Origin of the sequence: Kitasatospora sp. GP30 (assembly GCF_029892145.1) — a bacterium.
Taxonomy (GTDB): domain Bacteria; phylum Actinomycetota; class Actinomycetes; order Streptomycetales; family Streptomycetaceae; genus Kitasatospora; species Kitasatospora acidiphila.
In genome coordinates this window covers 56,215-111,809 of record NZ_JARZAH010000012.1, presented here as the reverse complement: position 1 = coordinate 111,809, position 55,595 = coordinate 56,215, and the positions used below count along the sequence as shown (strand labels likewise).

At 71.8% G+C, this 55,595-nt stretch carries 53 protein-coding genes and 5 pseudogenes; 44 read left to right on the top strand and 14 right to left on the bottom strand.

Annotated elements, in window-relative coordinates; translation table 11 throughout:
• Positions 1–163 precede the first annotated feature (163 nt).
• The 3 genes from P3T35_RS19535 (at position 164) to P3T35_RS19525 (ending at position 1,903) form a co-directional block, all read left to right on the top strand.
• The gene (locus P3T35_RS19535; RefSeq protein WP_101384810.1) at positions 164–709 is read left to right on the top strand and encodes a DUF4383 domain-containing protein; all 546 of its coding nucleotides are present in this window, start codon (positions 164–166) and stop codon (positions 707–709) included.
• Between the two features lie 2 nt (positions 710–711).
• Positions 712–1,566 carry an S-methyl-5'-thioadenosine phosphorylase gene (locus P3T35_RS19530; RefSeq protein WP_101378891.1) on the top strand — a complete coding sequence of 285 codons (855 nt, stop codon included), beginning with the start codon at positions 712–714 and terminating at the stop codon, positions 1,564–1,566.
• A 100-nt stretch (positions 1,567–1,666) separates the two neighbouring features.
• Positions 1,667–1,903: a hypothetical protein gene (locus P3T35_RS19525; RefSeq protein ID WP_101378890.1), complete on the top strand. Its 237-nt coding sequence runs from the start codon at positions 1,667–1,669 to the stop codon at positions 1,901–1,903.
• A gap of 77 nt (positions 1,904–1,980) precedes the next feature.
• On the opposite strand, the gene P3T35_RS19520 is transcribed toward P3T35_RS19525, so the two are convergent.
• A complete protein-coding gene (locus P3T35_RS19520; RefSeq protein WP_101378889.1) occupies positions 1,981–2,196 on the bottom strand; it encodes a dodecin in 216 nt (71 codons plus the stop codon).
• A gap of 224 nt (positions 2,197–2,420) precedes the next feature.
• On the opposite strand from P3T35_RS19520, the gene P3T35_RS19515 reads away from it, so the two are divergent.
• The 4 genes from P3T35_RS19515 to P3T35_RS19500 all read left to right on the top strand — a co-directional run bounded on the left by P3T35_RS19515 (position 2,421) and on the right by P3T35_RS19500 (position 7,213).
• A complete protein-coding gene (locus tag P3T35_RS19515; RefSeq protein WP_101378888.1) occupies positions 2,421–4,262 on the top strand; it encodes a cholesterol oxidase substrate-binding domain-containing protein in 1,842 nt (613 codons plus the stop codon).
• Between the two features lie 96 nt (positions 4,263–4,358).
• The gene (locus P3T35_RS19510) at positions 4,359–4,799 is read left to right on the top strand and encodes a VOC family protein (RefSeq protein WP_101378887.1); all 441 of its coding nucleotides are present in this window, start codon (positions 4,359–4,361) and stop codon (positions 4,797–4,799) included.
• 80 nt (positions 4,800–4,879) lie between these two features.
• A complete protein-coding gene (locus P3T35_RS19505; protein ID WP_101378886.1) occupies positions 4,880–6,277 on the top strand; it encodes a class II fumarate hydratase in 1,398 nt (465 codons plus the stop codon).
• 141 nt (positions 6,278–6,418) lie between these two features.
• Positions 6,419–7,213 (top strand): VOC family protein, encoded by a 795-nt coding sequence (locus P3T35_RS19500; RefSeq protein WP_101378885.1) that lies wholly within the window; start codon positions 6,419–6,421, stop codon positions 7,211–7,213.
• 30 nt (positions 7,214–7,243) lie between these two features.
• On the opposite strand, the gene P3T35_RS19495 is transcribed toward P3T35_RS19500, so the two are convergent.
• A complete protein-coding gene (locus tag P3T35_RS19495) occupies positions 7,244–7,459 on the bottom strand; it encodes a hypothetical protein (RefSeq protein ID WP_101378884.1) in 216 nt (71 codons plus the stop codon).
• A gap of 116 nt (positions 7,460–7,575) precedes the next feature.
• Between P3T35_RS19495 and P3T35_RS19490 the strand changes: the two genes are divergently transcribed.
• Positions 7,576–7,716: a hypothetical protein gene (locus P3T35_RS19490; RefSeq protein ID WP_180356316.1), complete on the top strand. Its 141-nt coding sequence runs from the start codon at positions 7,576–7,578 to the stop codon at positions 7,714–7,716.
• 61 nt (positions 7,717–7,777) lie between these two features.
• Here P3T35_RS19490 and P3T35_RS19485 read toward each other — a convergent pair whose 3' ends face one another.
• Positions 7,778–9,166 carry an NADP-dependent succinic semialdehyde dehydrogenase gene (locus tag P3T35_RS19485; protein ID WP_101378883.1) on the bottom strand — a complete coding sequence of 463 codons (1,389 nt, stop codon included), beginning with the start codon at positions 9,164–9,166 and terminating at the stop codon, positions 7,778–7,780.
• A gap of 140 nt (positions 9,167–9,306) precedes the next feature.
• Between P3T35_RS19485 and P3T35_RS40420 the strand changes: the two are divergent.
• Positions 9,307–9,820: pseudogene (locus tag P3T35_RS40420) on the top strand (DNA-formamidopyrimidine glycosylase family protein); the annotation flags it as partial.
• A gap of 304 nt (positions 9,821–10,124) precedes the next feature.
• Here P3T35_RS40420 and P3T35_RS19475 read toward each other — a convergent pair.
• Both P3T35_RS19475 and P3T35_RS19470 read right to left on the bottom strand, forming a co-directional pair.
• Positions 10,125–11,039 (bottom strand): hypothetical protein, encoded by a 915-nt coding sequence (locus P3T35_RS19475; protein ID WP_101378882.1) that lies wholly within the window; start codon positions 11,037–11,039, stop codon positions 10,125–10,127.
• A gap of 394 nt (positions 11,040–11,433) precedes the next feature.
• The gene (locus P3T35_RS19470; protein ID WP_180356315.1) at positions 11,434–11,577 is read right to left on the bottom strand and encodes a hypothetical protein; all 144 of its coding nucleotides are present in this window, start codon (positions 11,575–11,577) and stop codon (positions 11,434–11,436) included.
• Positions 11,578–12,163: 586 nt separating this feature from the next.
• On the opposite strand from P3T35_RS19470, the gene P3T35_RS19465 reads away from it, so the two are divergent.
• The 3 genes from P3T35_RS19465 (at position 12,164) to P3T35_RS19455 (ending at position 14,373) form a co-directional block, all read left to right on the top strand.
• Entirely contained in the window at positions 12,164–13,297 is a 1,134-nt protein-coding gene (locus tag P3T35_RS19465) for a DUF1266 domain-containing protein (RefSeq protein ID WP_180356314.1), read from the top strand.
• A 72-nt stretch (positions 13,298–13,369) separates the two neighbouring features.
• Positions 13,370–13,729 (top strand): hypothetical protein, encoded by a 360-nt coding sequence (locus tag P3T35_RS19460; RefSeq protein ID WP_143676729.1) that lies wholly within the window; start codon positions 13,370–13,372, stop codon positions 13,727–13,729.
• The gene (locus P3T35_RS19455) at positions 13,726–14,373 is read left to right on the top strand and encodes a hypothetical protein (RefSeq protein ID WP_101378879.1); all 648 of its coding nucleotides are present in this window, start codon (positions 13,726–13,728) and stop codon (positions 14,371–14,373) included. The genes P3T35_RS19460 and P3T35_RS19455 overlap by 4 nt, the downstream gene beginning before the upstream one ends.
• A 15-nt stretch (positions 14,374–14,388) precedes the next feature.
• On the opposite strand, the pseudogene P3T35_RS19450 reads toward P3T35_RS19455, so the two are convergent.
• Positions 14,389–14,496 (bottom strand): annotated as a pseudogene (locus P3T35_RS19450) (short-chain dehydrogenase); the annotation flags it as partial.
• Positions 14,497–15,061: 565 nt separating this feature from the next.
• Positions 15,062–15,628 (bottom strand): SUKH-4 family immunity protein, encoded by a 567-nt coding sequence (locus P3T35_RS19445; protein ID WP_180356313.1) that lies wholly within the window; start codon positions 15,626–15,628, stop codon positions 15,062–15,064.
• A 338-nt stretch (positions 15,629–15,966) separates the two neighbouring features.
• On the opposite strand from P3T35_RS19445, the pseudogene P3T35_RS19440 reads away from it, so the two are divergent.
• Positions 15,967–16,209: pseudogene (locus P3T35_RS19440) on the top strand (hypothetical protein); the annotation flags it as partial.
• Positions 16,210–16,758: 549 nt separating this feature from the next.
• Here the strand turns inward: P3T35_RS19440 and P3T35_RS19435 are convergent.
• Positions 16,759–17,055, bottom strand: a complete 297-nt coding sequence (locus P3T35_RS19435) for a helix-turn-helix domain-containing protein (RefSeq protein ID WP_101378877.1) — start codon at positions 17,053–17,055, stop codon at positions 16,759–16,761.
• A 552-nt stretch (positions 17,056–17,607) separates the two neighbouring features.
• Between P3T35_RS19435 and P3T35_RS19430 the strand changes: the two genes are divergently transcribed.
• The 3 genes and pseudogenes from P3T35_RS19430 to P3T35_RS19420 all read left to right on the top strand — a co-directional run.
• Positions 17,608–18,939 carry an NADH-quinone oxidoreductase subunit D gene (locus P3T35_RS19430; RefSeq protein WP_101378876.1) on the top strand — a complete coding sequence of 444 codons (1,332 nt, stop codon included), beginning with the start codon at positions 17,608–17,610 and terminating at the stop codon, positions 18,937–18,939.
• A gap of 178 nt (positions 18,940–19,117) precedes the next feature.
• Positions 19,118–19,675 (top strand): TetR family transcriptional regulator, encoded by a 558-nt coding sequence (locus P3T35_RS19425; RefSeq protein ID WP_180356312.1) that lies wholly within the window; start codon positions 19,118–19,120, stop codon positions 19,673–19,675.
• Positions 19,672–19,794: pseudogene (locus P3T35_RS19420) on the top strand (aldo/keto reductase); the annotation flags it as partial. The gene P3T35_RS19425 and the pseudogene P3T35_RS19420, both read left to right, overlap by 4 nt.
• Before the next feature lie 99 nt (positions 19,795–19,893).
• On the opposite strand, the gene P3T35_RS19415 reads toward P3T35_RS19420, so the two are convergent.
• Complete coding sequence (locus P3T35_RS19415; RefSeq protein ID WP_101378874.1) at positions 19,894–20,895, bottom strand: helix-turn-helix domain-containing protein; 1,002 nt, start codon at positions 20,893–20,895, stop codon at positions 19,894–19,896.
• A gap of 71 nt (positions 20,896–20,966) precedes the next feature.
• Between P3T35_RS19415 and P3T35_RS19410 the strand changes: the two genes are divergently transcribed.
• From P3T35_RS19410 to P3T35_RS19395, 4 genes and pseudogenes are all read left to right on the top strand, one after another.
• A complete protein-coding gene (locus P3T35_RS19410; RefSeq protein ID WP_101378873.1) occupies positions 20,967–21,641 on the top strand; it encodes an HD domain-containing protein in 675 nt (224 codons plus the stop codon).
• A gap of 47 nt (positions 21,642–21,688) precedes the next feature.
• On the top strand, positions 21,689–22,111 hold the full coding sequence (locus P3T35_RS19405; RefSeq protein ID WP_101378872.1) for a RidA family protein: 423 nt from the start codon (positions 21,689–21,691) through the stop codon (positions 22,109–22,111).
• 86 nt (positions 22,112–22,197) lie between these two features.
• A complete protein-coding gene (locus tag P3T35_RS19400) occupies positions 22,198–22,419 on the top strand; it encodes an amidohydrolase family protein (protein WP_101378871.1) in 222 nt (73 codons plus the stop codon).
• Positions 22,420–22,679: 260 nt separating this feature from the next.
• Positions 22,680–22,832: pseudogene (locus P3T35_RS19395) on the top strand (zinc finger domain-containing protein); the annotation flags it as partial.
• A 59-nt stretch (positions 22,833–22,891) separates the two neighbouring features.
• On the opposite strand, the gene P3T35_RS19390 reads toward P3T35_RS19395, so the two are convergent.
• From P3T35_RS19390 to P3T35_RS19375, 4 genes are all read right to left on the bottom strand, one after another.
• On the bottom strand, positions 22,892–23,392 hold the full coding sequence (locus P3T35_RS19390) for a VOC family protein (protein ID WP_101378870.1): 501 nt from the start codon (positions 23,390–23,392) through the stop codon (positions 22,892–22,894).
• A gap of 137 nt (positions 23,393–23,529) precedes the next feature.
• Positions 23,530–24,084, bottom strand: a complete 555-nt coding sequence (locus P3T35_RS19385; protein WP_101378869.1) for a hypothetical protein — start codon at positions 24,082–24,084, stop codon at positions 23,530–23,532.
• Between the two features lie 127 nt (positions 24,085–24,211).
• On the bottom strand, positions 24,212–24,601 hold the full coding sequence (locus P3T35_RS19380) for an SCO5389 family protein (RefSeq protein ID WP_101378868.1): 390 nt from the start codon (positions 24,599–24,601) through the stop codon (positions 24,212–24,214).
• A 282-nt stretch (positions 24,602–24,883) separates the two neighbouring features.
• Positions 24,884–25,186: a hypothetical protein gene (locus tag P3T35_RS19375; protein WP_101378867.1), complete on the bottom strand. Its 303-nt coding sequence runs from the start codon at positions 25,184–25,186 to the stop codon at positions 24,884–24,886.
• Positions 25,187–25,355: 169 nt separating this feature from the next.
• Here P3T35_RS19375 and P3T35_RS19370 point away from each other — a divergent pair, with 169 nt between their 5' ends.
• The 16 genes from P3T35_RS19370 (at position 25,356) to hypE (ending at position 42,851) form a co-directional block, all read left to right on the top strand.
• Positions 25,356–25,808, top strand: coding sequence for a MarR family transcriptional regulator (locus tag P3T35_RS19370; protein WP_101378866.1), 453 nt, complete (start codon positions 25,356–25,358; stop codon positions 25,806–25,808).
• A gap of 190 nt (positions 25,809–25,998) precedes the next feature.
• Complete coding sequence (locus P3T35_RS19365) at positions 25,999–27,651, top strand: carboxylesterase family protein (protein ID WP_101378865.1); 1,653 nt, start codon at positions 25,999–26,001, stop codon at positions 27,649–27,651.
• Between the two features lie 383 nt (positions 27,652–28,034).
• On the top strand, positions 28,035–29,852 hold the full coding sequence (locus P3T35_RS19360; protein ID WP_101378864.1) for a hydrogenase maturation protein: 1,818 nt from the start codon (positions 28,035–28,037) through the stop codon (positions 29,850–29,852).
• Positions 29,849–30,910: a hydrogenase expression protein HypE gene (locus P3T35_RS19355; RefSeq protein ID WP_101378863.1), complete on the top strand. Its 1,062-nt coding sequence runs from the start codon at positions 29,849–29,851 to the stop codon at positions 30,908–30,910. The genes P3T35_RS19360 and P3T35_RS19355 overlap by 4 nt, the downstream gene beginning before the upstream one ends.
• Positions 30,911–30,996: 86 nt before the next feature.
• Complete coding sequence (locus P3T35_RS19350; RefSeq protein ID WP_101378862.1) at positions 30,997–32,781, top strand: nickel-dependent hydrogenase large subunit; 1,785 nt, start codon at positions 30,997–30,999, stop codon at positions 32,779–32,781.
• Entirely contained in the window at positions 32,778–33,281 is a 504-nt protein-coding gene (locus tag P3T35_RS19345; RefSeq protein ID WP_101378861.1) for a NifU family protein, read from the top strand. Before P3T35_RS19350 ends, P3T35_RS19345 begins: the two co-directional genes overlap by 4 nt.
• Positions 33,278–33,880, top strand: coding sequence for a DUF5947 family protein (locus P3T35_RS19340; protein ID WP_101378860.1), 603 nt, complete (start codon positions 33,278–33,280; stop codon positions 33,878–33,880). Before P3T35_RS19345 ends, P3T35_RS19340 begins: the two co-directional genes overlap by 4 nt.
• Complete coding sequence (locus P3T35_RS19335; RefSeq protein ID WP_101378859.1) at positions 33,877–34,524, top strand: DUF6084 family protein; 648 nt, start codon at positions 33,877–33,879, stop codon at positions 34,522–34,524. Before P3T35_RS19340 ends, P3T35_RS19335 begins: the two co-directional genes overlap by 4 nt.
• Positions 34,525–34,532: 8 nt before the next feature.
• Positions 34,533–35,975: a hypothetical protein gene (locus tag P3T35_RS19330; protein ID WP_101384809.1), complete on the top strand. Its 1,443-nt coding sequence runs from the start codon at positions 34,533–34,535 to the stop codon at positions 35,973–35,975.
• Entirely contained in the window at positions 35,972–36,511 is a 540-nt protein-coding gene (locus P3T35_RS19325) for a hydrogenase maturation protease (protein ID WP_101378858.1), read from the top strand. Before P3T35_RS19330 ends, P3T35_RS19325 begins: the two co-directional genes overlap by 4 nt.
• A gap of 254 nt (positions 36,512–36,765) precedes the next feature.
• Positions 36,766–37,158 carry a hydrogenase maturation nickel metallochaperone HypA gene (locus P3T35_RS19320; RefSeq protein ID WP_101378857.1) on the top strand — a complete coding sequence of 131 codons (393 nt, stop codon included), beginning with the start codon at positions 36,766–36,768 and terminating at the stop codon, positions 37,156–37,158.
• Positions 37,159–37,161: 3 nt separating this feature from the next.
• Positions 37,162–37,959, top strand: a complete 798-nt coding sequence (hypB, locus tag P3T35_RS19315) for a hydrogenase nickel incorporation protein HypB (RefSeq protein ID WP_101378856.1) — start codon at positions 37,162–37,164, stop codon at positions 37,957–37,959.
• Between the two features lie 44 nt (positions 37,960–38,003).
• Positions 38,004–40,289, top strand: a complete 2,286-nt coding sequence (gene hypF, locus P3T35_RS19310) for a carbamoyltransferase HypF (protein ID WP_348533422.1) — start codon at positions 38,004–38,006, stop codon at positions 40,287–40,289.
• A gap of 30 nt (positions 40,290–40,319) precedes the next feature.
• On the top strand, positions 40,320–40,637 hold the full coding sequence (locus P3T35_RS19305; protein WP_101378855.1) for a HypC/HybG/HupF family hydrogenase formation chaperone: 318 nt from the start codon (positions 40,320–40,322) through the stop codon (positions 40,635–40,637).
• Positions 40,634–41,776, top strand: coding sequence for a hydrogenase formation protein HypD (gene hypD, locus P3T35_RS19300; RefSeq protein WP_101378854.1), 1,143 nt, complete (start codon positions 40,634–40,636; stop codon positions 41,774–41,776). Before P3T35_RS19305 ends, hypD begins: the two co-directional genes overlap by 4 nt.
• Positions 41,769–42,851 (top strand): hydrogenase expression/formation protein HypE, encoded by a 1,083-nt coding sequence (hypE, locus tag P3T35_RS19295; RefSeq protein ID WP_101378853.1) that lies wholly within the window; start codon positions 41,769–41,771, stop codon positions 42,849–42,851. The genes hypD and hypE overlap by 8 nt, the downstream gene beginning before the upstream one ends.
• 339 nt (positions 42,852–43,190) lie before the next feature.
• On the opposite strand, the gene P3T35_RS19290 is transcribed toward hypE, so the two are convergent.
• Positions 43,191–44,510 (bottom strand): hydrolytic protein, encoded by a 1,320-nt coding sequence (locus tag P3T35_RS19290; RefSeq protein ID WP_101378852.1) that lies wholly within the window; start codon positions 44,508–44,510, stop codon positions 43,191–43,193.
• Between the two features lie 204 nt (positions 44,511–44,714).
• Here P3T35_RS19290 and P3T35_RS19285 point away from each other — a divergent pair, with 204 nt between their 5' ends.
• From P3T35_RS19285 to P3T35_RS19250, 8 genes are all read left to right on the top strand, one after another.
• Entirely contained in the window at positions 44,715–45,437 is a 723-nt protein-coding gene (locus tag P3T35_RS19285) for a LuxR C-terminal-related transcriptional regulator (protein WP_101378851.1), read from the top strand.
• A gap of 194 nt (positions 45,438–45,631) precedes the next feature.
• The gene (locus tag P3T35_RS19280; RefSeq protein ID WP_101378850.1) at positions 45,632–48,781 is read left to right on the top strand and encodes a DUF11 domain-containing protein; all 3,150 of its coding nucleotides are present in this window, start codon (positions 45,632–45,634) and stop codon (positions 48,779–48,781) included.
• A complete protein-coding gene (locus P3T35_RS19275) occupies positions 48,778–49,476 on the top strand; it encodes a DUF4255 domain-containing protein (protein WP_101378849.1) in 699 nt (232 codons plus the stop codon). Before P3T35_RS19280 ends, P3T35_RS19275 begins: the two co-directional genes overlap by 4 nt.
• Complete coding sequence (locus tag P3T35_RS19270; RefSeq protein ID WP_101378848.1) at positions 49,473–51,605, top strand: ATP-binding protein; 2,133 nt, start codon at positions 49,473–49,475, stop codon at positions 51,603–51,605. The genes P3T35_RS19275 and P3T35_RS19270 overlap by 4 nt, the downstream gene beginning before the upstream one ends.
• A gap of 139 nt (positions 51,606–51,744) precedes the next feature.
• On the top strand, positions 51,745–53,286 hold the full coding sequence (locus P3T35_RS19265) for a phage tail sheath family protein (RefSeq protein ID WP_101378847.1): 1,542 nt from the start codon (positions 51,745–51,747) through the stop codon (positions 53,284–53,286).
• A 91-nt stretch (positions 53,287–53,377) separates the two neighbouring features.
• The gene (locus tag P3T35_RS19260; RefSeq protein ID WP_101378846.1) at positions 53,378–53,818 is read left to right on the top strand and encodes a phage tail protein; all 441 of its coding nucleotides are present in this window, start codon (positions 53,378–53,380) and stop codon (positions 53,816–53,818) included.
• Positions 53,815–54,285, top strand: a complete 471-nt coding sequence (locus tag P3T35_RS19255) for a hypothetical protein (protein WP_101378845.1) — start codon at positions 53,815–53,817, stop codon at positions 54,283–54,285. Before P3T35_RS19260 ends, P3T35_RS19255 begins: the two co-directional genes overlap by 4 nt.
• Positions 54,282–54,440, top strand: a complete 159-nt coding sequence (locus tag P3T35_RS19250) for a DUF6760 family protein (RefSeq protein WP_180356310.1) — start codon at positions 54,282–54,284, stop codon at positions 54,438–54,440. The genes P3T35_RS19255 and P3T35_RS19250 overlap by 4 nt, the downstream gene beginning before the upstream one ends.
• Positions 54,441–55,595: the final 1,155 nt, after the last annotated feature.

Here is a 55,595-nt window from a genome sequence, read left to right as displayed (position 1 = left end):
GATCCTCGGCCCAGTCGGATCCGGCCGGGAACCGTCAATCCCGCTCGAAGCGCTGCGCCGTGGCTTCCGGCGTAGCGTGGAGCCAGAGCTTCCGGAAGCGGCCAACCCGCCGCTTCCTTCGGGAACCCTCCGGTGAGGGCCGTCAGGAGCAGTGGAGGCCGTCATGAAACTGCAGGACGAACTTCCCGTCGACCACCGATTGGCCCAGATCTACCGCTTCGGAGCCGGCCTGGCCGGCTTGGCGCTGCTGATCTGGGGCTGTTTCGGGTTGGCCGGCAACGTCGGCTTCTCCAGCGTCCACGGCAAGACCACCGCGGGCATGTCCAGCAACGGCGCGCTCGGCGTCCTGTCGATCATCTTCGGCGCGATCCTGATGATCGGCGCCATCGTCGGCGGCAACTTCGCCTCCTGGCTCAATATGATCGTCGGCTTCATCTTCTTCGTGGCGGGCTTCGTCGGCCTGATCGCGCTCGACGGCACCTGGAACCGGCTGGCGTTCCGGATGACCAATGTGATCTTCAGCTTCATCTTCGGGCTGGTGATCGCCTCCTTCGGCATGTACGGCAGAGTCAGCGGCCACCTCCCGCACGACAACCCCTACTGGCGGCAACGGCACGGTGGGGAAGGAGACCGGGAGGAGGAAGAGATCGCCGGCCGCTGGCACGTCCCAGCCTTCAAGAGCGTGCTGCGTCCGACGGTGCATCATTAGGTATGACTGATCAGCACACCGCACAGCGGGCCGAGATCGGAGTCATCGGCGGCTCCGGCCTCTACGCCCTGCTGGACGACGTCACCGAGATCACCGTCGACACCCCGTACGGTGCGCCCAGCGACTCGCTGTTCCTCGGCGGGATCGGCGGGCGCACCGTCGCGTTCCTGCCCCGGCACGGCCGCGGGCACAAGCTGCCACCGCACCGGATCAACTACCGGGCCAACCTCTGGGCACTGCACTCGCTCGGGGCCCGCCAGGTGGTCGGACCCTGCGCGGTCGGCGGGCTGCGCCCCGAGTACGGCCCGGGCACCCTGCTGATCCCCGACCAGTTCGTGGACCGCACCTCCGGGCGGGTGCAGACCTACTACGACGGGCTGTCACTGCCCGACGGCACCGTCCCCGAGGTGGTGCACGTGTCGATGGCCGACCCGTACTGCCCCGACGGCCGGGCCGCCGCGCTCGCCGCCGCCCGCTCCCAAGCCTGGGAGCCGGTGGACGGCGGCACGCTGGTGGTCATCGAGGGCCCGCGGTTCTCCACCCGGGCCGAGTCCCGCTGGTTCACCGCCGGCGGCTGGTCGGTGGTCGGCATGACCGGCCACCCGGAGGCCGTGCTCGCCCGCGAGCTCGGGCTCTGCTACACCTCGCTCGCGCTGGTCACCGACCTCGACGCCGGTGTGACGGCCGGTGAGGGGGTCACCCATGCGGAGGTCCTGGAGGTCTTCGCGCGCAATGTCGACCGGCTGCGCGGGGTGCTCTTCAAGGCGGTCGAGGCACTGCCCGCCGACCGCGACTGCGTCTGCTCGCACGCCTTGGACGGCGTCGAGACCGGCCTGCCCGGGGTTCCGGAACCCTGAGCCCGCCGCTGCGTCCCCCGGGCGATTAGGAAGGGCCCGCCCGGGGCACCAGCGGGGATATAGCGTCACCCAGAGGTCCAGAGGTGAGGAGGCGGGGATCATGGAGGGTCCGGCTCTCTCCCCGCGCGAACAGCAGCTCCTTGAGGAGATCGAGGCCGATCTGCGGACGGACTCCGTGCTGGACACCGAGCTGTCCACCATGCGGTTCATCCGGATGCGCCGCCTGCTGAACCTGCTGACGCCGTGGCGTCGCCACCGCCGGCCGCCGCGGCCCCCGGAGCTCGGCGGGCCCCCGGAAGCCGACGGCCCGCCGCCGCTGCCGGGGCAGCCCGCGTAGCCGCACGCCCGGGCGCCGCGGCATGGCTGTGCCGCGCCGAGGTCTTCGGCGCGGCACCCGCGGCACCCGCGGCGGCCTCAGTGCGCGTCCTCCAGGCGGAAGCCCACCTTGACGGTCACCTGGTAGTGCTCGATCGCACCCTGCGCGACGTTCCCCCGCACCTGCGTCACCTCGAACCAGTCGATGTTGCGCAGGGTCTGCGAGGCGCGGGCGAGCGCGTTGCGGATCGCGGCGTCGGTGCCCTCGTGGGAGGAGCCGACGATCTCGGTCACCCGGTAGGTGTGCTCGGTCATGGAGGCCTCCTGGCGGTCCTGGGGCTGCTGTCACCTCCACCGTGGCCCAAGCCGGGCCCGGGCGCGCGCCGAGGGCAGCGAACAACGTACCGAGGGCCCGAACGGTTCCCCGAACGGTCTAGCTTCACTCGAACTACTGATTGATGAAGAACGCCCGGACACCGCACACCGTTGATCCCTAGCGTCGACACCGTCACGCACCGCACGGGCCCGGGGAGGGACCAATGGAGAACGACACCGCGCCGACCTCGGACGGCGGCCTGACCCGCCGCCGCCTGCTGGCCGGGTCCGCCGCGCTCGGCGGGGCCGCCTGGCTGCTGCGCGGCGCCATCACGCCCGACCAGGCGCGGGCCGACGCCGGCCCGCCCCTCCCCGCGCCGCCCGCGTTCCCCGGCGGCATCGAGGTCTACCGCCAGGTCTTCGAGAACTGGGCCGGCGAGATCCATGCCGACCAGCTGTGGACCTGTGCCCCGAGTACCCCGGACGACGTGGTCACCCTCGCCAACTGGGCGCACGCCCAAGGCTGGCAGCTGCGCGCCCAGGGCTTCCGGCACACCTGGGCACCGCTCACCGTCGCCGACGGTACACCCGCCGCGAGCACCGTGCTGCTGCTCGACACCACCCGCCACCTCACCGCGATCAGCGCGGCGGGCAGCACCGCGGCGCCCGCCGTCCGGGCCCAAGCCGGCGCCGCCATGGAGCAGTTGCTCGCCGAGCTGGCCGGCGACGGCCTCGGCATCGCCCACTGCCCGGCACCCGGCGACCTCACCCTCGGCGGGGTGCTCGCCATCGGCGGCCACGGCACCGCGGTGCCGACCGCCGGCGAGACCGCGGCCCCCGGGCACGGCTTCGGCTCGGTGAGCAACCTGGTCACCGAGCTCACCGCCGTGGTCTGGGACGCCACCGCCGGCCGGTACGCGCTGCGCACCTTCGACCGCGCCGACCCGGACTGCGCCGCCTTGCTGGTGAACCTGGGCCGGGCGTTCGTCACCGAGGCCGTGCTGCGCGTCGGCCCGGACCAGAACCTGCGCTGCCTCAGCCGGATGGACATCCCGGTCAGCGAGCTCTTCGCGGCCCCCGGCACCGCCGGCGCCCGTACCTTCGCCGGGCTGATGGAGCAGACCGGCCGGATCGAGGCGATCTGGTTCGCCTTCACCGACTTCCCGTGGATCAAGACGTGGAGCGTCAGCTCCACCCAGCCGTTCGGCTCCAGGGCCGTGGACCAGCCCTACAACTACCCCTTCTCGGACAGCATCCCGACCCCGGTGGCCACACTGGCCGGCGAACTGGTCGCCGGATCCTGGGGGTTGGCCCCAACGTTCGGCCAACTCCAGTCCCTGATCGCCAGGTTGGGGCTCACCGGAGACCTCACCGATGTACTGCTCTCCGGCACCCTGATCCGTGACCTGCTCACCCTGGACGTGGTCACCCACCTGCTGGCCGACGGCCTGCGCTCCGACCTCTGGGGCCCCTCCCGCACCGTGCTGCAGTACGTCCGCCCGACCACCCTGCGGGTCACCGCCAACGGGTACGCCGTGCTGGCCCGGCGGGCGGACGTCCAGTGGGTGGTCAACCAGGTCACCGGCGAGTACCAGCGGCTGCTGACGCAGTACCAGGACCGCGGCCAGTTCCCGGTCAACGGCGCCGTGGAGATCCGGGTGACCGGCCTGGAGGATCCGGCGGCCAGCGGCGTCCCCGGCGCCCAGCCCCCGCTGCTCTCGGCGATCCGGGCCCGCCCCGACCACCCCGAGTGGGATGTGGCGGTCTGGTTCGACGTGCTCACCCTGCCCGGCACGCCCGGGCTGCACCAGTTCGGCCGGGACCTGGAGCAGTTCCTGATCGCCACCTTCGACGGCACCAGGGCCGGCCTGCGCGTCGAGTGGTCCAAGGGCTGGGCCTACACCGCCGACGCCACCTGGGCCGACCCCGACGTACTCGGCCGGGTGATCCCCGACAGCCTGCGGGCCGGCGGCGGCCCCGGCTGGGACGCGGCCGTCGCCACCCTCGACCGCCACGACCCCAACCATGTGTTCAGCAACCCGTTCCTCGATCGGCTGCTCGGGTAGGCACGGGCCCGCCGCCGGCGCAGGCTGGAAGTAGCCGCCGCCGGCGTCGCAGCCGGCGGCGCGTCGTGAGCCGTCGGCGCGAGGAGGTCGTTCGCCATGGCAACCGAGCAGACCGGGGCCACCGAGCAGCAGCGGTCGCCACAGGTCTGGCCGAGCCTGCGGGCCAGGGACGCCCGGGCCCTGATCCGCTTCCTGGTCGACGCGTTCGGCTTCGAGGAGAACGTCGTCTACGGGGAGGGCGAGGTGGTGCACCATGCCCAGTTGGACTGGCCGGAGGGCGGCGGGGTGATGCTGGGCTCGGTCCGGGAGAGCGAGGACGACGGCTTCGACCTCCCGCCGGGCAGCTTCGGCGCGTACGTGGTCACCGACCGCCTGGACGAGGTGTACCAGCGCGCCAAGGCGGCCGGTGCGCGGATCACCGCCGAGCCGCACACCACCGACTACGGGTCGTACGACTTCGCCGCCGTCGACCCGGAGGGCAACCGCTGGAACTTCGGCAGCTACCGGGGCGCACCGCGCAAGAGCCACCGGGCCTGACGGGCGACGGTCACCCACACGGCGTAGCGCCGGGAAATACCCCCGCCCCTCGGAGAGCTGTGATCCGTGGAGGTGGAGTCATGAGTCCCCAGCAGGGTGAGTACCGCATCGAGCACGACTCGATGGGGGAGGTGCGGGTCCCGGCCGCCGCCAAGTGGCAGGCGCAGACCCAGCGTGCGGTGCAGAACTTCCCGGTGTCGGGCCTGCGGCTGAACCGCGCCCACATCGCGGCCCTGGCCCGGATCAAGGCGGCCGCGGCCAAGGTCAACGGCGCGCTCGGGATCCTGGACGCCCCGGTGGCCGAGGCCATCCAGCAGGCCGCCGCCGAGGTGGCCGACGGGCGGTGGGACGACCAGTTCCCGGTCGACGTCTTCCAGACCGGCTCCGGCACCTCGTCCAACATGAACGCCAACGAGGTGATCGCCACCCTGGCCGGCGAGCGGCTCGGGCGGCCGGTGCACCCCAATGACCAGGTCAACGCCAGCCAGTCCAGCAACGACGTGTTCCCGTCCTCGATCCACGTGGCCGCCACCGCGGCCGTCACCGAGGACTTGCTGCCCGCGCTGGCCGAGCTGGGGGCGGCGCTGGCGGCCAAGGGCGAGGAGTTCGCCGGCGTTGTCAAGGCCGGCCGGACGCATCTGATGGATGCCACCCCGGTCACCCTCGGCCAGGAGTTCGGCGGTTACGCGGCCCAGATCGCCTACGGCCAGGAGCGGCTGCGCGCCACGCTGCCCCGAGTGGCCGAGCTGCCCCTGGGCGGCACGGCGGTCGGCACCGGCATCAACACCCCGCCCGGCTTCTCCGCCGCCGTGATCGCCGAGCTGGCCGCCGCCACCGGCCTGCCGCTGACCGAGGCGCGGAACCACTTCGAGGCGCAGGGTGCCCGTGACGGCCTGGTCGAGCTGAGCGGCCAGCTGCGGACCATCGCCGTCGGGCTCACCAAGATCGTCAACGATCTGCGCTGGATGTCCTCCGGTCCGCGCACCGGCCTGGGCGAGATCAACCTGCCCGATCTGCAGCCGGGTTCCTCGATCATGCCGGGCAAGGTCAATCCGGTGATCCCCGAGGTGGTGGCGATGGTGGCGGCCCAGGTCGTCGGCAATGACGCGACCGTGGGCATGGCCGGCGCCAGCGGCAGCTTCGAGCTCAATGTGATGCTCCCGGTGATCGCCCGCAATGTGCTGGAGTCGATCCAACTGCTCGCCTCCGCCGCCCGGTTGCTGGCCGGCCGCACCGTCGACGGGATCACCGCCAACGTCGAGCGGGCCCGCGAGTACGCCGAGTCCTCGCCGTCCATCGTGACCCCGCTCAACCGGTACCTCGGCTATGAGGAGGCCGCCAAGGTGGCCAAGCAGTCGCTCGCCGAGGGCAAGACGATCCGTCAGGTGGTCGTGGAACGCGGCTATCTGTCGCAAGGCCTGCTGACCGAGCAGCAGTTGGACGAGGCGCTCGATGTGCTGCGGATGACCAGGCCGTAGCGCCGCCGGGCACCAGCGCTGCGACCCAGCCTGCGGCGCAGCGCGGCGCTCGCCGGGCGGGTCCGTGCGACGCGGGCGTGCTCCGGGTACGGTCGGACCAGGCCGGGCCGGTCGGTGCTCGGGCAGCGAGGAGGCGGTGCGATGACCGAGCCGGCGGCGGCGAAGGGGGCTGCGGTGCGGTGCGTGCCGGCCGTGCCCAGCTGGGTGAGCCTGACGGTCAGCGACCTGGACAGCGCCCAGGCCTTCTACGGCGAGCTGCTCGGCTGGACGTTCAGCCGCGGCCCGGACCGCTGGGGTCGCTATGTGCGCGCCCTGGCCGGGGGCGTCGCGGTGGCCGGCATGAGCGCCTCCGAGCTGGCCCTGCCGGTCGCCTGGACCACCTTCTTCGGCACCGAGGACGCCGATGCCATCTCCGAGCGGATCCAGGCCCGCGGCGGCACGGTGGCGATCGGTCCGCTGGGCTTCGACGCCGGGCGGATGCTGATCGCCGCCGACCGGGCCGGCGCTCCCTTCGGCGTCTGGGAGGGCGAGACCGGTAGCGGAGCCGTCCTCAACTCGCTGGCCGGCGGCCCGGTCTGGATCGAGCTGCGCACCAAGGACGCCTTCGACTCCGCGATCTTCTACGGCGAGGTGTTCGGCTGGGACAGCCGCAAGTCGGGCGCCTTCGACGTGCGCTGGGAGAACGAGCGGGTGGTGCTGCGGTCCGCCGAGCGGAGCGTGGCGGCCCTGGTGACGGCGACCGACCCGGAGGCCCGGCCGAGTTGGAACGTCTACTTCTCGGTGGCCGACGCCGACGAATCGGTGGAACTGGCCGAGCGGCTCGGGGCCGATGTGCTGGGCGAGGTCAATGACAGCCCGTACGGGCGCTGGGCTGATCTGCGCGACCCGCAGGGCGGCCGGTTCTGCCTGCAGGGCCCGCGGCCCGAAGGCGGCTGACGGCCGCCCCGAGCGCGCCGGCCCCGGCCGTCAGTCCCGGTCCACGACCGCCCCGCAGCGCCGGCAGACGGTCGGCGGCCGCTGTTCGGCCAGCGCCCCGCACTCCGCGCAGACCAGCGGGAGCAGGCAGGCGCTCTCGCCACCGATCCGCTCCGGCCCGGCCGGCTCCCGCGGCCGCTCCGGCCGCTCCGGCCCGACCGGGTCGGCTATCGGGCGGATTTCACCCTCGGTGTTCGAATCTGCCATAGCCCGAGGCTACTTGTCCGCTATCCGAGCGAACCACCCGGCGGGTCCGTTTGATCACCAACGCCCCGGGTACCGCTGGCTGCTAGCTGCAGGAATCCCTAGCCGAGGAGGTCATGATGGAACGCGAGACCAACACCCCGGGCGAGCCCGCCACTCACGCCGAGCAGGCGCAGCGCCGGATGCTGGAGGAGGAGGCGGCGGCCGACTCCTTCGAGCACGGCGACGTCGAGTGGTACGCCGTACTGGGCGAGGACTGAGGCCGGACCGCACTGACCGGGGCCGGCACCGAGTTCGCGCGGGCCGGACCCCCGGCCGCGCTCAGGCGACCCACACCGTGGTCGCGTTGCAGAACTCGCGGATGCCGTGCCCGGACAGCTCGCGCCCGTAGCCCGAGCGGCGCACCCCGCCGAAGGGCAGCGCCGGGTGCGAGGCGGTCATCCCGTTGAAGAAGATCCCGCCGGCCTGGATGTCGCGGACGAACCGCTCCTGCTCGGCGGGTTCGGTGGTCCAGACATTGGAGCTCAGCCCGAACGGTGAGTCGTTCGCCAGCTCCACGGCGTGGTCCAGGCTCTCGGCCCGGTAGAGCGTGGCAACCGGGCCGAACGCCTCCTCGCGGTGGATCCGCATCTGCTCTGTGATCCCGCTGAGCACGGTCGGCGGATACCACCAGCCCTCGCCGAGCCCGGCCGGCACCGCCACCTCGCACTCCACCCGCGCGCCGAGGTCCAGCGCGTCGGCCACCAGCTCACCCAGATCCTCGCGGCCCTGGGCGGTGGCCAGCGGCCCGACCTCGGTGGACTCCTGCAACGGATCGCCGATCCGCAGCGCCGCCATCCGCTGCACGAAGGCGGCCCGGAACTCCTCGTAGACCTGCTCGTGCACGATGAACCGCTTGGCCGCGATGCAGGACTGCCCGTTGTTCTGCACCCGGGCGGTGACCGCGGTCCGGGCGGCCGCGGCGACGTCCGCCGAGGGCAGCACCACGAACGGGTCGCTGCCGCCCAGCTCCAGCACGGTCTTCTTGACCTCGTCGCCGGCCACCGCCGCCACCGACCGCCCGGCACCCTCGCTGCCGGTCAGGGTCGCCGCCGCCACCCGGGGATCGCGCAGGACGTCGGAGACGGTGGCGGAGGGGATCAGCAGGGTCTGGAAGCAGCCGTCCGGGAAGCCCGCGCCGCGGAACAGGTCCTCCAGGTAGAGCGCGGTCTGCGGCACGTTGGAGGCGTGCTTGAGCAGGCCGACGTTGCCGGCCATCAGCGCCGGTGCGGCGAACCTGATCACCTGCCAGAGCGGGAAGTTCCACGGCATCACGGCCAGCACCACACCCAGCGGGCGGTAGCGCACCAGGGCGCGGGAGGCTCCGGCGTCGGTCACATCGGTCGGCGCCGGGTGCTCGTCGGCGAGCAGCGCGGGCGCCCGGTCCGCGTACCAGCGCATCGCCTTCGCGCACTTGGCCGCCTCGGCACGGGCCGCGGTGAGCGGCTTGCCCATCTCGGTGGTCATCAGCCGGGCGATGGTCTCCTGGTCGGCGTCCAGCAGTTCGGCGGCCCGGTGCATCAGCTCACCGCGCCGCGCGAAGTCGGTCAGCCGGTACTGCGCGAAGGTCTGCTCGGCGCGGGCCAGGCGCTGTTCGACGGCGGGCGCCGTGTAGGGCTCGAAGGTCCGCAGGGTCTGCCCGGTTGCCGGGTTCACGGTCGCGATGGCCATCGGTCGCCTCCTCGCCAGACGGGACGTGCCGCCGCGGGTGCCCGGCACTGCCGCCGACCCTAGGCGCAACACCCGGCCCGGGCCCCGTGCGACAGGCGGCACGCACCGGCGGTTGCGCCGGGTGGGTGCATGCTGGGGGCATGCCCGAGGGTGACACCGTGTTCCACCGCCGCGCAGTTGCACCAGGCCCTGGCCGGGCGGGTGCTGACCACCGCCGACCTGCGGGTGCCCGCGCATGCCACCGCCCGGCTGACGGGCCGTCAGGTGCTGGAGGTCTGCCCGCGCGGCAAGCATCTGCTCATGCGTGTCGAGGGCGGGCTGACCCTGCACACCCATCTGCGGATGGACGGCCGATGGCAGGTCTATCGGACGGGGGAGCGGTGCACCGGCGGGCCTGGCCACCAGATCCGGGCCGTGCTGGGCAATGCCGAGTGGACGGCGGTCGGCTACCGGCTGCCGGTGCTGGAGCTGCTGCCGACCACTGCAGAGGCCGAGGTGGTCGGCCATCTCGGTCCCGACCTTCTGGGCCCGGACTGGTCGGTCGAGGAGGCACTGCGCCGGCTGGCCGCCGCGCCGGAACGGCCGACCGGGGAGGCGCTGCTAGACCAGCGCAACCTGGCGGGGATCGGCAATGTGTACGCCAAGAAGCTGTGCCGCGCGTGCGGGCTGACTGTCCGTCAGGGCTTGAGTCATCCGCTGGAGACGGTCACTTCGTCCCACCGGTCGGGCAGACGCCCGACGCTGAGACCCGGGCCGGTGGGTAGGTCGAGGTGGCCGTTGGCGAGGACGAACGGCTCGGGCGGCGTGGGAGCCGGTTCGATGACAGCACCAGCTCGGATCAGTAGTTGGCGGAGTGGTCCGCCACCACCTCCAGCGTCCACAGCACCTCGTCGACAGAGGTGTCGCACTGCCAGTTCATCGCGACGCTCAGCGTGAACGGGCGGTCTTTGTGCCTGCGCTATCGCGGCACGCGGTTGTCGGTACTCAGGACGTCGCCCGCTGCCGTGGAGCCCACTGCTCGCCGGAGGGCGCCTATCGCCGGGTCGGAGATGGAGACGGTGAGCGTGTAGGGCGGCTGGCCGATGATGGTGTTCCTCGAATCGAGCGGCGCCGAGAGGTTGACGGCGAGGGCGTCGATGCCGGGGCACAGGATCTGGGCCGGGAGCACCACCTCTGCGCTCCCGCCGTTCTCCGACCTGATGCGGATCCTGCCATCCGTCGTGCGGGAGGTGCCATCGTCGAGTGTGATCGGCACGTTGTATGCCCCGCCGACCAGCCCGTTCGGGCCCTCGATCTCCACCGCCACGCCCTGCGGCCCGAGAGGTGCGGACAGGTCGAGCGGCTGGTCGGCGCCCGGTGCGAGGAGGAGATCGAGCGTGAAACGCCCAGGATCGTGTGCCGAGCGCCGTTCGAAGCCGTATGAGCCGAGCACGAGCTGCGGGCCCGGTCCCGGGCCGCCCGGCCGCGCCTCGGGATGGGTGGGAGGCGTCGGCGACGCGAAGTGGTGGAATCCCTTGGCGCCGCACTTGCTGCCGTCGGTGACACCGCCTCCGGGCAGTGCGACGTCCGTCGTCGGACCGGAGGAACCTGCCACACGCGAGGGCGGGACTGCGGGCCGAGCGGCGGAGTGTGACTTGCTTCCCGGCCCGATGGTGATGGCGACGAGTGTGATCCCGACGGCGAGTACGACCGGCACGATGGACCGGACCTTGGAGCGGGGCCCGCGGGAGATGGTCGGCGCGGGTTCCGGTGACCAGCGGCGGCCTCCGGGATCCACCGGGGGCTTCAGCCGCCATCGTGCCGAGAGCATACGGGTGCGCGCCGTCGGTTCGTTGGCGGTGGCGCTCCGGAGGAAGGACTCGTCGAGCTCCAAGCCGTCGAACGGGTCCGGTGCCGCTTGCCCCGGATCGTCGGATGAGTGTGGCTGGGGATCATCGGCTATCGGCACCGCGCCAGTATGCCCGGGTGCCACCACGATCCGATCAGGAGGCGAGCGCTCGCCTAGCTAGGCACTGTCCGGCTGATCATGTGACTGTCGTCTGGTCGGATCGTTGTCCCGTGCATGGTCCGGGATGAACGCGGGGATCTGTCGGATGCAGAGTGGGAGCGGCTGCGGCCGTTTCTGCTGGTGAGCAACGGTCGGTGCGGGCGGCTGGCGTGACCAGGAACAGGGATAAGCGCCTATTGCGCAGGTCACAGGGCGTGACAGCACCCCCCGCGGCAGGGGGTCGCGACAGCACCCGCGACAGTTGCGCGGGGGCCGGCACTCAGGCGGCGTGGCCCTCTACCGGGTAGAGCTTGGCGTGCAGCACCCGCTCCTCCCACCACGGATCGTCCGGGGTGGAGACCAGGGCTGCCACCTGCTCGCGCTTGGTTGGCGCGGGCAGCACCAGCGGGCCCAGCTCCTCCATCTCCCGGTCGCTGACGCACTGCGGGCACTCCAGCCGGTCGGGGCCGGCCTTGAGATGTCGCCGAACAGCCCGTGCTCCTGGTCCTCGTCGAGCTCGTCCTCGTCTTGGGTGTGCTCGGAGCGGGCGGGGTACTGGGTGAGGGCGGCGTGCAGCGTCGCGCCGGCCTGCCACGCCTCGGCGTGCACGACGGGCTCCCGCACGGACAGGCCCCGACGGGCACCGAGGTCGACCCGGCCCTCCACCAGGAACGCCCAGTCGTCCAGTCTGTCGACGTCGCGCTCGGTCCAGCCGCGGGCAAGTCCGGCTCCCTGGTGGAAAGGGGCGGATGCCGTCGTGGCCGCTCCAGCGCAGCCCCATCGAGCCGCGCACCAGCGCGGAGTCGAGGATCGGGCGGCCCAGGTCCCGGTCGGCGGGGGGTGGGGGCTGCTGCACAAGGCCGGCTGAACCGCCGCCGGAGCCCGTGCACGCCCTGACGACGGGGGGTTGGTGTCACGTTCATTAACGGTGCCCCGATCAGGGGGATCAATTCCACGGTAGTGTCCGGACCATGGGGGACTCGATCAACGGCACACGCCCAGTCCAGTGGATGCCGGCCACGCAGGTGGAACACGAGTTGTACGGGGCCAAGAACCGGGGGGATCACGGCTGGTTCCTACGGCTGCTGGCTTCGACGCCGATCTATCGGGATGCGCGTCTGAGCAGCTTCTGGGACGACTCGGACGGTGTCGGACTGCTGGACTACCGCGATGCGTGGGGCCGGCCCTGCATCGCGATCCGCACTCGGGGTGAACTGCTGCCGCAGCGCAACGAGATCGCCCTGGTGGAGACGGGCTTCGCCGCGCTCGCCGAGCGGTGGCCGGGCGACGGATGGTGGCTGGTGGTCAACCCGGGTACTCCGCTGGAGACCTACTTCGCCGGGGATGCCCGCAGCCGCGAGCAGTGGAAGCAACTCGCAGCCGAGGCGCCACAACTGGGGCATGACGACGACGCGCTGGTGACCCGGTTCACCGGTCCGCTGCACGGGCCGCTCGCGCACGCGCTGGCCTGCGGCGGGCACCTGGCCGTGCACAACCAGGTGCCGTGGAACGAGATAGGCGACGTCTACTGGAACTACTCGAGGGATGTCAGGCTGCTCAGCCAGACCTGGGGATGCGACACGCGGCAGCAGTGGCGGGAGCAGCTCGACCACCTGATCAGGGCGCGGAACAGCCCGTGGGCACCAGAGTTCGTGCTGCGGCTGCGCAGGAACGCCCTCGCCCAGTATTCCGAGGCGACCGACCCGCACTGGTGGCGGGCGTTGGTGGCCAACACCCTCACCACGCGCGGATATCCGGCCGGGCACATCCAGCAGGCGGTGGACCTCGTCGGGCAGATCACCCGCTACGAGCAGCGCTTCCGCGCCGATGGCGTGCTACCACCGGACGGCTTCGTCACCAGTGCCGTCGGCTACGACTACGGCCGCGCGGTGAATTTCGTCCGGTGGGGTGTCGGTGCACGCTTCTGCACACCGGAGACGGCCGAGCAGATCATCCCCATCGCCGGCTCGCTAGTCCGCGAGCACTACGACTCCTGGGGGGAGTTCTCCGCGGGGTACATGCTCGGGCGGGTGCTGCGCTTCGACGAGGAGGAGTTCGGGCACATGTACACCTCCGCGCTCAACCCACACAACATCCTGACGACCGACCCGGCCAGCCCCTGGCGGAACCTCCCCTTCGCCTAGGCGAGAAGCGCGGGCTTTCCTACGGTGCTCGCCGCCACCGTGGCGGCGGGCACCGACCTTGAGGAGCCCGTGATGGCGACGCCGCCCGAGATCGACCACCAGGTCGTGGCCGCGCTGTACCAGTTCCGGATGGCCACCGCCGAGCAGCTGCGCATCCTGCACACCCCCGACAGCCAGCCGGAGCTGATGCGCCGACGGCTGCGCCAGCTGAGGGACGAGGGCCTGGTCGAGGACGTCGTCCTCCCACTAACCATGCCTCCCGCACCCACAGGCGCCCCCGGGCCGGCCTGCCCGGAATCCGGCCCCGGGCAGCGCCCGCAGGGAACGCGGGGCCGTCGGCACCTCCATGGCCGGCGGCCCCGCACCATGCCGTTGTCGAGTACACGTACTCATGCGCCCGATACGCGCGAACTGGCACCATGCGAGCCATGACACCGAGCCCTGAACCGACCACTCCCTACCGCTGGACCACCAGGCGGATCGCCGCGATCGCCGCGATCGCCGCCGTCACGGTCGGACTGGGCATCGGCCTCACCCTGCTCGCGCGCGCCTGCTCCGGAAAGCCCTACCCCGTGGCCGATCCCGTCGCCACCGCCCACCGGCTCGACGACCGGACCCAGGCCGTCTACGACGCTATGGCATTGCCCCCCGTGCACCTCGAAACCGCGTGGGGCCAAAACGACATCAGTGCCGACAGCAGCGCCTGCGGGATACGGGGGATCCAGGCCCGGATCGACAAGGTGGTCGGCGGCTGGCACCCCGCGCCGAACACCTACGCGATCATCGAGGGCTGGAAGGTCGCCAACGTCACCAGGCCCGCCGCCCAGGCCGCGCTCCAGCGCGCCCAGCAGACCCTGACCACCCGTGGCTGGACGGTGGTCAGCTACGACCCCACCTCCGTCCACCTGGTGCTCCAACCGCCCGCCCCCGCCGGCGACACCGTCGATGTCGCCTTCGACTCGCTGGAGCACATCGGAGTCACGGCCACCTCGGAGTGCGCCACCGTCACCTCGGACCTCTTCCCCGGCACGGGGACCCTGCCAAGCCCGAGCGCGCCGTTCCAGCTGCGCAACTGACGTGTCGTCAGCCCACCAGGGCAGCTTCCCCGCCGCGTCGAAGTACCCGCCGGTCGGGCCGTCCGGGCCGATCTGTGCCATCCGCACGATGATCTCGGCGCCCTGCTCCACCGTCTGGTGGCCGGCACGACGACGTCGTTCTACTTCAGCGACCTCGACGACATCGTTGACCTGGAAGACAGGGCCCGCTTCCCACCCAACTCGCAGATCCTCGGCACGTAGAAGCAGGCGGTGGGGACCGCACCGGCAACCACATTCGGGCTTGCCTGTCCCGCAGCCACTACCTTCGTCGACTCGGATCCGTCTCACGCAATCCAGTCGCTCGCCCTGTTAGTCGTCGGCAGCGGACGCCTGGTCGCACTCGCTCCGGCTACCGCTCTACCGTCCGTCGTCCTCTCCCACGTCGCCCGCCGAGGCCCGATGTGGAGGTGCAGTGACGCATGGCCCCCGGTGGCCGCCACCGGTCCCGTGCTGACTCAGGCCCGCCGTGCGGCCAGAGGATGTCAGGCGAGGTGGTCGGAGACGAGGTTGGCGAAGTCCTCGGGGGTGAGGATGCGGATTCCGAGGTCTCGGCCTTGTCTTTCTTGGATGCGGCCTTCTCCTCGGCGACCAGAAGGGTAGTCGTACCGGCCGGGCGCAGCAGAGCGGCGAGTTCGGCGGGCAGCGCGCCACCCTCGCCGAGTGGTTCCTAGTCCTGCATCATGTTGCCGACGTAGCGCAAGACCATGTGCCAGGTGGATCCCGGGTACTCCAGAGCCACCGGATCCGCTGCCCGCATCAGCGCCAGCAGCCGCTCCTCCGCTCCACCCGGGTCGGCCTCGCCGTCGCTCTCGGGATCGTAGGCGTCGCGCTCCACCTCCAGGGCGTGCAGGAAGTACGCCAAGGCGTCGACGCTGCTGTTCAGCAGATGTGGTGAGCCTCCGTCGGGGATGGAGTAGACGAGTCCGGTCACGGTGTCCACCATCACGCTGTCGAGGACGATGCCGCCGACGGTCAGCCACACCGACATGTCGAACGGGCAGTTGGGGTACTGCTCCGCGACCCGCTGCCAGGCCTCGCCCCCGATCCGCACGTAGCCGTCGACGAGTTCCTGACTCGACTCGAACCACCGCTCGCGGTCCGGGAGCCCGACGTCCCGCAGGAACGCACGGGTCGGAGCGTGCGTGATTCCGGCGAGCAGGTGGTCCGGTATGACAAACAGGCCCCCGGATGTGAAGGCCTGCTCCATGGCGACGCGATCGATCAGCGGCTTCATGACGCCATGATCCTGGTAGCCACCGACAGGACCGCAGCGACCCATCACCCACGTCAGCGGCTCACGCCCCTGGTCGCCCCAAGGCTCCGTACCACCGCAACCACTTCACACGGGGGCCATACAGCGCCGCACCGACCTTCCGCAGACGCCTGGCGGGTCAACCGATCCTGCCCGGCTGGAGCCTGGGGCGCCCGTACGATCCTGACACCGCATCACCTCATGTCTGGAGCGGCCCATGACCGTCCTCCCCACCGACCACCCTGGGTGGCAGCGTGCCGAGGACGGCACCCTGGTACGGCCGGTCCTTTCCGGCCCGGGCACTTGGCTGGCCACCTGGCGCGATGGGCACATCGATCTCGCCTGCGATCCTGGTCGTCGGTGCCCTGACGCTGAACGCCACGGTGGGCGGCGTGCAACGGCTGCGCGCCGAGAAGGCGCTGTCCGCTCTCTCGGCGGGGCAGCAGCGCAGGGCTCGGCTGGTGCGGCGGAACGACGTGGTCCTGGTCCCGGCAGGACGACTGAGGCCGGGGCAGGTCATAGAACTGGAAACCGGAGACGTGGTCCCGGCGGATGTCCGGCTAACGGATACTGCTCCGCACGACGACCCGCGGCGTCGCGGCCATGCGGCGGGCCGGGACAGCACAAGCCGCGCTCGCCGTCACCATGAGCCAGCGGGCAGGTCCAGCACTCGTCAGTGCCAGCCAGCCCGGCGTGGCCCAAGGGCGGCCCAGGGGGCCGACCGGTTAGGGCCCAGCTGGCCGGGCGACAGAACGAGGCCGTCGTGCCAGCCAGGACCGTATAGGCGCCCTCCCGCTGCGGATTCGCGACCGGATCATCGGCGCACTGGCCGTCGGCTGGCCCGATGCAGTCCGTTCGGACTCCGACACCGAGCGCCGTCAGACCAGCTATCGCCTCGCGCTGTCCAGCCCTGCGGCCCCCACCCGGCATCGGAGAGCCGTGGTTCCGGGCCGCCCTGGACGTGCTGGCCGAGCCGGTCCTGCTGCTGCTCACCCCGGTGCGGGACGGCCCTGGCGTCCCCGTCGACGCCCGGGTGCTGCCCGACCGGTGCGCATCAGCATCGCGAACGTCTCCAGCCGCCCTGGGCCCGGTTGGTTCGCGCTGTGCGTCTGTTACTGCGCGACCGGCTTGGGTGGAAAGGCGTGGTCGATGTTGTCCTCGACCCAGGAGCGGAGCGCGTTGAGCGGGACGGCGGCACTCTGGCCGAGAGGGGTGAGGGAGTACTCGACGTGCAGTGGGACGGCGGGGTAGACGGTGCGGTCGAGGAGGCCGAAGTCCTCCAGCCGGCGCAAGGTCTGGGTGAGGACCTCGGGGCTGACGCCCTGGAGCCTGCGCTGGAGCTCTCCGAACCGCTGCGGCCCCTCCTCCAGGGCGCCGATGGCCAGGGCGGACCACTTGTTGGCGAGCAGGTCGAGTAGTGCGCGACAGGGGCACTGGGCGGCGTAGACGTCGTGGTTTCAGGAGATGACGAATTCTTGAATCACCGTCCCTCGGCCAATGCCAACCCCGGCTGGAGGGACGGAGGTGGGGGGTACGCAACCGGCACGTGGGCGCCAGTTGCGGTCCGCCCTGAAAGATGATGAATCGCTAATCCTGCGGCAGTCAGTCATGGATGTGCCTGCCCTCCGCGCTTCCGGCGGCAAGCCGCCTCGTCCCGGATGCGCGGGCCGTTCCGTCGGACCTTCGGCGCGGTGTGTGCCGATCACGAACGGTCTGCCCGGCCCCGAACCCCCTTGACTGTTCCGCGGTACGGCCGTGGCTGGTGCGCTGCCGGTCCGGCCGGGTGTTCATGGCAGATGTGCGTGATTCTGGACTTGAGCAGCCCATGCCGCCAGGTCGTGCCCGTGCGACCGGCGCGAGGGCCGGCCGGCTGAGACGGGCTGCGGCCCGTTGTGCCCGTCGCGCGCCGCGACACGGGCACACAGACGCGACTGGTGACCCGAGCGGAGGTCATACGGCTGATGAGCGGCAGCGAGCATGAGTCGGCAGGAGCGCGCGACACGACCGAGGGTCGCGTCTACACCGTCACCGGCGGCGACTGGGGCGAGGTGGTGGACGCCGCCGCGCAGGTCGATGACGAGCGGATCATCGTCAACATGGGTCCGCAGCACCCGTCCACGCACGGCGTGCTGCGCCTGGTCCTGGAGATCGACGGCGAGACGGTGAGACAGGCCCGCTGCGGCATCGGCTACCTGCACACCGGCATCGAGAAGAACATGGAGTTCCGCAACTGGGTCCAGGGCACGACCTTCGTGACCCGGATGGACTACCTGATGCCGCTGTTCAACGAGACCGCCTACTGCCTGGCGGTGGAGAAGCTGCTCGGCATCACCGACGACGTCCCCGAACGGGCCACCGTCATCCGGGTGTTGATGATGGAGCTCAACCGGATCTCCTCGCACCTGGTGGCGATCGCCGCCGGCGGGATGGAGATCGGCTCCACCACGCTGATGATCTACGGCTTCCGGGACCGCGAGGTCATCCTCGACATCTTCGAGCTGGTGACGGGCCTGCGCATGAACCACGGCTACGTCCGGCCGGGCGGCCTGGCGCAGGACCTGCCCCCGGGCACACTGGACCAGATCCAGGAGGGCGTGAAGCTGCTGCGCTCGCGGATGCTGGAGTACGACAAGCTGGCGACCGACAACCCGGCCTTCAAGGCCCGCCTGGTCGACGTCGGCCACCTGGACCTGGCCGGCTGCATGGCGCTCGGCGCCACCGGCCCGATCCTGCGGGCCACCGGCCTGCCGCACGACCTGCGCAAGTCCGATCCCTACTGCGGCTACGAGAACTACGAGTTCGAGGTCGCGGTGGCCGACACCGCGGACTCCTACGGCCGGTTCCTGATCCGGCTGGAGGAGATGCGCCAGTCGCTGCGGATCGTCGAGCAGTGCCTGGATCGGCTGGCCCCCGGCCCGGTCATGGTGGCCGACAAGAAGATCGCCTGGCCCGCCCAACTGGCCGTCGGCCCGGACGGGTTGGGCAACTCGCTCGACCACATCCGGAAGATCATGGGCGAGTCCATGGAGGCGCTGATCCACCACTTCAAGCTGGTGACGGAGGGCTTCCGCGTCCCGGTGGGGCAGGTCTACGTGGCGGTCGAGTCCGCCAGGGGTGAGCTGGGAGTGCACGTCGTCTCCGACGGCGGCACGCGGCCGTACCGGGTGCACTTCCGCGACCCGAGCTTCACCAACCTGCAGGCGATGGCCGCGATGTGCGAGGGCGGGCAGGTCGCGGACGTCATCGTCGCGGTGGCAAGCATCGACCCGGTGATGGGAGGCGTGGACCGGTGAGGACCGCGTGGAAATGCAGCCAGGGGCAGGTGCAGCGATAGGGCGCCGAGCATCACCTCCCAGGCCAGCAGCCGCCGCCCAGCGGCACGTTGCACACCCCGCGCATCCAGCGCAAACAGAACCATGGTTCTGCTCATGTCCCCACAAGCAGAACAGCGATTCTCTTTGTGGGGGCGTGGTGCCTCGGCTCACCGACGCGCGCAAGGAACTCCGGAAGACCCAGATCGCCGAGGCCGCCGTCCGCTGCTTCAGTCGCAACGGCCTGGAACGGACCTCGATCGCCGACATCACCGCCGAGTCCGGCCTCTCGGCCGGCTCGATCTACGCCCACTACCGCAACAAGGCCGACCTGGTGCGGGCCGCCGCCCGTGAGGTGCTCGCCAAGCGCGCCGACGTCCTCGGCGAGTACGCCGCGGCCGACGCCCCACCCGGCCCAGACGAACTGCTCTCCCGCCTGATCGCCGCAATCAACCCCGCCGAGGCCCGCGTCGGCGTGCAGACCTGGGGCGAGGCGACCACCGACCCGGCCATGCGCGACATCGTCGTCGACATGACCGACCGGATGCGCGCGATGCTGCACGACTGCGTCACGGCCTGGCTCGTCAAGGTCGAGCAGCACGAGCCGGCGCAGGCTCGGGAGCTCGCCACCCCGATTGCCCACCGGGTCATGGCGCTGTACCAGGCCGAACTGCTGTACACCGCCTTGCGAGCACCGACCGAGGAGACAGCGTCATGACCACCGCGACCGCTTCATTCGCCGCCTGCACCGTATTCCGGATCGGCTACGGCGCATTGGAGCTCGAGCGCCTGCGCGACCGCCGCGGCGAGGCCGTCGCGCTGCTGCGCCGCGCGGTTGGCAAGGTCCTGGTGGACACTGGCGCTCCTGGCTTGCGTAGGAGCCTCACAGGCGCTACGAAACCTCTCATCGGACGGCGGCGACCCGCCTGCGACCCTTCAGTGTCGTGGTGGCCGTTCTCGGTCCGAGCGCGGAGCTGCTGGTGAACGGGCCGGACTGCGCGAGGTCAAGTGTGTGAAGGTGCGGCGGTAGGCGGTGGGGGTGGTGTCCAGTGTGCGCCGGAAGTGCAGTCGCAGGTTGGCTGCGGTGCCCAGCCCGCAGTCCCGCGCGACCTGATCCACCGAGCGGTCCGTGGTTTCCAGCATTTCCCGTGCTCTGCCGAGTCGGGCGTTGAGCAGCCACTGCAACGGGGTGGTGCCCGTCTCCTCGGTGAACCGGCGCATGAAGGTGCGCTGCGAGAGGCCCGCGTGCCGGGCGAGCACGCGCAGCGTGAGCGGCTCGCCGAGCCGTTGCAGGGCCCATCCGCGGATGCTGGAGAGCGATGCCTCGCCGGCCACCGCGACGGGAGCCGGTACGTATTGGGCCTGCCCGCCGTCTCGGTGCGGGGCGGCGACCAGACCGCGGGCGATCTGGTTGGCTGCGTCCGCGCCCAGGTCGCGGCGCACGATGTGCAGGCACAGGTCGATGCCGCAGCACACCCCGGCTGAGGTGAGCACGTCGCCCTGGTCGACGTAGAGCACGTCGCGCTCGACGGTGACGGCTGGGAAGTCCCGTTCGAACTCGTCGATGTGTTTCCAGTGGGTCGTGGCGTGCAGCCCGTCCAGTACGCCCGCCTGGGCCAGCGCGAAGGCGCCCGTGCAGATCGACACCACACGCTTGCCCCGGTCGCGGGCTTGGGCCAGTGCGTCGAGCGCGGCGTCCGGCAACGGGAGGATCGGTTCGAATCCCGGCACGATCACGGTGTCGGCGGTGCGCACCTGTTCCAGGCCCCCGGCGGCGAGCAGGGCGAAACCCGCGGTGGTGGCCACCTTCGCGCCCAGCGCGCACAGGGTCATCTCGTAGGGGGTTTCCGGCCGGGCGGTGAAGATCTGTGCCGGGATCGCCAGGTCGAGCGGGGTGACCCCGTCCAGCGCCAGGACCGCGACGTGATGCACTGTCATGGCAAGATCCTATCGAAGTATGGAAATTTTGCCTCTCACCAGGTCAGGGGGGTCGCGGCCAGGCTGAAGACATGACCGCACCTACCCACGAGGCGACCGCCGACCTGATCACGCTGCCCGGCACTCCGCTTGCCGACGCCGTCGTGAACCTCATCCGGCCAGTGGAGACGCCGTCCGTCGTCAACCACAGCATCCGCAGTTACCTGTTCGCCCGGCTGGTGGCCGACCGCCTCGGCCTGGCCGCCGGCCACGACTACCACGACGACCTGTTGTTCGCCGCGTGCGCGATGCACGACCTCGGCGTGGCGTCGGACGGCCCGCACAGCCAGCGGTTCGAGGTCGAAGGCGCCGACCGGGCCGCCTCGTTCCTGACCGGCCGCGGAGTACCCGCAGCCGACGCCGACCAGGTCTGGCAGGCCATCGCCCTGCACACCTCCCCGGGCATCGCGGAACGCCGCGGCACGCTGTGCCTGCTCGTCCGCGAGGGCGTCACCCTCGACGTCAGCGGCCCGGTGAGCGCCAACACCGTCGACGCCGTCACCGACGAGCAGGCCGACGCCGTGCACGCCGCCTATCCACGGCTGGACATGGCTCGCTCACTCACCGATGCGATCGTCGCGCAAGCCGCGAAAAACCCGAAGAACGCACCCCGGTACACGGTCCCCGGCGAACTCCTGCGCGAACGCGAGACCTTCGGCCGGACCCGGCTGGAGCACACCTGCCGCTCGTCCCGCTGGGGCAACTGACTCCACGAAGCCCACGGCCCCGTCAACAAGGAAAGGGAAGCACCACAATGACCGTCCACACCATCGAGGTCCCCGAGGACAACGCCGTCTTCGGGCAAACCACCAGCGCCTTCGCAAGCTTCGGCTATTCCGCTGCGGTCCGCGCGCACGGCCTCTTGTTCATCGCCGGAACGATCGGTCGCCGCGCCGACGGAACCATCCCGGACACCATCGAAGAGCAGACCGAGATCGCCCTGCGGAAGATCGAAGAGATCCTTCGGCTGGAGAACCTCGACATGTCCGCCCTCGTCGACGTCACCAGCTACCACGTCGACATCCGCCAGCACCTGCCCGGCTTCATCGAGGCCAAGCAGCGCCTCGTCGAAGCCCCCTACCCGACCTGGACGATCATCGGGGTCAGCGGCCTCGCCAGCCCGGGACTCCTCGTCGAGATCCGCGCGACCGCCGCGTACCCCGACGCATCCCGGTAGACCGCCACTCCTGGGCCCGCTTCCGGGCCCAGGAGCCCGTCACGACGGACGTGAGGTTCGTCGCTGTACCAACTCGGCGAACAGGCATGAACCTCTGCTTCAGGCATCAGGGTCCGCTCTGGAAGATCGTCGACATGGCCACCGTCAGCGCGGCGAACGCGCTGGGCATCGGCTCCAACGCCGGACGGCTTGCCGAGGGCTTCCGCGCCGACGTCCTGGTGGTCGACGGCAACCCGTTCGACGAGCTCGACGTACTGCGGCAGGTGCGCCTCGTCCTGGCTGCCGGCCAACCCTTTTCCTGCGCCTGAACCAGCACGCGCGGCGGGCTGAGGATGAACCGTTCCTGGCCCCTGTGCGATTCGGGGTCGTGGCGGAGCGCGCGCTGTCGGACTGCACCGTGCTCCCGGCCCAGCCGGGCGGGACGGCAGACTATGCCCAGGGCTGCCGAGTGGTCGATGCGCGCCTAGCTCCGGTCGGCGCGGGCGTCACACCCTGGACGCCGTTCGGCGAGTTGCCCGCGCCGGCCAGGGTGCTCGCCAAGGCGCAGCGGTTGCTGCATGCCAACCGGATGCGCCCGGGGCATCCGACCACCGGTGAGCTGCGGTCGGACCGCAGCCACTGGGTCTACGGGCGGGCCGGGCAGCCCTGCCGGCGCTGCGGTACGGCGATCCGCACCGCCGGCCAGGGCGTGGCACCGCAGCAGCGGTTGGCGTTCTGGTGTCCCCGCTGCCAGCGCGGGGCCGGGGCCCGGCGCGGTCGGTTGAGGGGGCTCGGGTCGGCTCAGGTCGGGGAGCCGGCCGCGGCGCCGGTGGCCAGTTCGGTGCCCCAGCGGTCGATCGCGGCCTGCAGGTCCAGCGCCCGCATGCCGCCCTCCTCGTCCCCGCTGGGCCAGTCCTCGCGCGGCACCCGCCACATCACCTCGAACTCGTTGCCGTCCGGGTCCTTGGCGTAGAAGGACTTGGAGACGATGTGGTCGGTGGCACCGACCAGGGCGCCGCGCTCGGCGAGCTCACGACCGATCTCGGCCAGCTCGCCCAGGGTGCCGACCTCCCAGGCGAGGTGGTACAGGCCGACCCGGCCGGACTGCGGCCCGGGGGCGCCGGCGCCGATCGCGAACAGGCCGAGGTCGTGGTCGTTGAGGGTCTCCTTGGCGCTCAGGAAGGCGGCCCGTCCGGGGATCTCCACATCGACCTTGAAGCCGAGCACCTCGGTGTAGAAGGCGACGGAGGTCGCGACGTCGCGGATGTAGAGCACCGCGTGATTGAGGCGGCGAACGGGCATGTCGGTCTCCTTGCCGGATGGGCTCGGGCGGTCTGTCCAGATCTAGTTCAAATTTGAACCTCGACGCCTCGACCCTACCTTGTCGTTCGAATTTGAACAACCAGGGCGTCGTCAGCCCTGGTGCAAGGGTCGCGCGCTCAGTGGGCGCCGGCCAGCAGGATGACGGCGGAGCCGAAGAACAGCACGACCACGCTGAGCCAGAACACCGTGAACCCCTTGTCCACCAGCTTGGCGCGGCGCGGGTGGGTGACCCGGGCGAAGTCGGGCCCCAGCCAGCAGCGTGCCGCCGTCAGCAGGGACAGCAGGCCCGCGCCGAGGACGACCAGGGTGACGCAGAAGCCCATCAGGAACCCGGCCGCCCCGGAGGCGTCCTGCTGGCGGCAGTCGCGTGCCACGCAGCGCACCTGCACGGCCTGGTCGGGCGAGTAGGAGCTGGGCATTTCGTCGAGCCGGGCCGACCAGTCACCCTGCTGCGCGTGGACCGTTCCCCAGCAGCTCGTGGTGAAGGTCTTGCCGTCTTTGGAGGTGATGCACTTCTGGATCCGGAACGTCGCCTGGTCGCCGACCAGGCCTGCGTCCAGCACCGCCTGGTCGACGCAGAACGCGGTGCCGATGCCGCCGAGGCCGGTGGCGGCGATGCCGACGGCCGTGTACCTCAGGCCGGCCGCCGTGCCGCTGTCCCGCGAAACCATTGCCGTACCCCGCTCACCTGCACCGATGGACCAAGGGAGGGTAGCGCGGCTCGGCTGCGCGCACGGGTGTGGGGTGGCACCGGGGGGACGGTGCCACCCCACACCCGTGCGGGGAGCGGCTGTTGTCTCAGCAGCTGCGCAGCTCCGGGCTCTGGTTGAGGATCTGGTTCCGCTGCGAGGTGAACTGGCGGTAGGCGTCGCCCTGCTCGCTACCCGGGCGGAAGGCGGCGACCCGGTGGCAGTTGACGAAGGCGAGCTTGACCCCGAAGTGCTGCTCCAGGCTGCCGCGGATGGCGTTGCTGGCGAGGGCGCGCAGCAGCTGGGCCCGCTCGTCGTCGGTCGGAGTGGTGTTGTCGTTGACGAACTCCTCGGCGGTGTCGCCGAGTTCACTGCTCAGGCCGGCGACCACCTGGTAGGCGTACGGGAGCGAGGTGCGGACGGTGTCGATGAACTCGGCCTGGTCGACCTCGCCGGCCTCGGCCTGGGCGAGCAGGGCGGGGGAGACGTTGAGTGACATGGCGGTCCGGCCTTTCGGTATCGAAGATGAAAACCATTAGCACTAAGACTCTTGCCGCGACCTGACACCATGTCAAGTCGCCTGCCCCCGGGCCTGTCGTGCCACTGCCGTCTCGCCGGGTCAAAATTTGGTTTTGAGGTGGCTGGAGATGAAAACCAGGCCGGGCCGGGCTCGGCTGATGCCGACGTCCGCCACGCCGTGGAGCTGACCGGCACCTGTGCCGACTGCGCCGCCGCCGGCCCGGGCTGACCCGGGCCGGCGGCGGCGCAGTCGGGCCCGGGGTCAGTGGTCGTCCCAGTGCCCCGCGTGGGCGGCGTGGCGGTGGCCGTCGTGCACGTAGTCGACATGGTCGCCGTGCGGGACGGCGGTGTGGCCGCAGCCCTCGCCGTGGCGGTGGGTGTGGTCGGAGTGCTCGACGTGGGCCGGGGTCTCGCACTCGTCGACATGGCCGTCGTGGACGCGGTGCAGGTGGCCGTCGTGCACGTAGTCGACGTGGCCGGCGTGCGGGACGGCGGTGTGGCCGCAGCCCTCGCCATGCTGGTGGTCGTGTGCGCTGTGAGTCTGGTGGTCGACCGGGGTGGCCATGGTGTCCGTCCTCTCCTGTGGTGGTTCCAAACCTAGTCATTCCGGACGAAAACGGTCGGCGAATCGCCGGTGGCCGTCCCGTCTGGGGCGGCAGCCGGACCGGCCTGCCCGGGCCTGGCGCCGTACCACAGTTCGCTTCAAATTTGAACGGCCGACTACAGTGGCACCCATGGCAGAGACCCAGTGGCTGGACGAGCAGGAGATGGCGGCCTGGCGCGGCTTCGTGGCGGCAAGCAACCTGGTGGCGCGCCGGCTGGAGCAGCAGCTGAAGGACGAGGCCGGGCTGTCGCACCCGCAGTACGAGATCCTGGTGCACCTGTCGGCCGCGCCCGAGCGCGCCATGCGGATGACCGAGCTGGCCGACCGCGTGATCACCTCCAAGAGCGGTCTGACCTACCAGGTCGCCCAGCTGGAGAAGACGGGACTGGTGGGGCGGCGGTCCTGCGCGAGCGATGTGCGCGGAGTGTTCGCCTATCTCACCGACGAGGGGATGGCCCTGTTGCGCCAGGCGGCGCCCGGGCATGTGGCGGCGGTGCGGGAGGCGCTGATCGACGTGCTGGACCGGGAGCAGCTCGCGGTGCTGGCCGATGCGCTGGGCGAGGTGGCCAGTCGGCTGCGCTGAGCCCGCTGCCTGAGAGGTGACACTCCGTCAGTCCGGGTCCACCCGGGTGGCCTTGTCACCTCCACCCCAGGGTGGAGATCCACGGTTCCACCCGCCGGGTTGATTCCCCGGGCCCCTCGATCGCGCATGCTGGAGGCAGCTGAGGGCCAGTCAGGTCCTCCGGTCCCCGGGTGCGAGAGGGGCGTGCGTCATGGTCCGGACGGCCATCGGCAAGGCGACGGGAGCGGTGGCGGCCGTGCTCGCGCTGCTCGTGGGGGGCCTGCTCGGCGCGGCCGGCCCGGCGGCGGCAGCCGACGGTGGCGGTGGCGCGAGCGTGACCGGCGGGCGCGACTGCCTCGCCCGTACCGGGTTCGGGCGGGTGCAGGGCGTGGCCCAGGGCGCGGTCTGCGCCTACCTCGGCGTGCCGTACGCGGCGCCGCCCACCGGCGCCCGGCGGTTCCGACCGCCGGCCCCGCCGCTGCCCTGGCAGGGCACGCTGGCAGCGACCAAGGCAAAGCCGGGGTGCCCGCAGGACCTGGCCGCCGGCCCCGGAGTCGGCACCGAGGACTGCCTGTACACCCAGATCTGGCAGCCGCGTACCGGCGGTACACACAAACCGGTCATGGTGTTCCTGCACGGCGGCGCGGACGAGTTCGGTGCCGCGAGCGAACCGGTCTTCGACGGCTCTGCGCTGGCCGCGCGCGGCGACGCGGTCGTGGTCAGCGTCGACTACCGGCTCGGGTTGCTCGGCTGGACCGAACTCGGCGGCCTGGATCCGCGCTATGCGGGCTCCGGGAACAACGGGCTGCGCGACGAGATCGCGGCGCTCACCTGGGTGCGGGGGCAGATTCGCGCGTTCGGCGGGGACCCGGGGCGGGTCACGGTCTTCGGGGAGTCGGAAGGCGCGATCTCGATCTCCGCGATGCTGGCCGGTGACCATCCCGAGCGGCTGTTCCAGCGGGCCATCGTGGAGAGCGGGCCGGGCTACCTGGTGCACAACCGCCAGTACGCGCAGGACGCCGCCACGCATGTGCTGGCCGCCGGGAACATCACCAGCGTCGCGCAACTGGACGCGCTGAGCACCGCGCAACTGCTCCAGCTCCAGCAGAAGGCCCAGCAGGGGATCTCGGGAGCGGCCAGCGCGCTCTTCTTCGGCCCGGCCATCGACGGCACCCTGATTCCAGGGCCGGTGGTGGACCGGATCGCGGCCGGCAGCGCCCGCCACGTCGACCTGCTGCTCGGCAGCAACGAGAACGAGACCGACTACTGGGCGCTCTTCGACCCCAGGGTGCTCGACCTGCCGCTCTCCGCCTATCGCAGCTTCCCCGTCGTGCTGGCCGACCGGAAGCAGCAGATGTACCAGGTGTATGCGGCTGACCGGCCGGGCCTGCCGCCGGGCCGGGTGGTCAACGCCATGCTCACCGACCAGGTCTTCCGCGTGCCCACGCTGCGGATGGCCGAGGCCCAGGCCCGCTGGCGGCCCACTCACGTCTACCAGTTCGACTGGCAGGTGCCCTATGTCGCGGGGCTGCCCGAGGCCCAGAACCTCGGCGCCATGCACACCGAGGAAGTGCCCTTCGTCCTCGGCAACCTGGACCTCGACGCCTACCCGCGCGGTGCCGCGACGCTGGCCGCCGAACGGCCGCAACTCACCACCCTCTCCCGGGACATGATGGACGCCTGGTCCGGATTCGCCCGCACCGGTTCGCCGGGCTGGCCGACCTACACCCCGACGGCGCGGACCACCAAGATCTGGGATGTACCAGAGCAACTGCAGAACGCGCCGCAGGACGGTGAACGCGCGCTGTGGGACGATTTCTCCTTCCCCGATTGGACCTTGGAGCCCTGGGCGGCGCAGGGCTGAGCGGGATCGGGCCTCCTCGCCCGCTCAGCCCTGTAGCGGGTCAGCGGTTCCCGGGCTTGATGGGGATCGGCGGTCCACTGAATCCGTGCTGAACCGTGTGTCCGATCAGCGGATTTGTCCGCGCGAAGCGGAGTGACGGCACCCGGTTGGCCGCTACGAGCGCAGCCCCTAGGTTCACTCGGAATCTAGGGGCTGACGCAGTTTCAGATGTGCGAGCGAGTGCCCCGGACGCCCGCCATGGCGCTGGAACCCCCCGCTGAGCCGGATGGGCTCGCGCCATCGGGTGAGCTGACGGACTGTCGGCGCGCTGCGGCGAGCGGGCCGGTTGACGATCGGCGCAAGGCTGAGCCCGCGCCTTCCTAGCGGCCGGCCGGGAGGTTGTCATGCGGATCCTGCTCGTCGCGTCGGCGTTCAACAGTCTCACCCAGCGCACCTTCGCGGAACTCGCCGACCGGGGCCACCGGTTGGAGGTCGCGGTGCTGGCCGGCGACCCGGCCCGGCGCGATCGCACGCTGCGTGCCGCCGTGGCGCGCCATCGGCCCGATCTGGTGGTAGCGCCGATGCTGAAGAGCGCCCTCCCGGCGGACGTCTGGTCCGGGCATACCTGTCTGATCGTGCACCCGGGGCCGCCGGGCGACCGCGGGCCGTCGTCGCTGGACTGGGCGATCGAGGAAGGCGTGCGGGAGTGGGGAGTGACGGTCCTGCAGGCGAACGCCGAGATGGACGCCGGCGCCGTCTGGGCCTCGGCGTCCTGCCCGGTGCCGCCGGTCGGCAAGAGCGACCTCTACCGCAACGAGGTGTCGGACGCCGCGCTGCGCGCCCTGCTTCTCGCCGTCGGCCGCTATGCCGCGGGCGACTGGGAGCCAGGCCGGCAGCAGGCCGAAGCGGCCGTGATCCGGCCGTACTTCGAGCAGGTGCGCCGCCGGATCGACTGGCAGCACGACCCGACCGAGGCGGTGCTGCGCAAGCTGCGCGCCGCCGCCTCCCAGCCGGGCGTGCTGGACCAACTCCTGGGCCGTGAATGGTACTTGCACGGCGGTCACCCGGAGATGGAACTGCGGGGCACACCAGGGGAGTTGCTGGCCACCCGGGCTGGTGCGGTGTGCCGGGCGACCAGTGACGGCGCGGTCTGGATCCCGGAGCTGCGAGCCCGGCGGCAGCCGGGGGAGCCGCCCTCGGTCAAGCTGCCCGCCACCGTGGCGCTCGCCGACCGGATCGCCGAGCTGCCGACCTCCCCGGTGCCACCGGACGCCCCCGACGGGCGCTGGCGCGACATCCGCTACCGCGAGCACGGCCCCGTCGGGGTGCTCTCCTTCGCCTTCCCCGGCGGCGCGATGAGCACCGACCAGTGCCGCCGGCTGCTGGCCGCCTACCGGCAGGCGTGCGCCCGGCCGACCACGGTGCTGGTGCTGGGCGGCGACCGGGACTTCTTCTCCAACGGCATCCACCTGGGAGTGATCGAGGCCGCCGCCGACCCGGCCCAGGAGTCCTGGGACAACCTCAACGCCATGGACGACCTGGTGGAGGCCGTGCTGACCACCACCGACCGGCTGGTGGTGGCGGCGCTGGGCGGCAACGCGGCGGCCGGCGGGGTGATACTGGCGCTGGCGGCCGATCAGATGTGGTGCCGCGACGGCGTGGTGCTCAACGCGCACTACCGGTTGATGGGTCTGTACGGCTCCGAGTACTGGACGTATCTGCTGCCGCGCCGGGTCGGTGCCACCACGGCGACCCGGCTGGTCGACCGGGCGCTGCCGGTCAGTGCCGCCGCCGCGCAGCGGCTCGGGCTGGCGGACGAGCTGCTGCCGTGCGCGCCGCAGGACTTCGCCGCCGCGGTGCTGGACCGGGCGGTGCGGCTCGCCACGACCGGCTCGGTGGTCACCGCCCGGATCGCCGCGAAGAAGGCGGTCCGCGAGGCCGACGAGGCGGTGCGCCCGCTGGCCGCCTACCGCGCGGCGGAGCTGGAGCGGATGCACCGGATCTTCTTCGACCCGGCCGCGCCCTACCACCGGCTCCGCCGGGCCTTCGTCCGAAAGGAACCGCAGACCGGAGCACCGACCGGACAGCGGATCTCGTCGCCATCGGTAGCCGGTGTCACCGGATTGGCTGCGCTCGGTGACGCTTCGGAGCCCGGTAGGCCGGAGGCTGGTGAGGACACCCGCTCACTCGTCTCCCACCTCCCCGAGGAGGCCACCCCATGACCGACACGACCACGGCGCCGACCGCCACCGAGGAGCCGGTGATCCACGTCCTCTGGATCAACGCCGGCCTGAGCTGCGACGGCGACTCCGTCGCACTGACCGCGGCCACTCAGCCCACCATCGAGGAGATCGCACTCAGCGCGCTGCCGGGCCTGCCGAAGATCGCGGTGCACTGGCCGCTGATCGACTACGAGTGCGGTCCGGTGCAGGGAGCCGACACCTTCATCGAATGGTTCTTCAAGGGCGAACGCGGCGAGATCGATCCGTTCGTCCTGGTGGTCGAGGGGTCGATCCCCAATGAGTCGATCAAGAAGGAGGGCTACTGGTGCGGGTTCGGCGACGACCCCGCCACCGGTCAGCCGATCACCACCAGCGAGTGGCTGGACCGGCTGGCGCCCAAGGCCCTGGCCGTGGTGGCGATCGGCACCTGCGCCACCTACGGCGGCATCCACGCGATGTCGGGCAACCCGACCGGTGCCATGGGCGTGCCCGACTATCTGGGCTGGGACTGGAAGTCCAAGGCAGGCATCCCGATCGTCTGCGTGCCGGGCTGCCCGATCAAGCCCGACAACTTCGCCGAGACCCTGGTCTACCTGCTGCACCAGGCCGCCGGGTCGGCCCCGATGATCCCGCTGGACGAACAGTTGCGCCCCGCTTGGCTGTTCGGCGCGACCGTGCACGAGGGCTGCGACCGGGCCGGCTACTACGAGCAGGGCCAGTTCGCCACCGACTACGACTCGCCGCTGTGCCTGGTGCGGCTGGGCTGCTGGGGCCCGGTGGTGAAGTGCAACGTCCCCAAGCGCGGCTGGATGGAGGGACTCGGCGGCTGTCCCAACGTCGGCGGCATCTGCATCGGCTGCACGATGCCCGGGTTCCCCGACAAGTTCATGCCGTTCATGGACAAGCCGCCCGGCGCCACCGTCTCCACCAACGCGAGCGGCATCTACGGCGCGCTGATCCGCAGGCTGCGGTCGATCACGGTCGAGACGCTGGACAAGGAGCCCAGGTGGCGCCACACCGGCCAGAAGCTGACCACCGGTTATCGCAAGCCCTGGTGAGTACCCCCGCGTAGCACCGGCGCGGGGCGGCCGACCCGGCCCCGCGCTGTTCCCCGACCGACTTGATGAAGGGCACGGCAGACACGATGGCACCGACGACGAAGGCGGCCGGCGACGGCAGCGGCCTGGTGGAGATGTCCTGGGATCCGATCACCCGGATCGTGGGCAGCCTCGGCATCCACACGAAGATCGACTTCAAGCAGAAGCGGGTCGCCGAGTGCTACAGCACCTCGTCGGTCTTCCGTGGGTACAGCGTCTTCATGCGCGGCAAGGATCCGCGCGACGCGCACTTCATCACCAGTCGGATCTGCGGCATCTGCGGCGACAACCACGCCACCTGCTCGGTGTACGCGCAGAACATGGCGTACGGGGTGAAGCCACCGCACCTCGGCGAGTGGCTGATCAACCTCGGTGAGTCGGCCGAGTACATGTTCGACCACAACATCTTCCAGGAGAACCTGGTCGGGGTGGACTACTGCGAACGGATGGTCAAGGAGACCAACCCCGGAGTCCTCGAACTCGCCGAGCGCACCCCGGCCCCGCACGCCGGCGACCACGGCTACAAGACCATCGCCGACATCATGCGCTCGCTCAACCCCCTGGAGGGCGAGTTCTACCGGGAGGCGCTGCAGGTCAGCCGCTACACCCGGGAGATGTTCTGCCTGATGGAGGGTCGCCATGTGCACCCCTCCACGCTCTACCCCGGCGGCACCGGCACCATCGCCTCGGTGCAGCTCTTCACCGACTACCTGAGCCGCCTGATGCGCTACGTCGAGTTCATGAAGCGGGTGGTGCCGCTCCACGACGACCTGTTCGACTTCTTCTACCAGGCGCTGCCCGGCTATGAGGAGGTCGGCCGCCGACGGGTGCTGCTCGGCTGCTGGGGTGCCCTCAACGACCCCGAGTACTGCGACTTCACCTACCGCAACATGACCGACTGGGGCCGGCGGATGTTCGTCACCCCCGGCGTGGTGGTGGACGGCAAGCTGGTCACCAACGACCTCACCCAGATCAACCTGGGCATCCGGATCCTGCTCGGCAGCTCCTACTACCAGGACTGGGAGGGCAAGGAGCAGTTCGTCACCCACGACCCGCTCGGCAACCCGGTCGACCCGCGCCACCCGTGGAACCAGCACACCATCCCGGCACCGCAGAAGCGGAACTTCGACGACAAGTACAGCTGGGTGATGTCGCCGCGCTGGTTCGACGGCAAGGAATACCTGCCGCTGGACACCGGCGGCGGCCCGATCGCCCGGCTCTGGTCGACCGCGCTCTCCGGCCTGGTGGACATCGGCTACATCAAGGCGACCGGCCACAGCGTGGTGATCAACCTGCCCAAGACGCTCACCAAGCCGGAGACCACCTTCGAGTGGAAGATCCCGCAGTGGAGCAACGCGCTGGAGCGCAACCGGGCCCGCACCTACTTCCAGGCCTACGCGGCCGCCGCCGCACTGCACTTCGCCGAGAAGGGCCTCGCCGAGGTGCGGGCCGGGCGCACCCGGACCTGGGAGAAGTTCGAGGTCCCCGACGAGGGCCTGGGCGTCGGCTTCACCGAGGCGGTCCGCGGCGTGCTCTCGCACCACCTGGTGATCCGCGACGGCAAGATCGCCAACTACCACCCGTACCCGCCGACCCCGTGGAACGCCAGCACCCGCGACACCTTCGGCACCCCGGGCCCGTACGAGGACGCCGTGCAGAACACCCCGATCTTCGAGGAGAACACCCCGGAGAACTTCAAGGGCATCGACATCATGCGGGCCGTGCGCAGCTTCGACCCCTGCCTGCCCTGCGGCGTCCACATGTACCTGGGTCAGGGCCGCAGCGTGCAGACCATGCACGTGCCCACCGGCCTGAGCGGACTGGGCGGATGAGCGCCCCGGTGCAGTCCGGGGCGGACCCGGCGCGGACCGCGCGGCGGATCGAGGAACTGCTGGACCGGCTGTCCGGCGACCTGGAGGCGTCGGCGGCCGGCGAACAACTGGTGGGCGCCCTCATGGAGTTCTACGGCGCGGGCCTGGCCAGGATCGTCGAACTGGTCGGCGCCGCCACGGTGAGCCGCACCCTGCTGGACGACGAGCTGGTGGCCCACCTGCTCGCCCTGCACGACCTGCACCCGGAGGAGCCGGCCGCCCGGATCGCCCGGGCGCTGGCCGGCCAGCCGGTCGAGGTGCTGGGCTTCGACGAGGGCACCCTGCGGATCCGGGCCAGTGGCGGCGGGAGTTGCGGCTGCCCCAGCACCGCGGGCGCCACCCGCGAGGCGGTGGTGGCCGCGCTGGCCGGCCTGGCACCGGAGGTGACGGCGGTGGAGCTGGCCGCCGAGCCGCCGGCGCTGCTGCAGATCGGCACCCGCCCGCCGGGCAGCGGCTCATGACGGCGGGCCTGCGCCGCTTCCTGGCGCCCCGCGCTCCCGAACCGGAGCACTGCGCACTGTGCTCCGCCGCGCTGTCCGAGCACGGCCACCGCCACCTGGTCGACACCGAGCGGCGCTCGCTGGCCTGCGCCTGCACACCGTGCGGCCTGCTCTTCGAGCAGTCCGGCACCGGCCGCTACCGTGCCGTGCCGGACCGCTATCTGACGGACCATCGACTCCAAGTGTCCTGGGAGCGCTTGCAGATCCCGGTCGGTGTCGCGTTCTTCTTCCGCAACAGCGACCTGGACCGGCTGGTCGCGCTCTATCCGGGCCCGGCCGGGGCCACCGAGAGCGAGGTCGATCCCGAGGCCTGGGAGGCGGTGCTGGCCGGGACCAGGCTGGCCGGCCTGCTGGAGCCGGACGTGGAGGCCCTGCTGCTGCGCCGCACCCGCGACGGCGTCTCCTGCTACCTGGTGCCGATCGACATCTGCTACCAGCTGGTGGGGCGAATGCGCCTGCACTGGAAGGGATTTGACGGCGGCTCCCGGGCCCAGGCCGAGCTGGCCGAGTTCTTCGAGCACGTCGCCGCCCGCGCCAAGGCACCGGAGGAGGTCGCATGACGCAGTTCACCTTCCAGTGCACCGGCGTTCGGGCCGACCGCTATGCCGCCGGACCCACCCTGGTGTTCCGGCTGCGGATCACCACCGAGCCGCAAGTCCGGGTCCACGCCCTGGCGTTGCGCTGCCAGCTGCGGATCGAACCGGCCCGGCGCGGCTACCGCGAGGACGAGGAAGCCGGGCTGGCCGACCTGTTCGGCGACCGGTCGCGCTGGGCCACCACCCTGAAGCCGCTGCGGTTCGCCGACATCGCGCTGATGGTCCCGGGGTTCACCGGCGAGGGCGAAGCGGATCTGGTGGTGCCGTGCAGCTACGACCTGGACATCGCCGCCAGTCGCTACTTCGACGCGCTGCGGGAGGGCGACCTGCCGCTTCTGCTGCTCTTCTCCGGCACCGCGTTCACCGGGGCGGGCGGCTACCAGGTCGAGCCGGTGCCGTGGGACCGGGAGGCCCGCCGCGCGGTGCCGGTCACGGTCTGGCGCGAGATGATCGACCAGCACTTCCCCGGCTGCGGCTGGCTGCGGCTGCCCCGCGACACCATGCGCGACCTGCTGGCCTACCGCTCCCGCCAGGCCCTGCCCAGCTGGGAGTCGACGGTCCGGCAACTGCTCGCCGACGCCGACGCGGCCCAGGGAGCCGTCCGGTGACCGCGTCCATGCTCACCCCGCAGATCGAGGCCCGCTTCGCCGCCGTCCGGCAACTGGCCGACGCGGTGCTCTTCGAGGGATACGTGCTCTACCCGTACCGGGCCTCGGCGGCGAAGAACCGCCTGCGCTGGCAGTTCGGGGTGCTCGCACCGCCCGACTGGGGAGCCGACCAGGGCGAGCACAGCAGCCAGCGCACCGAATGCCTGCTGGAACCACGCGGCGACGCCGTGCTCTTCGCGGAGCTGCGGTTCCTGCGCGCCCAGCGGCGGACGGTCCAACGGGCCGACCCGCCGGACTTTGTGACGGTGGCCGAACTGGAGCTGCCCGACCGGGTGTTGACGCCCTGGGACGAGGGCGTCGAGGAGCGGGTCCAACTCGCCCTGCCGATCGCCGACCTGGGGGAGCAGCCGCGGATCCTGCCGTTCTCCCGGCCCGCCGGGGAGGAGACGGAGGAGGTCAGGGGCCAGGACGGCCGCCTGCTCGGACGCCTGATCCGCCGCCGCGCCGAGCTGACCGGCGAACTGCGGATCAGCTGCGTGGAACTCTCCGGACCGTACACCGTAAGGAAGTTGACGGTCGAGGTGGCCAACACCGCCGACTGGCAGCCGGAACCGGACGCCGACCGGGAGGCGGCCCTGCCACGCTCCCTGGTCTCCGCCCATCTGCTGCTCGGCCTGGACCGCGGCCGCTTCCTGTCACCCACCGACCCGCCCGAGTGGGCCAGGCCCGCCACCGCCGACTGCGCCAACGCCCACACCTGGCCGGTGCTGGCCGGTGAGCCGGGCAGCGGTGACCTGCTGCTCTGCGCACCGATCATCCTGGAGGACCACGCCGCGATCGCCCCGGAGAGCCCCGGCGTGCTCTACGACGCGCTGGAGATCGACGAGATCCTCACCCTGCGCACCGCGGCGCTGACCGACCGGGAGAAGCGCGAGGCCAGGGGGACCGACGCCCGCGCCGCCGCGGTGATCGAGCTCGCCGACACGCTGCCGCCCCAAGTGCTGGAGCGCCTGCACGGGGCGGTCCGGTCGCTGCGCGAGATCACCGAACCGGCGGCGGCAGCCGACCCGGACGACGCGTTGCAGCGGCTGCTCTCGCCGGGCACACCCTGGTGGGACCCGCAAGCCGACGCCAGCGTCGATCCGCAGCGGGACACGGTGCTGGTGGACGGCCGACCGGTCGGCGCCGGCAGCCGGGTGGTGCTGCGCCCCGGGCGGCGGCGCACCGATGCCCAGGACCTGTTCCTGCACGGCCGCGGCGCCCTGGTCGAGGCGGTGCTGCACGACGTGGACGGCGGCGTGCACCTGGCCGTCACCGTCGACGGGGACCCCGGCGCCGACATCCGCCGCGAGCAGGGCCGCTTCCTCTACTTCCAACCCGACGAAGTGACCCTTCAAGCCGGTGAGGTGACCGTTCGGCCCGACAAGGCGACCTCGGTGGTGGAGACATGACCGGGGCGGCCAGGACCCTGGTCGCCGGGGTGGGCAACATCTTCCTCGGCGACGACGGCTTCGGCGTCGAGGTGGCCCGCCGGCTGGCGGCCGAACCGCTGCCCGAGCAGGTGGAGGTGGCGGACATCGGAGTCCGCGGCGTGCACCTCGCCTACCAACTGCTGGACGGCTACGACACACTCGTCCTGGTCGACGCGACCACCCGGGGCGGCGCGCCCGGCACGCTGTACCTGATCGAGCCGGACGGCGGCGCCCCCGTCGACCCGGACGCGGCGGTGCTGGACGGCCACCGGATGGCCCCGGACGCGGTGCTGGGGCTGATCGGCTCACTCTGCGCCGGCACCGGCACCGCGCCGCCCAGGCGGATCGCGGTGGTCGGCTGCGAGCCGGCCTGCCTCGACGAGGGCCTCGGGCTCACCGCACCGGTCGCGGCCGCCGTGCCGCGCGCCGTCGAGCTGGTCCACCGGCTGCTCGCAGCCGACGTTCCGGGCGCTCCGCCCATCCAGACCGCGACCGGCGTGGCCGCGGACCGTTGAGAGGACGAATCCCGATGACGAAGTGCGTGTTCAAGGCGTTGGTCGTGGCCGGTCTGGCCTGGGCCGCCGTCCAGTTGGCACCGGACGTGAAGCGGTACCTGCGGATCCGCGCCATGTGACGAACCGTCAGATCCGCAACCCGGCCTGGTCCGAACGGGCTATGGCGCGGCGCGGCGGCCGCGCGGCGGTCGGCCCGGAGTCCTGTAATGGTCCAGCGCGGCCCCCGGAGCAGCGGGCCGCGCGGGAAGGGCGCGATGCACGAGATGTCGATCGCCGTGGCCGTCGTCGGCCAGGTGGAGGAAGCCGCGCTGGCGGCCGGCGCCACCGCCGTCCGGTCGGTGCTGCTCCAGGTGGGCGAACTGGCCGGAGTGGTACCGGAGGCGCTTGACTTCTGCTTCCAGCTCGCCTGCGCCGACACGGTGCTGGCCGACTGCGAGCTGATCGTCGAAGCCGTGCCCGGACGGGCCCGGTGCCGGCCCTGCGCGTCCGACTGGCCGGTCGGCCTGCCGCCGAGCCTGAGCTGCCCGCAGTGCGGCACACCCGCCGCCGAACTGCTCGCCGGCCGCGAGCTGCAGATCGCCAGCGTGCGGTGGGAGGACGGCGCCGCACCCACCGACACCCCCGAGCCCGACCTCCAGGAGTGCTGAGCCATGTGCCGTGTGGTCGACCTGCAGCAGGCGGTCCTCGCCAAGAACGACCTCGCCGCGCGGCGCCTGCGCGACCGGCTGGCGGTGCGCGGCACCACGGCCGTCAATCTGCTCTCCAGCCCGGGCAGTGGCAAAACCGCCCTGCTGGAAGCCGAGTTGACGATGGCCCGGCAGCGAGGCATCGGCGTGGCCGCCCTCACCGCCGACCTCGCCACCGAGAACGACGCCCAGCGGCTGGCGCGCTCCGGCGTGCCCGTCAAGCAGGTGCTGACCGACGGGCTCTGCCACCTGGAGGCTGAGATGCTGGCCGGCCACCTGGACGGCTGGCTGCCCGACACCACCGCGCTGCTCTTCGTGGAGAACGTCGGCAACCTGGTCTGCCCGGCCTCCTACCAGCTCGGTGAGTCACTGCGGGTGGCGTTGGCCGCGGTGACCGAGGGCGAGGACAAGCCGCTGAAGTACCCGACCGCGTTCGGGCTCGCCAACCTGGTGGTGGTCACCAAGACCGACATCGCCGAGGCGGTCGGCTTCGACGAGGCCGCCTTCCGGGCCAATGTGCAGCAGATCAACCCGGGGGTGGAGATCCTGCTGACCTCCGCCCGGACGGGTGCGGGCATCGGGCTGCTGCTGGAGCGGGCACTGGCGGTGCACACGGGCGCCGACGTCCACCTGCCGGCGCTGGCCCGCAGTGCCCAGCCTGCCGAGCCACATGAACACCAAGAGCCGCATGCCGCGCATGAGCACCATGGGCCGGATGAGCAGCACGGCCACCCGCACCCCGCCCCGGCGCCGACGAGGTGACGGCCGTTCGGCCCGCCGGTGCGGAGGTGGTGGAACGCCGCCGGGTGACCGTCCAGGGAGTGGTGCAGGGCGTCGGCTTCCGGCCCTTCGTCTACAGCCTCGCCACCGGCCTTGGCCTGGCCGGACAGGTCGAGAACACGGGCGAGGGCGTGCTCGCCGAGGTCGAGGGCCCACCCGAGGCACTGACCCGGTTCTGCACCCTGCTCGCCGACCAGGCGCCGCCACTCGCGGTGGTCGACACCGTCCGCTACGAGAGGCTGCCACCGCAGGGCACCGCGGGCTTCGCCATCCTCACCTCGGGCCGCGCCGGGCAGGCCCGCACCCTGGTCGCACCCGACACCGCCACCTGCGCCGACTGCCTGGCCGAGCTCACCGACCCGGCCGACCGGCGCTACCGGCACCCGTTCATCACCTGCACCCACTGCGGTCCGCGCTTCACCATCGTCACCGGCCTGCCCTACGACCGGGCGATGACCACGATGGCCGACTTCCCGATGTGCGCAAGTTGTGCCCGTGAGTACGCCGATCCGGCCGACCGGCGCTTCCATGCCCAGCCGATCGCCTGCCACGACTGCGGACCCCGGCTCCGGCTGGTAACCGCCCTGGGGGAGACGGTCGTTGACGACCCGATGACCGAAGCCCGCCGCCTGCTGGGCGCCGGAGCCATCCTCGCGGTCAAGGGTCTGGGCGGCTACCACCTGGCCTGCGACGCCCGCGACCCGGCCGCCGTGGCCCGGCTGCGCCGCCGCAAGGCGCGCGGGGGCAAGCCGTTCGCGCTGATGGCCGCCGACCTGGCCGAGATCGCCGACCTGGTCCAGCTCGGGCCCGAGGAGACCGCGCTGCTCACCGGGAAGGTGCGGCCGATCGTGCTGCTGCGCCGACGCGCCGGCGGCCCCTCGACGTCGCCGGCGGCGGTCGCCCCCGGCAGCCCCGACCTGGGCGTGATGCTCCCGTACACCCCGCTGCACCACCTGCTGCTCGGCCTGCCCGGTGACCCGCCGGGGCCGCGCCTGCTGGTGATGACCAGCGGCAATCTTTCCGGCGAGCCGATCGTCACCGACGACGCCGAGGCGCTGGAGCGGCTGGCCGGGCTGGCCGACGCCTGGCTCACCCACGACCGGCCGATCCAGGTGCCCTGCGACGACTCGGTGGTGCGGGTGTGCGACGGGGAGCAGCTGACGCTGCGCCGTTCCCGGGGCTACGCGCCGCTGCCGCTGACGCTGCCCTTCCCGGTCCCGCCCACCCTGGCGGTCGGCGGTGACCTCAAGAACGCGTTCTGCCTGGGCGAGGGGCGCCGGGCCTGGCTCTCCGGCCACATCGGCGACATGGACGACCTCGCCACCCAGCAGGCGTTCGCCCGGGCCGAGGAGCAGTTGGAGTCGATCACTGCCGTGCGGCCCGAACGGCTGGCGGCCGACCGCCACCCCGGCTACCGCTCCACCGGCTGGGCCAGGCGGCACGCCGGTGGGCGCCCGCTGCGGCTGGTCCAGCACCACCATGCGCACATCGCGGCCGCGATGGCCGAGAACGGGCTCGGCGTGGCCGAGCAGGTGATCGGCGTGGCCTTCGACGGCACCGGGTACGGGGACGACGGCGCCGTCTGGGGCGGCGAGTTCCTGCTGGCCGGCTACCACCGGTACCGGCGCCTCGCGCACCTCGGGTACGTGCCGCTGCCGGGTGGTGATGCGGCAGTCGAGCGCCCCTACCGGATGGCGCTGGCCCACCTCTGGGCGGCCGGCTTGCCCTGGGATCCGCGGCTGCCCGCGGTGAGCGCCTGCCCGCCCGGCGAACTCAGGTTGCTGAGACGGCAGTTGGAGCGCGGCCTGAACTGCGTGCCCACCTCCAGCATGGGGCGGCTGTTCGACGCGGTCGCCGCCCTGGCCGGGGTCTGCCAGCAGGCCGGCTACGAGGCGCAGGCCGCGATCGAGTTGGAGGCCGCGGCGGTGGCGGCCGGCAGCGCGGCCGCCTCGGGCTACGCCTTCGCCCGGCGTGCGGGCGATCCCGCGAGCGTCGACCCAGGGCCGGTGATCGCGGCCGTGGTCGCCGATCAACTGGCGGGTGTAGAACGCGAGTTGATTGCTCTTCGGTTCCACGAGGCGGTGGCCCGGCTGGTCCGGGACGTCTGCGTCGACGCTCGGCAGCACCACGGCCTGGGCCAAGTCGCGCTCAGCGGCGGAGTGTTCGCCAACACGGTGCTGGCGACCCGGTGCGCCGAGCAGCTGCGGGCCGACGGCTTCACCGTGCTGCGCCACCGGATGGTGCCGCCCAACGACGGCGGGCTCGCGCTCGGCCAGCTGCTCGCGGCGGCTGCGGTGCCATCGGGGCACTGAACGACCACGAACGGACAAAGGGAGAGGGCCATGTGTCTGGCGGTGCCCGGCAGAGTGCTGCGGATCGACGAACGGGACGGCACCAGGATGGCGGACGTCGACTTCGGCGGCGTCATCAAGGAGGTGTGCCTGGAGTACCTGCCGGACCTGGAGGTAGGTGAGTACGCCATCGTCCACGTCGGGTTCGCGCTGCAGCGGCTGGACGAGGAGTCGGCCCGGCGAACGCTGGAGCTGTTCGCCGGACTCGGCATCCTCCAGGAGGAGTTCGGGGACCCCTGGGAGGCGGCCGTGGCCATGGACCGGCTCACCGGCGGGTCCGAGATCGGCGTGGGAGAGGTGGAGCGGTGAAGTACCTCGAGGAGTTCCAGAACCCCGAGCTGGCCCGGCGGCTGCTCGACGACATCCGCGCCACGGTCACCAGGCCGTGGGCGCTGATGGAGGTGTGCGGCGGCCAGACGCACACCATCATCCGCCATGGCATCGACCAACTGCTGCCCGACGAAGTGGAGTTGATCCACGGCCCGGGCTGCCCGGTGTGCGTCACCCCGTTGGAGGTGATCGACAAGGCGCTGGAGATCGCGAGCCGCCCCGAGGTGCTCTTCTGCTCCTTCGGCGACATGCTTCGGGTGCCCGGCACCGACCGCGACCTCTTCCGGGTCCGGGCCGAGGGCGGCGACGTCCGGGTGGTCTACTCGCCGCTGGACGCGCTGCGGCTCGCCCAGCAGAACCCGGGCCGAGAGGTGGTCTTCTTCGGCATCGGCTTCGAAACCACCGCGCCGCCCAACGCCATGACGGTGTACCAGGCGAAGAAGCTGGGCATCCGCAACTTCAGCATGCTGGTCTCGCACGTCCGGGTGCCACCCGCCATCGAGGCCATCATGCGCTCACCCGACTGCCGGGTGCAGGGCTTCCTGGCCGCCGGCCATGTGTGCAGCGTGATGGGCGTCGGAGAGTACCCCGAACTCGCCGAGCGGCACCAAGTGCCGATCGTGGTCACCGGCTTCGAACCACTGGACATCCTGGAGGGTGTGCGCCGCGCCGTGCGCCAACTGGAGCGCGGCGCCCACACGGTGGAGAACGCCTACCCGCGCGCCGTCCGACCGGAGGGCAACCCCGCCGCGCAGGTCATGCTGGCCGACGTCTTCGAGGTCACCGACCGGGCCTGGCGCGGCATCGGGGTCATCCCGGACAGCGGCTGGCGACTCTCCGAGCGCTACCGGGAGTTCGACGCCGAGCAGCGCTTCGCGGTCGGCGGTATCCAGACCCGCGAGCCGGCCGCCTGCCGGGCCGGCGAAGTCCTGCAGGGCCTGCTGAAGCCGCACGAGTGCGAGGCCTTCGGCACCGCCTGCACCCCGCGCACCCCGCTGGGCGCCACCATGGTCTCCAGCGAGGGCGCCTGCGCCGCGTACTACCTGTACCGCCGGCTCGACCTTCCGCAGGTCCGCATCACCGCCCCGGCGGGCGTGGAGGCGAGCTCCGTTGTCTGACACCATCGAGACGCCGCCGGCCGAGCAGCCCGATCTCACCGCCTGGACCTGCCCGTTGCCGCTGCGCGACCAGACCCGCGTGGTGATGGGGCACGGCGGGGGCGGTGTGCTGTCGGCCGAGCTGGTCAACCACGTCTTCGCGCCCGCGTTCGGCGGCCCGCTGCTGGCCGGGCTCGGCGACAGTGCCGTGCTGGAGCTCGGCGGCGCCCGGTTGGCGTTCTCCACCGACTCGTTCGTGGTGCGCCCGCTCTTCTTCCCCGGCGGCAGCATCGCCGACCTCGCCGTCAACGGCACCGTCAACGACCTGGCGATGAGCGGTGCCCGAGCGGCCTACCTGTCCTGCGGGTTCATCCTGGAGGAGGGCCTGGAACTGCCGGTGCTGGGCCGGCTGGCCGAGGCGCTGGGCGCCGCCGCGCGGGCCGCCGGGGTGGAAGTGGCCACCGGTGACACCAAGGTGGTGGAGTCCGGGCACGGCGACGGCCTCTATATCAACACCGCCGGGATCGGCCTGGTGCCGGCCGGCGTCGACCTGCGCCCCCAGCGGGTGGTCCCCGGCGATGTGGTGATCGTCAGCGGTGCGATCGGCCTGCACGGGGTGGCGATCATGAGCGTGCGCGAGGGGCTGGAGTTCGGCGCCTGCGTGGCGAGCGACTGCGCACCGCTCGGGGGCCTGGTCGAGGCGATGCTCGCGGTCACCCCCGACCTCCATGTGCTGCGGGATCCGACCCGTGGCGGCCTGGCCGCGGCGCTCAACGAGATCGCCGGTGCGGCCGGGGTCGGCGTGGTCGTTCAGGAACGCCAGGTTCCGGTACCGCCGCCGGTGGCCGGTGCCTGCGCCATGCTCGGCCTGGACCCGTTCTACGTGGCCAACGAGGGCAAGCTGGTCGCCTTCGTCCCGCGCGAGCACGCCGAGGCCGTGCTGGCGGCGATGCGCGCGCACCCGCTGGGTGCCGAGGCGGCCGTGATCGGCGAGGCGGTCGAGGCGCACCCCGGCATGGTGGTGGCCCGTACCGGGCTCGGCGGCACCCGGGTGATCGACCTGCCGCTGGGGGAGCAGCTGCCGCGGATCTGCTGAGGCACATGCCGTCTCGACATGCCGAATGCCCGAAGGGCAGCGGCCTCCCGATCGGTGAGGCCGCTGCCCTTTCGTGCACCGGTTGCTGCCCGCTCGTGCGGCGCGGCTCGGCAAAACTATGGGGTCATCGGGTGTATGACGCGACATCAGATGTGCGCCGGAGCACACCGGAGCGTGCTTGAGGGCACGCTGCTCGGCACATACTGTGGAATCATCAACTGTTGACACGAGCATGGTGTAGGAACGCGAGTGCTTGGGGAGTGGTGTGTGCAGGAGAGCCCTGTGCACCACTTCAATGCTTGAGTCCCAAGCCTTCACGCTCTACGCCTGCGGTCACTGTCAACGCTGGATATCGCTCATTTCCCCGCTGACGTTGAGCAGTTCGTGACACTGGGTTGCCTGCTTCCCCGAGGCGGGCGTGCCCGGCAGCTGGCAGGTCACGGTTGCCGTCACAGTTTGGTCCTCGGGGACCACGATGGGAGTCACCCAGTGGTAGTCCTGGTTGCGGAACGTCTCCAAAGCGATGGTCGTGATGGTCTGATTGCCGAACTTGATGGTCAACAGCCCCTGGTCGCCCTGGAAGTTGGCGGCGACGATGTCGGTGATGCTGAAGACCTTGTTGTGCGGCACCTGGTAGGTGCCGGTCTTGGTGGCGCCACTGGCGGTCTGCACGTCGACCGTGCTGGAGCTCTGCAGGCCGCTCCCCGGAACGGGCTGGCCCGGGGCCGGGTTGCCGCCGCTGCCCCCCGTGCCGCCGCCCGAACCGCCGCTGCTGGGCTGGCCGCTCGGCCGACCCTGGCCGCCGCCGGTCGTCGGGCCCGGGGCGGGCGCCCCGGCGGTGGGGGTCGCGGTGGCCGCCGCGGCCTGCTGGGCGACCGCTTGCTTGGCGGCCTGCTTGGCGGAGCTCTGCACGGTGGGCCGCACCAGCAGGAACCAGAGCAGCAGCAGGGCGAGCAGTGCCGCGAGCAGCGCGAGCAGCCACTTGGGGAAGATCGAGAGCTGGACGAACTGCCCGTCCAGCGCCTGGCGCTGGTCGCCGCCCTGGTCGTCGGCCGCGCCCTCCCGGGTCACGGCCACCTCGAAGTCCCTGGTGACCGGCTTGCCGAACCAGATCAGCCGGCGGGTGCGGACCCGCAGTCGGGTCTCGGCGGACTCGCCCGGCTCCAGTCGCAGCCGATCCGGTGCGACCGCGAGCCGCAGGTCCTCGCCGGCCTGCCCCGGGGCGAACAAGGCGGTGGTGGCCGCGTTCCCCAGGTTGCGCACCGACAGCCGGTAGCGGGCCCGGAGCCAGCCGCGCCGGCGCCGGGGCGCCAGTGCCGCACGCAGCTCATGGAACGGCGTGACGGTGACCACGGTCTCCGGAACGGCCACGAGTTCGGGACGCTCGGCGGGCAGCACCCTGATGCCGAGCGGGAAGTCGCCCGCCCGCACCTCGGGGGAGCGGGACGGCGCGAGCCGCACCGTCACCGTCTCGGACGTCCCCGGGTAGAGCGAGACCCGGGCCGGCTCGACCGTCGTCCACGGCGCGCAGTCGCCGACCACGTCCAGCGAGTACGCCTCGACGATGTCCGTCTCGTTGCGGATCGTCAGGGTCGTCGTCGCCACGCCTCCGGGCGACACCGTCAGGGCGGGATGGCCGAGTTCGGCGGGTGTGCTCATGCCGCGACGGTAAGGCCGACGGCCGCGTCGGCGAGAGAGACCGGCGGGCAAGACGCGGGCACGCGCCTTGCCCGCGCGAACCACCAACCCCTGCCCGTAGTTGATGCGTCACACTTCGGCGTCGCCCACGGCCGGCCCCGAACCGCGGTGGCCGGTCGGAACGCATGCGTGCGTTGACGCCGCAGAAGGAGAACGGAGCGGTAGATGACGTCGATCGAGACAACCCATGAGGCTGCCGCGGCACCACAGGTCGGCCGTGCTCGGATACCCGGACCATCGGCGGCCGCCGAGATACGCGTCAAGCCGAGCCGGGTGCAGGTGGCGGTGTACGCGGAGGACATCGTCCTGCACACCGGCATCGTCCAGCAGCTGCGCCAGCGGCCGGAAGTGGAGCTGCTCACGGACGACGAGGCCCCGAAGGCGCAGGTCGCCCTGCTGGTGGTGGACCGGCTGACCGAGGCGGTGGCCGAGACGCTGCGCGGCCTGCGGCTCAGCACCTCCAGCCGGACCGGTCTCGTGGTGGGCAACTTCGAGGCCGGCGGGCTGCAGACCATCATCGAGTGCGGTGTCGCGGCCGTGCTGCGCAGGTCGGACGCCGACCAGGACCGGCTGGTGCACCTGATCACCGCCCTGGCCAACGGCGAGGGGGTGATGCCCGGGGACCTGCTCGGCAAGCTGCTCGACCGGGTAGGGAACCTGCAGCGTGCCCTGCTGGACCCACGGGGGCTGAGCCTGTCGACGCTGACGGCCCGTGAGGCGGACATGCTCCGGCTGGTCGCCGACGGCTTCGACACCAGCGAGATCGCCGCGCAGACCTCCTACTCCGAACGCACCGTCAAGAACGTGCTTCACGAGATCACCACACGGCTGGGGCTGCGCAACCGCGCCCACGCCGTGGGGTACGCCATGCGCCACGGGCTCATCTGACGGCACCTCAGGTGTCCACTGGGATTGCCCTTTGGGACACCGGCCGCTACCCCCGGCTCGGGTACCCGGGCTCTGTCCCCGGGTGCCCGGGCCGGGGAGACTGGCAGGAGCGCCGTCCTGCCAGTCTGTGAGGTTGAGTGTCTGTGAGATTTCATCTGTTGGGCACTCGCGGGTTTCCCCGGCCGGCCCTGGCTATGCTGCTGGCCCTGGCAGCGGTCGTCCTGACGCTGGGCGCCGCGACCTTCGGCGCTCCGGCCGCGAGCCCGGGTGGGCCGGCGGCTGCGCCCGCGCCGGACGCCGGCCGGGTCGTCTTCGCCGGTACCGACCACCGCAGCCTGTCCCGGGTCGCCGGCACGGGGACGAGCACACCGCTGTTCGGGCCCGGCCCGGAGCACTTCGACACCCAGCCGTCGGCCCGTGGCGACCAACTGGTCTTCACCAGCCTGCGGGACGAGCCGCAGCCCCAGGTCTATCTGCGTGACCAGGCGGGCGCGGTGCACAAGCTCACCACCGGCATGGACACCGCCGACCCGACGCTGACCCCCGACGGAACCGCCGTGGTCTTCGACGCGCTGGAGCCCGGCGGACGCGGCGGCGCGCTCCAGCGGGACCTGTGGGCGGTCAACTCCGATGGCACCGGCCTGCGCAGGGTCACCGACACCTGGGCCAACGAGACCCACCCGACGGTCTCGCCCGACGGCCAGTGGATCGCCTACCAGTGCGACGCCGACCCGAACCACACCCAGATCTTCCTCGTCCACTTCGACGGCACCGGGTCGCAGCAGCTCACTCATGTGACCACCGGCAGCGCCATCGAGCCGACCTGGAACCCGATCAACGATGCCGCGCACCGCGACCAGATCGTCTACACCTGGGACCAGGGCGGCACCACCGGCCCGCACTTGACGCTGACCTCGCCCACCGGCGGCGACAAGCCGTTCTTCCCGGGCACCGGTTCCACCTGGCAGACCGGGCAGGCCGCCTGGCTGCCCGACGGCAGCGGAGTGCTCTTCATGAGCCCCAACCAGTCCGACGGCACCCTGACCGCGACCCAGAACGTCTACCGCGCGCCGACCTGCTCCTGCACCCCGCCGCAACTGCTCTACACCTGCCCCCGGGCCCCGCAGACGCCCACCTGGCTGGGCCCCCTGGACGGCGGCGGGCCCGTCGTGGAGGAGACCAGCGCCGCCGCGCTGCACACCGCCGACGTGGAGGACGTCCGCCCCGACGGCACGGACCCGCGCGACCTGGGCATCAGCGTGCTCAACGAGGACCCGGCCGCCGACACCGACACCAACCCCGCGGACGACCCGCTGTTCAACCCCCATCCCGGCTTCGACCCGTGGTTCGAGCGGCAGAGCTACACCCCGGACGGCCGCCAGCTGGTGGCGACCCGCTTCGAGGACTCGCCCGCCGGCCGGATCGAACGGATCTGGCTGGCCGGCGCCGACGGCTCCAACCCGCAGCCGATGAACCTCGCCGGCCGCGGCCCCAACGACTGGGACACCGACCCGGCGTTCTCCCCGGACGGCAGCCTGATCGCCTTCACCAGGACCTCCCCCGGCGGCGTCGGCACGGCCGCCGGGCCGGCCCGGATCGTGATCGCGCGGGTGTCGACGGGCGAGATCGTCGGCACCATCGAGCCCCCGGAGGGGCAGCAGGCCGCGTCCGAGGCCGAGCCCTCCTGGTCCCCGGACGGCAAGCTGATCGCCTTCACCAGGACCGAGGTGATCAACGGCAACGGCGGCAACAAGCACATCATCACCGTGCCCGCCGACGCGCTCGGCCAGCAGAGCGACCTCAGCCAGACCGCCTGCCCGGGCACCTGCAACGTCATCGACGACAGCCCCGTGATCTCACCGGACGGCCGGCGCATCGCCTTCAACCGCAAGGCCGGCGACGGCGGGCTCAACCAGCAGAACGGCCTGGTGGTCACCTCGACGACCGGCACCGGCTGCACGGTGATCCTGCCCGCCGGGCTCAGCCAGGACCCGAACGCCTGCAAGAACCCGATGCCCGACACCTCCGACATCGGCCCGTTCCAGCCGCGCGATGTCGCCTGGACGCCGAACGGCGCCCAGCTGGTGCTCACCTCCCGGCGGGCCCTGCCGGCCAACTCACCCGAAGGGCTCTCGACCTACGACTTCGCGACCGGCAAGCTCACTCCGCTCGACTGGCGGCTGCCGGGGCGTCAGAAGGAGCCGAGCGTCCAGCAGTCGGTCGACCTGTCGCTCAGCGCACCGGCCGGCACGCCCCAGGTGCTGCCCGGTGGCAGTACGACCGTGCCCGTCACGGTCACCAACCGGGGGCCGGCCCCCTCGCCGGGCACCGTTCTGACGGCTTCCGTGCCGACGGGCGCCCGGCTCAGCGGACTGACCACCCCGGTCGGGCAGTGCGACGCCGCGGCCCTGCGCTGCGACCTCGGCACCCTGGCCCCCGGCGCCACCGTTCAGGTGACCGCCACCGTCATCGGCATCCAGGTCGGCAACCAGCAGCTCGGCTGGTCGCTGGCCGGGACGGTGGTCGACCCGAATCCCGGCGACAACTCGGCACAGACGGTCGTGCCGGTCGTGTCTCCGTTCCCCACGCCCACGTCCGCGCCGCCCACGGTCGTGCCGCCGCCCACCCTATTGCCGCCCACGTCCGCGCCGCCCACGGTAGTACCGCCCACCTCGGCACCGCCGAGCCCACCGCCGGCCCTGGCCGGCCCGGGCGTGTCGATCAGCGCCCAGCCGAACCCCGGCTACGTCGGCGGCCACGTGACGGTCAGCTACACGGTGCGCAACGGCGGGCAGGCGCTCGCCACCGGGCTGACCCTCACCCTCGGCCTGCCCGCCGGTCTCCCCACCGAGCCGCTGCCACCCGGCTGCCCGAGCGGCACCTGCCAGTTGGGCGACCTGACCCCGGGCAGCAGTGAGGTGGTGCAGGTGGTGCTGTCACCCAACGCGGCGCTGCAGACCACCATCACCGCCACCCTCACCACCACCGGCACCGACGCCAACCCGGGCCCGCACACCGCCAGCACCCCGCTGCGGATCCTGCAGCCGCAGATCGTCGCGGTGCCGCCGATCGGCAAGCCCGGCTTCGTCACTTCCGTGCGGGGCAAGGACTTCCCGCCCGGCGTGCCGGTGCAGTTCACCTGGCAGCCCGGCATCACCGCCGCCGCGGCGCCCACCTACCCGGCCGCCGACGGGACCTTCGCCGGCCAACTGCTCATCCTCCCCAAGGACGAGCTCGGACCGCGCACCATCACCGCCAGCGGACCCGGGTTCTCCCCGGTCACCTGCCCGTTCCTGGTGGTGACCGGCACCATCGGCCCGCCCGAGGAGGTGCAACGGCGTTGATCCACGAGGTCGATGAGGCACTGCGACTACTGCTCACCGAGAGCGGCCTGCCGGCACGCGGCATCGAGCTGGTCTTCGACTCGCCCACCCGGGACTGGGCCGCGCGGCGCAACGCCCCGACGGTCAGCGTCTTCCTCTACGGGATCCGCGAGGACGTGTCCCGCCGACTCGGCGGAGACATCGAGGAGCACGACGCGGACGGCGTGGTGGTGGCCCGGCACAGCGCGCCCCGCTGGTTCGAGCTGGCCTACCTGGTGACGGCCTGGACCAACCGGGCGCAGGACGAGCACCGGCTGCTGTCCGAGGTGCTGTGGTGCCTGACGTCGACGGACGCGCTGCCCGCCCGGCTGCTCACCGGAAGCCTCGCCCGACTCGGGCTCGCCGTCGGGCTCGACACCGGCGGGCGGGGAGAGGGCATGCCGTCGGTCTCGGACGTGTGGTCCGCGCTCGGCGGCGAGTTGAAGCCCTCGATCGACCTGCGGGTGCGGGCCCCGCTGACCGGCGAACGCAGCCCGGCCGGGCCGCCGGTCACCGAGGGACTGGTGGTGCGGGCCACGGACACGACCCAGGGTGCCGATGCCGAGCGGCGGCTGCGGTACCGGGAGGGCACCGATGCCGGTTCGCACGGGTTCGCGGCGCCCCGGGACCGTCCGCTGCCACCCGGTCGGCGACGGCGTGGCGGTGCGGCACGATGACCCTCCTCGACGCCGGGCCGGCGGAGAGCACGGACCACCTGTGGGACCGGCTGCGCCACCTGGAGCAGCGAGTCAGGGCCGCCGTGCGCGAGCGCCGGGCCCACGACCCGGACCCGGACGACCCGTACCGCGGCCAGTACCTCACTCCGGAGGCGGCCGAGCGGCTGCTGGCCGCGCCGGCCGCCTCGGGCGGGCTCGGCCTGGACCTCGGCGAACCGCCGCCGCCCCCGCCCGGATCGGGGCTCGCGCGGCTCGCCGATAGCTTCGGCCTGCTCCCGATCGACCTCGAACTCCTGCTGGTGGCCCTGGCCCCCGACCTCGACACCCGGTTCGAGCGGCTCTACGGCTACCTCAACGACGACCTGACGCTGCGTCGGCCGACCGTCGGGCTCGCCCTGGAGCTGTGCGGCCTGCGGGGAGCGGGTGCCGGGCGGTTCCGCTTCGCCGCGGGGGCACCGCTGATCGCCGGCGGGCTCCTGGAGATCACCGAGCCGGAACGCCCGCTGCTCTCCAGGGGGCTGCGGATGCCCGACCGGGTCACGGCCCATCTGCTCGGGGACGACGAACTCGACAGCGCGCTGCGCGGCCTGGCCCACCACGGTCGGGCCACCGGCCTGGCCACCGAACCCGTCCGTCGGATCCGCGCGGCCGCGGCGACCGGCAGCGCACTGGTCCACCTGCTGGACCACGGCGGCACGGCCAGCAGACTGGCGGTCGACGCGCTAGCGGCGCTTGGTGGGCCTGACGGGGTTCATGGGCTTGGTGGGCTTGACGGGGTTCATGGGCTTGATGGGCTTGACGGTGTCGGCGGGCCGCCCCTGGTCGTCGACGCCACCGCGCTCGCCGCGCGCCCCACCGATGCCCTGCTGCGGGTGCTGGCCCGGGAGGCGAAGCTGAGCTCAAGCGGCGTGGTGCTGGGTCCCCTTGACGCGCTGGAACCCGAACGACCCGAGCAGTCCGGCCTGTTGCGCAAGCTGTGTGCCGAACTCGCCGGTGTGCCGCTGATCGTCTACGGCGCCCGGGCCTGGGACCCGTTCTGGGCCCGGGAGAGTCCGGTGGTGATCACCGTCCCGCCGCCCGACCCGGGTCGGCGGACCGAGCAGTGGGAACGTGCGCTGGGCGGGCCGCTGGACGATGAGCTGGCCGCGGCGGTCGCCCCCTACCAACTGGACGAGGACCAGGTGGCCAGGGCCGCCGCCGTGGCGGCCAGGACGGCGGCGGCCGAACAGCGCCCGGTGAGCGCCGACGACCTGCGCGCCGCGGTGCGGAGCCAGAACGGCGCGGGCCTCGGGCGCCTCGCCCGGCGGATCGAACCGGCGGTCGGCTGGGACGACTTGGTGCTGCCAGAGCTGACGCTCAGTCAGCTGAAAGAGCTCGCCCTGCGGGTGAAGCACCGCGACCGGGTGCTGGGCCAGTGGCGGATGCGGCCCGGCGGCGGGCGCGGGCGCGGGGTGATCGCCCTGTTCGCCGGCGAGTCGGGCACCGGAAAGACCATGTCGGCCGAGGTGGTCGCCGCCGAACTCGGCATGGAGCTCTACGTCGTGGACCTGTCCACCGTCGTCGACAAGTACGTCGGGGAGACCGAGAAGAACCTCGAACGCATCTTCACCGAGGCGTCCCGGGTGAACGGCGTGCTGCTCTTCGACGAGGCCGACGCGATCTTCGGGAAGCGGTCGCAGGTCAAGGACGCCCATGACCGCCACGCCAACGTGGAGTCGGCCTACCTGCTGCAGCGCATGGAGTCCTTCGACGGGATCGCGGTGCTGACCACCAATCTGCGGGCCAACCTGGACGAGGCCTTCACCCGGCGGCTGGACGTCATCGCGGAGTTTCCGGTGCCCGACGAGGACCAGCGACGTGCCCTGTGGGAACGCTGCCTCGGCCCGCGGATCCCCCGCGGTGACGATCTCGACCTCGGTTTCTGCGCCCGGCACTTCGAGCTCGCCGGCGGCTCCATCCGGGCCTGCGCGGTGACCGCCGCCTATCTGGCGGCCGAAACCGGCCGCCCGCTGGACATGGTCCAGCTGCTGACCGCCGTGCGGCAGGAGTACCGCAAGCTCGGCCGCCTGGTGCTGGAGAGCGAGTTCGGGCCCTGGCTGGGCGCCCTCGGGGAGCGGCCGTTCGGCTGAGCCCGTGACGGCGGGTACCTGCGGCGATGCCCGCCGGGGCAGCTTCCTTGCCCCTGGTCCGGGACCTGAGGACATGTCCGGGGAGGCAGGCCGGGCAGCAGACTCGGGAGCGAATGACGAGCCAGCAGAAGGAGTGAGCATGCCGTCGTACCTCACCCCGGGTGTGTATGTGGAGGAGGTCCAATCCGGTGCTCGGCCGATCGAGGGCGTCGGCACAGCCGTCGCCGCTCTGGTCGGGTTCACCGAGACCGGACCCTTCCACGAACCCACCTTGGTGACCAACTGGGACCAGTACGTACGGCAGTTCGGAGGCTTCAGCGAGGGCACCTACCTGCCCCACGCCGTCTACGGCTTCTTCGCCAACGGTGGTGGCGCCGCCTACGTCGTACGGATCGGCGACCCCGCCCGATCGGCGACCGGCACCGGTGCGCCCGCCTCCATCGCCGCGCCCGCGCCGACCGCGATCGGGGGCTTCCTGATCTCGGCGCTGCCCGGCGCGGGCGGCGATGTGTCCGTCGAGATCGCCGACGCCGAGGGCGAGAACGTCCCGGAGGACCGGTTCCGACTGGTGGTCCGCAAGGGCGGCGCGGTCGCCGAGACCTATGACGTCTCGACCCGCAAGAACACCAAGGGATATGTCGTCACCCAGCTGCGGGAGTCCAAGCTGGTCGCGGTCACCGAGCAGCCCGGCACCGCGCCGAGCCGTCCGGAGAGCCAGACCCTCGCACTCTCCGCTGCCCAGGCCCCCGCACCCACCGGAGGCGGCCGCCGGGTCGACCCCGCCGAGTACGTGGGCGACTCCGCGGCCCGCACCGGATTCGCGGGCCTGGAGGCGATCGACGAGATCACCATGGTCGCGGTGCCTGATCTGATGAGCGCCTACCAGCGCGGTGAGATCGACGAAGAGGGCGTCCGTACCGTGCAGTTGGCGGTGATGTCGCACTGCGAGCAGATGGGCGACCGGATCGCGGTGCTGGACACCCCGCCCGGCATGACCGCCCAGCGGGTGCGCAGCTGGCGCATGGACGAGGCGGGCTACGACTCCCGCTACGCCACCCTCTACTACCCGTGGATCAAGGTGTTCGACCCGGCGAGCGGCCGCAACGTGATGGTCCCGCCGAGTGGTCACATCGCCGGGGTGTGGGCGCGCAGCGACGCCGAACGCGGTGTGCACAAGGCGCCGGCCAACGAGGTCATCCGCGGCGCGGTCGACCTGGAACTGCGGCTCAGCAAGGGCGAGCAGGACCTGCTGAACCCGATCGGCGTCAACTGCGTGCGCGCCTTCCCCGGGCGCGGCATCCGGATCTGGGGCGCCCGGACCCTCGCCTCGGACCCGGCCTGGCGCTACCTCAACGTCCGGCGGCTCTTCAACTACCTTGAGGAGTCCATCCTGCTGGGCACCCAGTGGGTGGTCTTCGAGCCCAACGACGACCGGCTGTGGTCCAGCATCCGCCGCAACATCACCGCGTTCCTCACCGAGGAGTGGCGGCGCGGCGCGCTGTTCGGCCAGTCCGCCGCCGAGGCCTTCTACGTGAAGTGCGACCGCGACAACAACCCCCAGGAGTCCATCGATCTCGGGCAGGTCATCTGCGAGATCGGGGTCGCTCCGGTGAAGCCCGCCGAGTTCGTGGTGTTCCGGCTGTCGCAGTTCTCCGACAGCACGAGCCTCGTCAACGAGTGATCTGGCAAGGGTTCCAGCAGTAAGTGACCGGCACGGTCGGAACTGGATGACCCGTGTGGTCACCACTAGCAACGGGAGGTGAGAAGCGGCCATGGCTGAAGGCGATCCGCTCTCCACACACATATTCGGCGTCCAGCTCGGCGGGTTCAACGTCGAGTACGTCAAGGAAGTCAGCAACCTGACGGTCGACCAGGATGTCGTCGAGTACAAGCAGGTAAGCCAGCAGGGCAAGTTGATCGTCCGCAAGCAGCCCGGTGCGCGGCTGCCCGGCGAGGTGACGATCACCCGCGGTCTCGACAAGAGCTCCGCGTTCACCAAGTGGATCAACGAAACCCTGAACAACGGTGCCATCAACACCGCGCGGCAGAACCTGACCATCGAGGTCAAGGACACCACCGGCGCTACCCTGCGGCGGATCCAGCTGATGAACGCCTGGGCCAGCAGGTGGGAGGGGCCCACCCTCACCGCCGGCGAGTCCGCCGCCGCCACCGAGACCGTGACCATCGTCTTCGAGGAAATCCACGTCGAATGAGGCGAAAGATCGGTCTTGAGGAACTCCTCGAGCAGGCACCGGCGTCGGCCGCGCAGCAGTCCAGCGCGCCGCCGCCGGTGCGGCCTCGACAGGCCACACTGCACACGGAGTTCGAGTTTGAGCTGCCGCGCGGGTACGTCGATGCGGACGGTGTCGTGCACCGGGACGGCGCCATGCGCCTGGCCACCGCACGGGACGAGCTGATGCCGCAGATCGACCTGCGGGTCAAGGAGAACCCCGCGTACCTGAGCGTGGTGCTGCTCAGTCATGTGATCACCCGGCTGGGTACCGTCACGGACATCCACGCGGGCGTGGTCGAGAGCATGTACGCCACCGATGTGGCGTTCCTGCAGGACTTCTACCAGCGCATCAACAGCGAAGGCCACACCCGCGCGGCGGTCACCTGCCCGCACTGCGACGGGGCGTTCGAAGTCGACCTCGCTGGTGGGCGCCTGGGGGAATCGTGACGTACGCGGCCACTCGGCTCTACGAGGAGGTCGCGTACATCGCCTACCACTTCCACTGGCCGCGGGAGTCCGTTCTCGACCTGACTCACCGTGAGCGGGCGCAGTGGGTACGGGAGATCGCGCGGATCAACACCCGCGTCAACGAGGGCGGGTGAGTTGAGTGGGGTGGCTACGGGACCGGTTCGGTCGGGCTCGGGGCGGGGTGAGTGGTGCGGCCGGTGGTGGAGCTGGTGTCGCAGGTGGCTCGGCGTCGGGTGAGGGTGGCGCGGGCGTCGGCGGTGGGGTGAGTGGCGGAGAAGGCTTGAGCGGTGGAGAGGGCGCAGGGGCTGGTGCGGGCAACGGGGTTGGCGGTGCGGGGCGCTCCGGCGGTGCCGGGGACGGGGGTTGGCGTGCGGTGACGCCCATGACGCCCACCATCATGCGGGCGACGGGCGGGGTCAGTGACGGGCTGCGGTTCCGGTCGCGGCTCGCCGCCTGGCAGAACCCGTCGCAGACCGGGAGCCTCGGGCACGCGGTGCTGCCGTCGGCGCCCGTGGGGATCCTGCGAGCCGTGGCGCGGCCGGTGGTGCCGGGTGTCGGGGCGGCCCGGGGCGGTGGCCCGGAGCTGCGGTATGCGGTGCCTCGTGCGGGGAGCGCGGGCGGGGAAGGGGAGTTCGGGACTTCCGGGGAGCCTGCGGAGTCTGCGGGATCCGGGGCGGTGCAGGGCGGCCGGGCGGTGCGTCGGGTGCAGCGGGCGGAGGGTGCGCGGCGCCGCTTGCGGGTTGCCGCGGTGGGCGCGGGGGGTGGCGGCGCGGTTGGTGGGGGTGCGGCGGACGCACGTCCTGGTGGTGGTTCATCGGTAACCGAGGCTTCGAAGGGGGCGGGTGGCGCTGCTGGGCCTGCCGCTTCCGCTGGTTCTCCGGCAGCTTCTCGGTCTGGCGAGGGGCGGTTCCGGGCCGGTGAGGCGCCGGCAGTTCAACTGCGCCGTGTTGCCGCGCCGTTGACCGTATCCGCGCGCCCGCGGACCTTGCCCACGCGTACGGTCGCCGTGGTTCAGCCGGCCGCCGCCGCGCGCTCGACTGGCGCTACCCCGCCGGCGGATCGGTCCGCCGGCGGGGAACTGCCCGTAGCGACGGTCGAGCCGACGGCCGGACCGGCGGATGCCGCCGGCCCGTCCGCGTCTGCCCCCGCAGTGCAGCATGTTGCCGCCGAGGGTCCCGCGCCGGACCGGCGCGCCAAGCCGATGGTGCAGCGTGCCGCCGCGCCGGGCCGACCGGTGCTCGGCGCGCCGCTGACCACGCTGCCCGCGAGCGCCGCGCCCGCTGCGGGGG

Coding starts and splice junctions, on each gene's coding strand:
- P3T35_RS19535 (WP_101384810.1), top strand. CDS start 164: ATGAAACTGCAGGACGAACTTCCCGTCGACCACCGATTGGCCCAGATC.
- P3T35_RS19530 (WP_101378891.1), top strand. CDS start 712: ATGACTGATCAGCACACCGCACAGCGGGCCGAGATCGGAGTCATCGGC.
- P3T35_RS19525 (WP_101378890.1), top strand. CDS start 1,667: ATGGAGGGTCCGGCTCTCTCCCCGCGCGAACAGCAGCTCCTTGAGGAG.
- P3T35_RS19520 (WP_101378889.1), bottom strand. CDS start 2,196: ATGACCGAGCACACCTACCGGGTGACCGAGATCGTCGGCTCCTCCCAC.
- P3T35_RS19515 (WP_101378888.1), top strand. CDS start 2,421: ATGGAGAACGACACCGCGCCGACCTCGGACGGCGGCCTGACCCGCCGC.
- P3T35_RS19510 (WP_101378887.1), top strand. CDS start 4,359: ATGGCAACCGAGCAGACCGGGGCCACCGAGCAGCAGCGGTCGCCACAG.
- P3T35_RS19505 (WP_101378886.1), top strand. CDS start 4,880: ATGAGTCCCCAGCAGGGTGAGTACCGCATCGAGCACGACTCGATGGGG.
- P3T35_RS19500 (WP_101378885.1), top strand. CDS start 6,419: ATGACCGAGCCGGCGGCGGCGAAGGGGGCTGCGGTGCGGTGCGTGCCG.
- P3T35_RS19495 (WP_101378884.1), bottom strand. CDS start 7,459: ATGGCAGATTCGAACACCGAGGGTGAAATCCGCCCGATAGCCGACCCG.
- P3T35_RS19490 (WP_180356316.1), top strand. CDS start 7,576: ATGGAACGCGAGACCAACACCCCGGGCGAGCCCGCCACTCACGCCGAG.
- P3T35_RS19485 (WP_101378883.1), bottom strand. CDS start 9,166: ATGGCCATCGCGACCGTGAACCCGGCAACCGGGCAGACCCTGCGGACC.
- P3T35_RS19470 (WP_180356315.1), bottom strand. CDS start 11,577: ATGGAGGAGCTGGGCCCGCTGGTGCTGCCCGCGCCAACCAAGCGCGAG.
- P3T35_RS19465 (WP_180356314.1), top strand. CDS start 12,164: ATGCCGGCCACGCAGGTGGAACACGAGTTGTACGGGGCCAAGAACCGG.
- P3T35_RS19460 (WP_143676729.1), top strand. CDS start 13,370: ATGGCGACGCCGCCCGAGATCGACCACCAGGTCGTGGCCGCGCTGTAC.
- P3T35_RS19455 (WP_101378879.1), top strand. CDS start 13,726: ATGACACCGAGCCCTGAACCGACCACTCCCTACCGCTGGACCACCAGG.
- P3T35_RS19445 (WP_180356313.1), bottom strand. CDS start 15,628: ATGAAGCCGCTGATCGATCGCGTCGCCATGGAGCAGGCCTTCACATCC.
- P3T35_RS19430 (WP_101378876.1), top strand. CDS start 17,608: ATGAGCGGCAGCGAGCATGAGTCGGCAGGAGCGCGCGACACGACCGAG.
- P3T35_RS19415 (WP_101378874.1), bottom strand. CDS start 20,895: ATGACAGTGCATCACGTCGCGGTCCTGGCGCTGGACGGGGTCACCCCG.
- P3T35_RS19410 (WP_101378873.1), top strand. CDS start 20,967: ATGACCGCACCTACCCACGAGGCGACCGCCGACCTGATCACGCTGCCC.
- P3T35_RS19405 (WP_101378872.1), top strand. CDS start 21,689: ATGACCGTCCACACCATCGAGGTCCCCGAGGACAACGCCGTCTTCGGG.
- P3T35_RS19400 (WP_101378871.1), top strand. CDS start 22,198: ATGAACCTCTGCTTCAGGCATCAGGGTCCGCTCTGGAAGATCGTCGAC.
- P3T35_RS19390 (WP_101378870.1), bottom strand. CDS start 23,392: ATGCCCGTTCGCCGCCTCAATCACGCGGTGCTCTACATCCGCGACGTC.
- P3T35_RS19385 (WP_101378869.1), bottom strand. CDS start 24,084: ATGGTTTCGCGGGACAGCGGCACGGCGGCCGGCCTGAGGTACACGGCC.
- P3T35_RS19380 (WP_101378868.1), bottom strand. CDS start 24,601: ATGTCACTCAACGTCTCCCCCGCCCTGCTCGCCCAGGCCGAGGCCGGC.
- P3T35_RS19375 (WP_101378867.1), bottom strand. CDS start 25,186: ATGGCCACCCCGGTCGACCACCAGACTCACAGCGCACACGACCACCAG.
- P3T35_RS19370 (WP_101378866.1), top strand. CDS start 25,356: ATGGCAGAGACCCAGTGGCTGGACGAGCAGGAGATGGCGGCCTGGCGC.
- P3T35_RS19365 (WP_101378865.1), top strand. CDS start 25,999: ATGGTCCGGACGGCCATCGGCAAGGCGACGGGAGCGGTGGCGGCCGTG.
- P3T35_RS19360 (WP_101378864.1), top strand. CDS start 28,035: ATGCGGATCCTGCTCGTCGCGTCGGCGTTCAACAGTCTCACCCAGCGC.
- P3T35_RS19355 (WP_101378863.1), top strand. CDS start 29,849: ATGACCGACACGACCACGGCGCCGACCGCCACCGAGGAGCCGGTGATC.
- P3T35_RS19350 (WP_101378862.1), top strand. CDS start 30,997: ATGGCACCGACGACGAAGGCGGCCGGCGACGGCAGCGGCCTGGTGGAG.
- P3T35_RS19345 (WP_101378861.1), top strand. CDS start 32,778: ATGAGCGCCCCGGTGCAGTCCGGGGCGGACCCGGCGCGGACCGCGCGG.
- P3T35_RS19340 (WP_101378860.1), top strand. CDS start 33,278: ATGACGGCGGGCCTGCGCCGCTTCCTGGCGCCCCGCGCTCCCGAACCG.
- P3T35_RS19335 (WP_101378859.1), top strand. CDS start 33,877: ATGACGCAGTTCACCTTCCAGTGCACCGGCGTTCGGGCCGACCGCTAT.
- P3T35_RS19330 (WP_101384809.1), top strand. CDS start 34,533: ATGCTCACCCCGCAGATCGAGGCCCGCTTCGCCGCCGTCCGGCAACTG.
- P3T35_RS19325 (WP_101378858.1), top strand. CDS start 35,972: ATGACCGGGGCGGCCAGGACCCTGGTCGCCGGGGTGGGCAACATCTTC.
- P3T35_RS19320 (WP_101378857.1), top strand. CDS start 36,766: ATGCACGAGATGTCGATCGCCGTGGCCGTCGTCGGCCAGGTGGAGGAA.
- hypB (WP_101378856.1), top strand. CDS start 37,162: ATGTGCCGTGTGGTCGACCTGCAGCAGGCGGTCCTCGCCAAGAACGAC.
- P3T35_RS19305 (WP_101378855.1), top strand. CDS start 40,320: ATGTGTCTGGCGGTGCCCGGCAGAGTGCTGCGGATCGACGAACGGGAC.
- P3T35_RS19290 (WP_101378852.1), bottom strand. CDS start 44,510: ATGAGCACACCCGCCGAACTCGGCCATCCCGCCCTGACGGTGTCGCCC.
- P3T35_RS19285 (WP_101378851.1), top strand. CDS start 44,715: ATGACGTCGATCGAGACAACCCATGAGGCTGCCGCGGCACCACAGGTC.
- P3T35_RS19280 (WP_101378850.1), top strand. CDS start 45,632: ATGCTGCTGGCCCTGGCAGCGGTCGTCCTGACGCTGGGCGCCGCGACC.
- P3T35_RS19270 (WP_101378848.1), top strand. CDS start 49,473: ATGACCCTCCTCGACGCCGGGCCGGCGGAGAGCACGGACCACCTGTGG.
- P3T35_RS19265 (WP_101378847.1), top strand. CDS start 51,745: ATGCCGTCGTACCTCACCCCGGGTGTGTATGTGGAGGAGGTCCAATCC.
- P3T35_RS19260 (WP_101378846.1), top strand. CDS start 53,378: ATGGCTGAAGGCGATCCGCTCTCCACACACATATTCGGCGTCCAGCTC.
- P3T35_RS19255 (WP_101378845.1), top strand. CDS start 53,815: ATGAGGCGAAAGATCGGTCTTGAGGAACTCCTCGAGCAGGCACCGGCG.